At 68.0% G+C, this 57,671-nt stretch carries 50 protein-coding genes (2 of these 50 cut by a window edge); 35 read left to right on the forward strand and 15 right to left on the reverse strand.

From position 1 onward, the window contains the following. Positions 1-1,613, reverse strand: partial view of a LuxR C-terminal-related transcriptional regulator gene (locus tag L0977_RS17180; protein WP_234266083.1) — the 5' portion only. The gene continues 1,081 nt to the left of window position 1, outside the view; only the first 1,613 of its 2,694 coding nucleotides appear in the window; it begins with the start codon at positions 1,611-1,613; its stop codon lies beyond the left edge, outside the window. A 224-nt stretch (positions 1,614-1,837) separates the two neighbouring features. Between L0977_RS17180 and fadB the strand changes: the two genes are divergently transcribed. Next, complete coding sequence (gene fadB, locus L0977_RS17185) at positions 1,838-4,003, forward strand: fatty acid oxidation complex subunit alpha FadB (protein WP_234266084.1); 2,166 nt, start codon at positions 1,838-1,840, stop codon at positions 4,001-4,003. A gap of 20 nt (positions 4,004-4,023) precedes the next feature. Next, positions 4,024-4,806: an SDR family NAD(P)-dependent oxidoreductase gene (locus tag L0977_RS17190; RefSeq protein ID WP_234266085.1), complete on the forward strand. Its 783-nt coding sequence runs from the start codon at positions 4,024-4,026 to the stop codon at positions 4,804-4,806. Between the two features lie 102 nt (positions 4,807-4,908). Here the strand turns inward: L0977_RS17190 and L0977_RS17195 are convergent, their stop codons facing one another. Then, the gene (locus L0977_RS17195) at positions 4,909-6,819 is read right to left on the reverse strand and encodes an FAD-dependent monooxygenase (protein WP_234266086.1); all 1,911 of its coding nucleotides are present in this window, start codon (positions 6,817-6,819) and stop codon (positions 4,909-4,911) included. Positions 6,820-6,957: 138 nt separating this feature from the next. Here L0977_RS17195 and L0977_RS17200 point away from each other — a divergent pair, with 138 nt between their 5' ends. From L0977_RS17200 to fabI, 3 genes are read left to right on the forward strand one after another with little or no spacing between them, the layout of a single operon-like run. Further along, positions 6,958-7,401, forward strand: a complete 444-nt coding sequence (locus L0977_RS17200) for a MarR family winged helix-turn-helix transcriptional regulator (protein ID WP_234266087.1) — start codon at positions 6,958-6,960, stop codon at positions 7,399-7,401. A gap of 36 nt (positions 7,402-7,437) precedes the next feature. After that, entirely contained in the window at positions 7,438-8,208 is a 771-nt protein-coding gene (locus tag L0977_RS17205; protein WP_234266088.1) for an SAM-dependent methyltransferase, read from the forward strand. A gap of 60 nt (positions 8,209-8,268) precedes the next feature. Next, a complete protein-coding gene (gene fabI, locus L0977_RS17210; protein WP_234266089.1) occupies positions 8,269-9,039 on the forward strand; it encodes an enoyl-ACP reductase FabI in 771 nt (256 codons plus the stop codon). 21 nt (positions 9,040-9,060) lie between these two features. Here fabI and L0977_RS17215 read toward each other — a convergent pair whose 3' ends face one another. After that, the gene (locus L0977_RS17215; protein ID WP_234266090.1) at positions 9,061-10,794 is read right to left on the reverse strand and encodes a Na+/H+ antiporter; all 1,734 of its coding nucleotides are present in this window, start codon (positions 10,792-10,794) and stop codon (positions 9,061-9,063) included. Positions 10,795-10,855: 61 nt separating this feature from the next. Continuing rightward, a complete protein-coding gene (locus L0977_RS17220; RefSeq protein WP_234266091.1) occupies positions 10,856-11,743 on the reverse strand; it encodes a LysR family transcriptional regulator in 888 nt (295 codons plus the stop codon). A gap of 116 nt (positions 11,744-11,859) precedes the next feature. Between L0977_RS17220 and speB (L0977_RS17225) the strand changes: the two genes are divergently transcribed. The 9 genes from speB (L0977_RS17225) (at position 11,860) to L0977_RS17265 (ending at position 21,023) form a co-directional block, all read left to right on the forward strand. Further along, positions 11,860-12,810: an agmatinase gene (gene speB / locus L0977_RS17225; RefSeq protein ID WP_234266092.1), complete on the forward strand. Its 951-nt coding sequence runs from the start codon at positions 11,860-11,862 to the stop codon at positions 12,808-12,810. 152 nt (positions 12,811-12,962) lie between these two features. Continuing rightward, on the forward strand, positions 12,963-13,967 hold the full coding sequence (gene speB, locus L0977_RS17230) for an agmatinase (RefSeq protein WP_234266093.1): 1,005 nt from the start codon (positions 12,963-12,965) through the stop codon (positions 13,965-13,967). Then, entirely contained in the window at positions 13,964-14,827 is an 864-nt protein-coding gene (locus L0977_RS17235) for a sugar phosphate isomerase/epimerase family protein (RefSeq protein WP_234266094.1), read from the forward strand. Before speB (L0977_RS17230) ends, L0977_RS17235 begins: the two co-directional genes overlap by 4 nt. A gap of 18 nt (positions 14,828-14,845) precedes the next feature. Continuing rightward, the gene (locus L0977_RS17240; RefSeq protein WP_234266095.1) at positions 14,846-15,910 is read left to right on the forward strand and encodes an isopenicillin N synthase family dioxygenase; all 1,065 of its coding nucleotides are present in this window, start codon (positions 14,846-14,848) and stop codon (positions 15,908-15,910) included. A gap of 57 nt (positions 15,911-15,967) precedes the next feature. Continuing rightward, positions 15,968-16,777, forward strand: coding sequence for an ABC transporter substrate-binding protein (locus L0977_RS17245; RefSeq protein WP_234266096.1), 810 nt, complete (start codon positions 15,968-15,970; stop codon positions 16,775-16,777). Between the two features lie 41 nt (positions 16,778-16,818). Further along, complete coding sequence (locus L0977_RS17250) at positions 16,819-18,366, forward strand: amino acid ABC transporter permease/ATP-binding protein (protein ID WP_234266097.1); 1,548 nt, start codon at positions 16,819-16,821, stop codon at positions 18,364-18,366. Between the two features lie 40 nt (positions 18,367-18,406). Then, a complete protein-coding gene (locus L0977_RS17255) occupies positions 18,407-19,099 on the forward strand; it encodes a cysteine hydrolase family protein (protein ID WP_234266098.1) in 693 nt (230 codons plus the stop codon). Further along, a complete protein-coding gene (locus tag L0977_RS17260; RefSeq protein WP_234266099.1) occupies positions 19,096-19,857 on the forward strand; it encodes a class II aldolase/adducin family protein in 762 nt (253 codons plus the stop codon). Before L0977_RS17255 ends, L0977_RS17260 begins: the two co-directional genes overlap by 4 nt. A gap of 209 nt (positions 19,858-20,066) precedes the next feature. Beyond that, positions 20,067-21,023, forward strand: coding sequence for a 2-hydroxyacid dehydrogenase (locus L0977_RS17265; RefSeq protein WP_234266100.1), 957 nt, complete (start codon positions 20,067-20,069; stop codon positions 21,021-21,023). 33 nt (positions 21,024-21,056) lie between these two features. On the opposite strand, the gene aroQ is transcribed toward L0977_RS17265, so the two are convergent. The 4 genes from aroQ to aroE all read right to left on the reverse strand — a co-directional run bounded on the left by aroQ (position 21,057) and on the right by aroE (position 24,501). Then, complete coding sequence (aroQ, locus tag L0977_RS17270) at positions 21,057-21,521, reverse strand: type II 3-dehydroquinate dehydratase (protein ID WP_234266101.1); 465 nt, start codon at positions 21,519-21,521, stop codon at positions 21,057-21,059. Between the two features lie 68 nt (positions 21,522-21,589). Further along, complete coding sequence (locus L0977_RS17275) at positions 21,590-22,480, reverse strand: DMT family transporter (protein WP_234266102.1); 891 nt, start codon at positions 22,478-22,480, stop codon at positions 21,590-21,592. Between the two features lie 79 nt (positions 22,481-22,559). Beyond that, entirely contained in the window at positions 22,560-23,474 is a 915-nt protein-coding gene (locus tag L0977_RS17280; protein ID WP_234266103.1) for an EamA family transporter, read from the reverse strand. 205 nt (positions 23,475-23,679) lie between these two features. Beyond that, positions 23,680-24,501, reverse strand: coding sequence for a shikimate dehydrogenase (aroE, locus tag L0977_RS17285; RefSeq protein WP_234266104.1), 822 nt, complete (start codon positions 24,499-24,501; stop codon positions 23,680-23,682). 108 nt (positions 24,502-24,609) lie between these two features. Between aroE and L0977_RS17290 the strand changes: the two genes are divergently transcribed. From L0977_RS17290 to L0977_RS17380, 19 genes are all read left to right on the forward strand, one after another. Continuing rightward, positions 24,610-25,272, forward strand: coding sequence for a DsbA family oxidoreductase (locus L0977_RS17290; protein WP_234266140.1), 663 nt, complete (start codon positions 24,610-24,612; stop codon positions 25,270-25,272). Between the two features lie 155 nt (positions 25,273-25,427). Continuing rightward, positions 25,428-27,428: a sensor histidine kinase gene (locus tag L0977_RS17295; protein WP_234266105.1), complete on the forward strand. Its 2,001-nt coding sequence runs from the start codon at positions 25,428-25,430 to the stop codon at positions 27,426-27,428. 3 nt (positions 27,429-27,431) lie between these two features. After that, positions 27,432-28,139, forward strand: coding sequence for a response regulator transcription factor (locus L0977_RS17300; RefSeq protein ID WP_234266106.1), 708 nt, complete (start codon positions 27,432-27,434; stop codon positions 28,137-28,139). A 152-nt stretch (positions 28,140-28,291) separates the two neighbouring features. Next, positions 28,292-29,104, forward strand: a complete 813-nt coding sequence (locus L0977_RS17305; protein ID WP_234266107.1) for a type II secretion system protein — start codon at positions 28,292-28,294, stop codon at positions 29,102-29,104. A 30-nt stretch (positions 29,105-29,134) separates the two neighbouring features. Continuing rightward, complete coding sequence (locus L0977_RS17310; RefSeq protein WP_234266108.1) at positions 29,135-30,034, forward strand: type II secretion system protein; 900 nt, start codon at positions 29,135-29,137, stop codon at positions 30,032-30,034. A 3-nt stretch (positions 30,035-30,037) separates the two neighbouring features. Further along, positions 30,038-30,517, forward strand: a complete 480-nt coding sequence (locus L0977_RS17315; RefSeq protein ID WP_234266109.1) for a hypothetical protein — start codon at positions 30,038-30,040, stop codon at positions 30,515-30,517. Beyond that, complete coding sequence (locus L0977_RS17320; protein WP_234266110.1) at positions 30,514-31,806, forward strand: hypothetical protein; 1,293 nt, start codon at positions 30,514-30,516, stop codon at positions 31,804-31,806. Before L0977_RS17315 ends, L0977_RS17320 begins: the two co-directional genes overlap by 4 nt. Positions 31,807-31,870: 64 nt before the next feature. Further along, a complete protein-coding gene (locus L0977_RS17325) occupies positions 31,871-32,419 on the forward strand; it encodes a hypothetical protein (protein WP_234266111.1) in 549 nt (182 codons plus the stop codon). Continuing rightward, on the forward strand, positions 32,416-33,081 hold the full coding sequence (locus L0977_RS17330) for a hypothetical protein (RefSeq protein ID WP_234266112.1): 666 nt from the start codon (positions 32,416-32,418) through the stop codon (positions 33,079-33,081). The genes L0977_RS17325 and L0977_RS17330 overlap by 4 nt, the downstream gene beginning before the upstream one ends. Positions 33,082-33,089: 8 nt before the next feature. Continuing rightward, positions 33,090-33,854, forward strand: coding sequence for a prepilin-type N-terminal cleavage/methylation domain-containing protein (locus L0977_RS17335; RefSeq protein WP_234266113.1), 765 nt, complete (start codon positions 33,090-33,092; stop codon positions 33,852-33,854). Positions 33,855-33,910: 56 nt separating this feature from the next. Beyond that, on the forward strand, positions 33,911-35,599 hold the full coding sequence (mshL, locus tag L0977_RS17340; protein ID WP_234266114.1) for a pilus (MSHA type) biogenesis protein MshL: 1,689 nt from the start codon (positions 33,911-33,913) through the stop codon (positions 35,597-35,599). Positions 35,600-35,775: 176 nt separating this feature from the next. Then, positions 35,776-36,609 (forward strand): tetratricopeptide repeat protein, encoded by an 834-nt coding sequence (locus L0977_RS17345; RefSeq protein WP_234266115.1) that lies wholly within the window; start codon positions 35,776-35,778, stop codon positions 36,607-36,609. Continuing rightward, complete coding sequence (locus L0977_RS17350) at positions 36,606-38,186, forward strand: ExeA family protein (protein WP_234266116.1); 1,581 nt, start codon at positions 36,606-36,608, stop codon at positions 38,184-38,186. Before L0977_RS17345 ends, L0977_RS17350 begins: the two co-directional genes overlap by 4 nt. Continuing rightward, positions 38,170-39,840 (forward strand): GspE/PulE family protein, encoded by a 1,671-nt coding sequence (locus L0977_RS17355; protein ID WP_234266117.1) that lies wholly within the window; start codon positions 38,170-38,172, stop codon positions 39,838-39,840. The genes L0977_RS17350 and L0977_RS17355 overlap by 17 nt, the downstream gene beginning before the upstream one ends. A 2-nt stretch (positions 39,841-39,842) precedes the next feature. After that, positions 39,843-41,108 (forward strand): type II secretion system F family protein, encoded by a 1,266-nt coding sequence (locus L0977_RS17360; RefSeq protein ID WP_234266118.1) that lies wholly within the window; start codon positions 39,843-39,845, stop codon positions 41,106-41,108. Further along, positions 41,108-43,381, forward strand: a complete 2,274-nt coding sequence (locus L0977_RS17365) for a hypothetical protein (protein ID WP_234266119.1) — start codon at positions 41,108-41,110, stop codon at positions 43,379-43,381. The genes L0977_RS17360 and L0977_RS17365 overlap by 1 nt, the downstream gene beginning before the upstream one ends. Next, entirely contained in the window at positions 43,378-44,613 is a 1,236-nt protein-coding gene (locus tag L0977_RS17370) for a type II secretion system protein (protein ID WP_234266120.1), read from the forward strand. The genes L0977_RS17365 and L0977_RS17370 overlap by 4 nt, the downstream gene beginning before the upstream one ends. Continuing rightward, the gene (locus L0977_RS17375; protein ID WP_234266121.1) at positions 44,610-45,914 is read left to right on the forward strand and encodes a type II secretion system protein; all 1,305 of its coding nucleotides are present in this window, start codon (positions 44,610-44,612) and stop codon (positions 45,912-45,914) included. Before L0977_RS17370 ends, L0977_RS17375 begins: the two co-directional genes overlap by 4 nt. Before the next feature lie 26 nt (positions 45,915-45,940). Beyond that, positions 45,941-46,660 carry a prepilin-type N-terminal cleavage/methylation domain-containing protein gene (locus tag L0977_RS17380; protein ID WP_234266122.1) on the forward strand — a complete coding sequence of 240 codons (720 nt, stop codon included), beginning with the start codon at positions 45,941-45,943 and terminating at the stop codon, positions 46,658-46,660. A gap of 19 nt (positions 46,661-46,679) precedes the next feature. On the opposite strand, the gene L0977_RS17385 is transcribed toward L0977_RS17380, so the two are convergent. The 4 genes from L0977_RS17385 to L0977_RS17400 form a co-directional block, all read right to left on the reverse strand. Continuing rightward, positions 46,680-48,614 (reverse strand): B12-binding domain-containing radical SAM protein, encoded by a 1,935-nt coding sequence (locus tag L0977_RS17385; RefSeq protein WP_234266123.1) that lies wholly within the window; start codon positions 48,612-48,614, stop codon positions 46,680-46,682. A 62-nt stretch (positions 48,615-48,676) separates the two neighbouring features. After that, on the reverse strand, positions 48,677-49,171 hold the full coding sequence (locus tag L0977_RS17390) for a hypothetical protein (RefSeq protein WP_234266124.1): 495 nt from the start codon (positions 49,169-49,171) through the stop codon (positions 48,677-48,679). A gap of 3 nt (positions 49,172-49,174) precedes the next feature. Next, positions 49,175-49,579: a hypothetical protein gene (locus tag L0977_RS17395; RefSeq protein ID WP_234266125.1), complete on the reverse strand. Its 405-nt coding sequence runs from the start codon at positions 49,577-49,579 to the stop codon at positions 49,175-49,177. 81 nt (positions 49,580-49,660) lie between these two features. After that, positions 49,661-50,914 carry a Yip1 family protein gene (locus L0977_RS17400; RefSeq protein ID WP_234266126.1) on the reverse strand — a complete coding sequence of 418 codons (1,254 nt, stop codon included), beginning with the start codon at positions 50,912-50,914 and terminating at the stop codon, positions 49,661-49,663. Between the two features lie 254 nt (positions 50,915-51,168). Here L0977_RS17400 and L0977_RS17405 point away from each other — a divergent pair, with 254 nt between their 5' ends. Together L0977_RS17405 and L0977_RS17410 are read left to right on the forward strand one after the other, a co-directional pair. Further along, entirely contained in the window at positions 51,169-51,810 is a 642-nt protein-coding gene (locus L0977_RS17405) for a response regulator transcription factor (RefSeq protein WP_234266127.1), read from the forward strand. Next, positions 51,800-53,554, forward strand: coding sequence for an ATP-binding response regulator (locus tag L0977_RS17410; protein ID WP_234266128.1), 1,755 nt, complete (start codon positions 51,800-51,802; stop codon positions 53,552-53,554). The genes L0977_RS17405 and L0977_RS17410 overlap by 11 nt, the downstream gene beginning before the upstream one ends. A 1-nt stretch (position 53,555) precedes the next feature. Here the strand turns inward: L0977_RS17410 and gcvP are convergent, their stop codons facing one another. From gcvP to gcvT, 3 genes are all read right to left on the reverse strand, one after another. Beyond that, positions 53,556-56,450 carry an aminomethyl-transferring glycine dehydrogenase gene (gcvP, locus tag L0977_RS17415; RefSeq protein ID WP_234266129.1) on the reverse strand — a complete coding sequence of 965 codons (2,895 nt, stop codon included), beginning with the start codon at positions 56,448-56,450 and terminating at the stop codon, positions 53,556-53,558. Positions 56,451-56,504: 54 nt separating this feature from the next. Next, positions 56,505-56,876 carry a glycine cleavage system protein GcvH gene (gene gcvH, locus L0977_RS17420; RefSeq protein WP_234266130.1) on the reverse strand — a complete coding sequence of 124 codons (372 nt, stop codon included), beginning with the start codon at positions 56,874-56,876 and terminating at the stop codon, positions 56,505-56,507. Positions 56,877-56,939: 63 nt separating this feature from the next. Next, positions 56,940-57,671 carry the 3' portion of a glycine cleavage system aminomethyltransferase GcvT gene (gene gcvT, locus L0977_RS17425; protein WP_234266131.1) on the reverse strand. 393 nt of this gene lie beyond the right edge of the window, so 732 of the gene's 1,125 nt are visible here — the last part of the coding sequence; its start codon lies off the right edge, out of view — the gene reads right to left on this strand; it ends in the stop codon at positions 56,940-56,942.

A 57,671-nucleotide genomic window follows, 5' to 3' on the forward strand; every position in this document is an offset into this window, starting at 1 on the left:
ACCAGGCCTTCGGTGGACTCGGTGTACATCCGGTTGAAGGTGCTGCCACCGTCCTGCTCGCGCCGCGCCGCGTCGAGCAGGTGCAGCGCTTCGCGCGGATCGCCCGCGACCGAGCTGATGTAGGCCATCGCGTTGAGCAGGGTGCTGTCGGCGAAATGGTTGCCGGTCGGCAGCCGCTGGAGCGATGCGCGACCGGCGATCAGCGCTTCGTCGTTGCGGTCCTGCATCGCCATCAGCATCGGCCGCATGCCGTCGGCGTGGGCGCGCAGCAAGGGGTCTTCGCTGCGATCGACGCCGCTGCGTTCCAGCAGCTCCATGGCTTCCCAGGGGCCGCGCGTGAAGCTGGCCGCCCACACCGCGATCATCTGCAGCCGCAGGTGCCCGCGCAGTTGTGCGGCGGGCAGCGTATGGAACCAGCGCCCCAGCAGGCGCATGCGGCCCTGTTCCAGGAAGTCCTCGGCGTTGGCATCGAGCAGCTCCATGGCGTGCGGGAAGTCGCCGCCTTCGATGGCGTGGTCGATGGCCGGCACCGGCCGCTCGTGCGACTCGTACCAGCCCGAAGCCGCCAGGTGCAGCCGCGCCACCTCGTCGGGGCGCTCGCGCTCAAGCTGCGCGCGCAGGTAGCCGGCGAACAGGCTGTGGTAGCGCCAAGTGCGTTGTTCGCCCGCCACCGGCGTGAGAAAAAGGTGGTCGGCGTCGAGCTGTTCCAGCAGGGCGGCGCAGTCGGTGCGCGGATTGAGCGCAGCGCAGACCGAGGCATCGAGTTGTCGCAGCAGGCTGGTGCGCAGCAGGAACTGGCGGATCGGTGCTGGCTGGCGCGCCAGCACCTCTTCGGCCAGGTAGTCGGCCACGGCGCGGTCGGAGCCCGAGAACCGCTCGACGAAATCCGCCACGTTCTCGTGGCGGTCCAGGGCCATCGACGCGAGCCACAGCGCCGCGATCCAGCCTTCGGTCTTCTGGTGCAGGCGGAACAGCTGGTCCGGGTTGAGCGCCTGCGCGCGGCGCTGGTCGAAGAACGCGGTCGTGTCTTCCAGGCTGAAGCGCAGGCGGTCGGCCTCGATCTCCGTCAACTGGCCACGCACCCGCAGCCGAGCCAGTCCGAGCATGGGCAGGTTGCGCGAACCGATGAACAGGCGTCCCCGGCGCGGCAGGTGTTCCGCGATCTCGCGCACCAGACCCAGCACGGCGGCCTCGTGCACGGATTCGAATTCGTCCAGGAACAGTGCGAACGGGCTGTCGGCCTGCGCCAGCGCCTGCACCGCGTCGCGGCCAGCATCGGCGTCGTTCAGCCCCAGGCGGTGGACGGCTTCGTCGAGCGCGCTGAGAAAGCGCGAGGTGTCGTTGTCGGCGCGGTCCAGCGTGAGCCAGACCGTGGGCACGCCCTCGCGTTCCAGGCGCTCCCGGGCCTGCACCAGGGCGGTGGTCTTGCCGAATCCCGCCGGTGCGCGCACCAGCACCAGCTGGCCCATGCCGTTGCACAGGGCATTGCACAGTTCTGCGCGGGTGACTTGCGACGCGACCGGCGCAGGGGCCTGGAACTTCGTCTCCAGCGCCACGGTGTTGCGCGCACGGAGTGGGGGAGCGGTGCTGTTGACAGGCTCGGGAGCAGACATGGGGCGCATTCTGCGCCGGACCCGCGACGAATCCCCTGGGGTGGCTGTCACCGGTATGTCACCCAGGACGGTCGGTGGTTTTCCGGCAGCCTGCTGGCACGGGGCGTGCGGTTGAACGCCGCCGCTGCGTGGCCGTTTTCGTCGCTTCGGACGATGTGCCCACAGGGTGCGCTTTCTAGACTGGCTTTCGATTCGGCATGGTGTCGAAGAGCGGGAGTTGCCCTGTGTTTCAAGGCCAAAGTGTGTGGGTGCGTGCGCTGGACGAAGCCGGCGTGTACGAGCTGTGTTTCGATCGCCAGGGCGATGCGATCAACAAGTTCGATGACCGCACCGTCGAGGAATTGCGCCAGGCGGTGAACGCGCTGGCCGGTGTGGCGGACCTGCGCGGTGTGCTGATCAGCAGCGCCAAGGAAGTGTTCATCGTCGGCGCGGACATCACCGAGTTCGGTACCAAGTTCAGCCAGCCGGCCGAGGCGATCAGCGCCGGTGTGGCGCACAGCAACACGGTTTTCGTGGCGCTGGAAGACCTGCCGGTGCCCACGGTCGTGGCCATCAATGGCTTCGCCCTGGGCGGCGGCCTGGAGCTGGCGGTGTCGGGTTCGCTGCGCGTGATGTCGAGCGCGGCGCAGGTGGGGGTACCCGAGGTCAGGCTCGGCCTGTTCCCTGGTTTTGGCGGTACCGTGCGACTGTCGCGCCTGGCCGGTCCGGCGGCCGCCTGCGAATGGGTCACCACCGGGCGGCCACAGACCGCACCCGCCGCGCTGGCCTGTGGCGTGGTGGACGAGGTGGTGGCGCCCGAGGCGCTGCGCGAATCCGCGCTGGGCCTGCTGCGCCGTGCCATGGCGGGCGAGGTGGACTGGGCCGCGCGACAACAGCGCAAGCGCGACCCGGTGCCCCTGTCGGCAGCGGAGCGGACGGCCGTGTTTGAAGCTGCCGTGGCCGCGACCGAGCCGCTCAGTGCCCGCCACCAGCCCGCCGCGCAGCGCGCGGTCGAGATGATGGCCGAGGCGGCAGCGCTCGACCGGGCCGGCGCGCTGGCGCTGGAAGCGCGGGTGTTCGGTGAGGTGGCGTGCACGCAGGCGGCGCGTTCGCTGGTGCAGGCCTTCGTGAACGACCAGGCGCTCAAGAAGCTGTTCAAACGCCATGCCCAAGCCGCCACGCCGGTGCGGCGCGCCGCCGTGCTCGGCGCCGGCATCATGGGCGGCGGCATTGCCTACACCAGTGCCTTGCGCGGCGTGCCGGTGCGCATGAAGGACATCCAGCCGTCCGCGCTGGAACTGGGCATGGGCGAGGCCGCCAAACAGCTGGCGCGTGGGGTGAAAAACGGCAAACTCAGCCAGGAGCGCGCCAACGGCGTGCTGGCCGCGATCACGCCGCAGCTCGACAGCGCGGGTTTTGACCAGGTCGATGGCGTGATCGAAGCCATCGTCGAAAGCCTGGGGATCAAGCAGAAGGTGCTGGCCGAGCTGGAGGGCCAGCTCGCACCCGGCACCCTGATCGCGTCCAACACCTCCAGCCTGCGCATCGACGACATTGCCCAGCCACTGCAGCGCCCCGAGAATTTTGTCGGCATGCACTTCTTCAACCCGGTGCCCATGATGCCGCTGGTCGAGGTGATCCGGGGCAGCCGCACCAGCGAGGCTGCTGTTTCCACCGCCGTGGCTTATGCCGTGGCCATGGGCAAGACGCCCATCGTCGTGAAGGACTGTCCGGGGTTTCTCGTCAACCGGGTGCTCACCGCCTACATGCGCGGCTTTTTGCAGCTCGTGGCCGACGGTGCGGACTTCTTGCAGGTCGACCGTGTCATGGAAGCGTTCGGCTGGCCCATGGGGCCGGCCTATCTCGAAGACGTGGTCGGCATGGACACCGGCAGCCATGTGAGCGACGTGATCTCGGCCGGCTACCCGGAGCGCATGCCGCATCTGGAGCGCGATGCGCTGCGGCTCATGGCCAGCGAAGTGCGTTACGGCCAGAAAAACGGCATCGGTTTCTACCGCTACGAAGCGGACGCCCAGGGCAAGCCGCGCCGCTCGACCGCGCCCGACACCCCGGCCTTGCTGGCGCGCCTGCAGCCCGACGGACCGCGGGCCTTCAGCGATGCCGAGATTGTCGACCGCATGATGCTGCCCATGATCGTCGAGGCCGCGCACGCGCTGGAAGACGGCGTGGTCGGCAGCCCGGCCGAACTCGACATGGCGATGCAGCTTGGCCTGGGCTTTCCGGCCTACGCGGGCGGGCCGCTGCAATACGCCGACTGGCTGGGGTTGCCCGACGTGGTTGCGCGCTGCGATCGCCTCGCCCCCGAATTGGGCGCCGCCCTGCAACCCACGGCGCGCATGCGCGCCATGGCGGCGGCCGGCACCGTCTATTACCCCCACCGATCTGCCTGAACTTCTCTGGAGCCCATTCCATGCAACTCAACCACGACATTGCCGCCGTCATCACGGGCGGCGCCTCCGGCCTGGGAGCCGCCACCGCACGCCGCCTCGCGGCCCAGGGCGTCAAGGTCGCCTTGTTTGACCTCAACAGCGAACAGGGCGAAGCGCTGGCCCAGGAACTGGGCGGCGTTTTCTGCCGTGTCGACGTGACCGATGAGGAACAGGTCGACGCCGGTTTCGCGAAGGCCCGCGCGGTCCATGGCCAGGAGCGCATCCTCGTCAACTGCGCCGGCACCGGTAACGCCATCAAGACCGCCAGCCGCGACAAGAGCAGCGGCGAGATCCGCCATTTCCCGCTGGCCAACTTCGACCGCATCATCCAGATCAACCTGGTCGGCAGCTTCCGCTGCATCGCCAAATCGGCGGCCGGCATGCTCACATTGGAGCCGCTGGCCGACGGCGAGCGCGGCGCCATCGTCAATACCGCTTCGGTGGCCGCGCAGGACGGCCAGATGGGGCAGGCGAGCTATGCGGCCAGCAAGGCCGGCGTGGTCGGCATGACCCTGCCCATCGCCCGCGACCTCATGGGCGATGGCATCCGGGTCAACACCATCCTGCCCGGCATCTTCAACACCCCGCTGCTGCAGGCAGCGCCGGACAACGTCAAGGCGGCGCTGGCGGCGTCGGTGCCGTTCCCCAAGCGCCTGGGTGATCCGCTGGAATACGCCCACGCGGCCGAGTTCCTGATCACCAACGAATACATGAACGGGGAGTCCATCCGGCTTGACGGGGCGATCCGGATGGCGCCCCGGTGATCAGATGCCCTCCGCCCCGCGATGGGGAGGAGGTTCGCGCAGGCCCGGCATGTCCTCGCATGCCGCCGGGCACCGGCCCGGTCGGCCATGCCCGCGCATGGCTCAGCGCAGCACGCTGGCGAAGTAGGCCGACAGTTCGTCGAAGCCGTCCAGCGGCAGCACGTTGGCCACGTACTGGTCGGGGCGCACGACGATGAGGCAGCCGCGTGCGCGGTCGATGCCGCGCAGGGCGTAGATGTCGCCCGCACCCTTGTGGTCGGTGCAGAAGATCTTTTCGTGGTCCTGCAGGCCGAGCTTGCCGGTCTTCGGTTTGAGCAGCGCCGGCATCTGCCCATAGTCGAGCTGGTCGAAGGTGGGCTGGAAGACGGCGCGCACATCGATGATGGCGTCGATGTCTTCACCCGGGCGGGTGTGCCGGACCACCGGTGAGGCCGGGTGATTCGCCAGCCAGTCGGCGAGGCGGGCCATCGGCGCATCGGGCTGGCCTTGGTCGCCCTGGCCGGCGAAGGCGTAGAGGCGCCAGCGCGCGTCGGCCTCGGCCGCGTGGCCGAGCTGCATCTGCTTGGCGTCCGACAGGCGCACCACGGGCGCCGAGTGGAAGCGGCGGCCGATGGCTTCGCCGGTGGCCAGGGCCTGGTGCTTGCCTTCGGCAAACAGGGGCGACGTGTCGTACTTCACCGCCGTGCCGCCGGTGAATTCCAGGTTGGCCTTGAACTGGCGGATGATGCGCGGCTCTTCCTTGCCCTCGCGTTCGGCCTGGGTGGTGGGCGCGGACATGATGCGGGCCCACTCGTGGTCGGTGTCGACCAGGCGCTTGGCCTCGGTCAGGCGCTCCTTGCTGTAGCTGCGCAGCAGGCAGGCATCGGCCCGGCCCTGCAGCACGTGCACCAGTTTCCAGCCGAGGTTGAAGGTGTCCTGCATGGACACGTTCATGCCCTGGCCGGCCTTGGGCGAGTGGGTGTGGCAGGCGTCACCGGCGGTGAACACGCGCGGCGCGCGGTCGGAGCCTTCGGGCACGTCGTCGAACTTGTCGGTGATGCTGTGGCCGATGTCGTAGATCGACCACCAGACGATCTCCTTCACGTCCAGCGAATAGGGTTTGATGATGCGGTTGGCCGCCGCAATCATGTCGTCCTGCGTGAACTTCTTGCTCGCGGCCTTTTCGCCTTCCTTGAGCTTGTCGAGTTCCACGTACATGCGGAACACGTAGCCGCCTTCGCGCGGCAGGATCAGCACGTTGCCTTCGTTGGCCGACGAGATCAGGCACTTCTGGCGCACATCGGGGAAGTCGGTGTTGGCCAGAATGTCCATCACACCCCAGGCCTGGTGCGCGGCATCCCCGTGCAGCACGCCGCCGATGGCCTTGCGCACGGCCGAATGGGCGCCGTCGCAACCGACCACGTAGTTGGCGCGCACCGTGCGTGTGGCGCCCCAGTTGATGCCGGTCGCGTCCTTGAGCGTGACCGTGACCGGGTGGTCGTCGGTGGTTTCGTCGATGGTCAGGCCCAGGATTTCCCAGCCGTAGTCGGGCGCCAGTCGGGAGGGCGAATTCGCCATCACTTCCAGAAACAGCTCGTGCAGCCGCGCCTGGTTGATCAGGATGTGCGGCATCTCCGAGCTGTCGTCGGCCACGTCCTGCACGCGGCCCACGCGCTGGATGTGCGCGGGGTTGGTCGGGTCGGGCATCCAGAACGCGGTCTGGTTGACCCAGTAGGTCTCGCGCTTGACCTTGTCGGCGAAACCGAAGGCCTGGAACATTTCCATGGTGCGCGTGTTGATGCCGTCGGCCTTGCCCTTGATGATGTTGGTGGGCATGCGCTCGACGATCATCGTGTCGATCTCGGGGAACTGCGCCAGTTGCGCGGCCAGGCACAGGCCGGCCGGGCCGGTGCCGGCGATCAGCACGTCCACCTTCTCGGGCAGCGGCTCGTTGACACCCCGGTTGCGCCGGTTGGGGGCCGCCTGCTTGATGTCGGGGTTGCCGCCCCGAAAGCCGTCTTTGTAGAACTGCATGTGTTGTCTCCTGGGTTGAAGGGCGCCCTGGGCGGTCTGCCGGCGCGTGGCGCGAATAATATCTGTACATACTATTTTGCGTCAATACTGTATGTGTACTTATCAATAACTGTCACGACCGGCGGATACGATGCGCACATGACCGATTCTTCAGAGACGCCGATGGACTCGCTCGACATGGCGGGCCACCTGATTCGCCGCCTGCACCAGCAGTCCAGCCAGGTTTTCATGCAGCGCACCCAGGCGGCGGGCTTTGACCTGACCTCGGTCCAGTTCGCGGCACTCGACGCCATCCGCGCCCAGCCGGGCACGGACCAGGCGCGTGTCGCGGAAATGATCGCCTACGACCGCGCCACCATCGGGGGCGTGATCGAGCGGCTGGAGCAGAAGGGCTGGATCCGCCGCGTGGTCAGCGAACGCGACCGCCGGGCGCGCGAGCTGTCGCTGACGCCCGAAGGCGAGCGTGTGCTGGCGGCGCTGCTGCCGGTGGTGCGGGCGCTGCAGGACGATATCCTCCCCTCACTGAAACCGGCCGATCGCGAACGCTTTCTCCAGCTCGCCCGCCAGGCGCTGCGTTCGTAGACCCATCTTTGATAGGGCTTTCCCAGGCTTCGCACCATGGACATTCCCCGCATCTTCAACGTGATGGAGAGTGCACACCGCATTCACAACCCGTTCACGCCCGACAAGTTCGCCACGCTGGGCGCGGCGCTGCGCTTGCAACCCGAAGACCAGGTGCTGGACCTGGGCAGCGGTTCCGGCGAAATGCTCTGCACCTGGGCGCGTGACCACGGCGTTCGGGGCACCGGTGTCGACATGAGCCAGCTCTTCAGCGAACAGGCGACGCTCCGAGCCCAGGAGCTGGGTGTCGCCGACCGGGTGCGCTTCATCCACGACGATGCCGCCGGTTATGTGTCCGACCAGCAGGTCGACGTGGCCGCCTGCGTCGGCGCGACCTGGATCGCCGGCGGCGTGGCCGGCACGGTGGCGCTGCTCGCGCGCAGCCTGCGGCCCGGTGGCATCGTCCTCATCGGCGAGCCTTACTGGCGCCAGCTTCCCCCGACCGAAGAGATCGCCCGGGGCTGTCTGGCCAACGCCACGACCGACTTCCTCGTGCTGCCCGAGCTGATCGGATCGTTCAGGCGGCTGGGCTGCGACGTGGTGGAGATGGTGCTGGCCAACCAGGACGGCTGGGACCGTTACGAGGCGGCCAAGTGGCTGACCATGCGCCGCTGGCTGGAAGCCCACCCGGACGACGAGCTGGCGGCGGAGGTCCGCGCCAAGCTGGACACCGAGCCGGTGCGCCACGCGACCTATACCCGTGAATACCTCGGCTGGGGTGTGTTTGCGCTCATGCCGCGGGCCGGCTTCGGGGCGGCCCCGACCTGAGCCGGCCCACCGACCGGCGCCCACCGAACCTCACTGACCTTCACTGACCGGAGAACCGCCTTGAATCCTTTTTCCCTCGAAGGCCGCAAAGGGCTGGTGGTGGGCGTGGCCAACGCCCAGAGCATTGCCTGGGGCTGCGCCCAGGCGTTTCACGCGGCGGGCGCCGAACTGGCCCTGACCTGGTTCAACGACAAGGCCCGCCCGCACGTGGAGCCGCTGGCCCAGCGTGTGCAGGCGTCGATCACGCAGGCGCTCGACGTGGAGCAGCCTGGCCAGCTTGAAGCGCTGTTCGACACCATCGCCGAGCGCTGGGGCCGGCTGGACTTCGTGCTGCATTCGATCGCCTTTGCGCCCAAGGACGATCTGCACGGCCGGGTGGTGGACGCCTCGCGCGAGGGCTTTGCCCGCGCCATGGACATCTCCTGCCACTCTTTTGCGCGCATGGCCCGGCTGGCCGAGCCGCTGATGACCGGTGGCGGCAGCCTGATGACCATGAGTTACGTGGGGGCCGAAGAGGTGATTCCCCATTACGGCGTGATGGGGCCGGTCAAGGCGGCGCTGGAGGCCAGCACGCGCTACCTGGCGGCCGAGCTCGGGCCCCAGGGCATCCGGGTCAACGCGGTGTCGCCCGGCCCGCTGGCCACCCGCGCGGCGTCGGGCATTGCGCACTTCGACGAGTTGCTGGCCGACGCGGTGCGGTGCGCGCCCCTGCGCCGGCTGGTCGACCTGGACGACGTGGGCGCCCTGTGCGTGTTCCTGGCCAGCGAAGGTGGGCGCTCGATCACCGGCAGCACCCTCTACGTGGACGCGGGCTACCACATCGTCGGCTGAACGGCGCCCGGCGGCGCCGGTTCAGTGGCCGCTGTGGGCCGCCTCCGGCGCAACGAGCCCGGCGGCCTGGCGGGCCACGATCAGGCGTTTGCGCAGCGAAACCTCGTTCAGGTCCAGCTCGCCCACCAGGGCGCGCAGCGAGGCGTCGTTGATGTGGTGGGCCTGGCGCTCGGCGTACAGCGCGTCGCGTTCCACGCGCAGCGCCTGCAGGCGCAGCTCTAGCTCGACCACGTAGCGCCGCTGGCGCTGGCGCACCGCGTCGGGGGTATCGGCCTGTGCTTCCGGGGTGGTCACGTTGGCGGGCTCTTCCAGTAGGTCGATCCGTTTGCGGTAGTCCTGGGCCACGCGGCCCACGGCCTCCTGCATCTGGGCCGGCTGCTCGGCATCGGGCAGTTCGTCGGTCGGTAGCTGGATGTCGCGCAGGTGGGCGATTGCAGCCTGGCAGGCCACCAGCCGGGCCTGGCGCTCTTCGCGCACCACCAGCGGTTCCCCGGTGTGGGGCAGGCGCCGCAGCACCAGCGGCAAACCCACGCTGCCAATCACCAGGGTCAGCAAGATGGTGGCCGTGGCCAGGAACACGAGCTGGTGGCGTTCGGGAAACACGTCGCCACCGGGCATCAGCAGCGGCACCGACAGGGCACCGGCCAGGGTGACGGCGCCGCGGATGCCGGCCAGCGTGGTCACCAGCGTGAGCCAGAGCGTGGGCTGTTCGGTCAGCGTGCCATGCTGGTGGGCTTTGCGCAGGCTGCCCCGCACGCCCAGCAGCAGCCAGATCCAGCGCAGCGCCAGCAGCGCCAGCGTGATGATCAGCGCCTGGCTGGCGGGCTGCCACCAGTCGTTGCCCGCCGCTTCCAGCGTCTTGCCCAGGATGGCGGGCAACTGCAGGCCCAGCAGCAGGAAGATGGCGCCATTGAAGGCCGACTCCACCATCGTCCAGGTGCCTTCGGTCTGCATGCGCTCGACCACGAATTCGCCGCGCCGCAGGTCGGCAAAGTTGGTGGTGACGCCGGCCGCCACGGCCGCCAGGATGCCCGACACGCCGATGTGTTCACCCAGCAGGTAGGCGGCAAAGGGCAGCAGCACCATCAGCAGCACCATCTGGGTGGCGGCCACGTCGCCGACGCGGCGCGTGACGGTCTCGCGCAGCGAGGCAAAGCCCCAGCCCAGCAGCGCGCCGGCGCCCAGCCCGCCGAGTGCGATCCAGAGGAATTCCTTGGCCGCTTCGGTCCAGGAAAACAGGCCGGTGAGCGTGGCGGCCACGGCAAACTTGAGCGCCACCAGGCCCGAGGCATCGTTCAGCAGCGACTCGCCTTCGAGCACGTGCATGGTTTGCGCCGGCATGCCCAGGTTGCGGGTGATCGCCGAGACCGCCACCGCGTCGGTGGGCGAGACCACGGCGGCCAGCGCGAAGGCCACCGTCAGCGGGATGGCCGGGATCAGCCAGTGGATCAGGAACCCGAGCCCGATCACGGTGAACAGCACCAGGCCCAGCGCCAGCCGCAGGATAGGGCGGTGCAGCGCGAAGAATTCCCGCTTGGGAATGCGCCAGCCGTCGGCGAACAGCAGGGGCGGGATGAACAGCGCCAGGAAGAGTTCGGGGTCGAAGGCGATGTGCAGGCCTTTCTGGGGCCAGGACAGCGCCGCGCCCAGGGCGATCTGGATCAGGGGCAGGGGAATGGCGCGCAGGTAGCGCGCGGCGATGCCGGTCAGCGCACCGAGCAGCAGCACCAGCAGGACGATTTCAACGGTATGCATGAAGTGGGTTCGATCCCCGATCACCAACGGGGTTCTGGGCGCGGGGTGGTGCCGGCCGCATTCAGCCGCGCACTTTGCGCAGCAGCAAGTCTCGCATGACCTGGATCGGCGCTTCGCGCCCGCGTCCGCGCCGCGACACCAGCGAGAACGGCGACTGGTAGCCGAAGTAGGCGGGCAGCAGCACGCGCAGGCGGCCCTGGTCGACCCAGGCCTGGGCGTAGTGCTCGGGCAGGTAGCCCACGTAGCCGCCGGAGAGGATCAGGAACAGCTGCGCTTCCATGCTGTCCACCGTGGCCACGCTGCGCTTGAAGCCATGGCGGCCCAGCTCGGACTGGCTCCAGTAGCTGCGGCGCACCACGTTCAGCTCGGACACCAGCGACTCGGGGATGTCGCGCTGGCCGTAGAGCGGGTGGCGGTCGCTGCAATACAGCCACTGCTGCTCGCGGTACAGCGGCTGGAAGACCAGACCGGGTGGGCGGGTGGGGAAGAAGCCCACGGCCAGGTCCAGCTCGTTGTTGAGCAGGCCTTCCTGAAGATCGTAAGGATTCTTGATGAACAGGCTCAGGTGCACCGCCGGGTAGCGCTGGCAGAACACGCCGATGGCGTCGGACAGCGGCAGCATGCGGTCGGTGACGGTGGAGTCGAGCACGCCGAGCTTGAGGTTGCCCGACAGATCGCCCTTGAGCGAGGCGGCATAGGCGCCGAAGCCGTCCACTTCACCGATCAGGCGCATGGCCTCGGTCAGGATCAACTCGCCTTTTTCGGTCAGGGAAAAGCCCCCGCGCCCGCGTTCGCAAAGCTTGAAGCCGAGCTGACTTTCGAGCTGGCTCATGTAGGTGCTGATGGCCGAGAGGGTGAGGTTGAGTTCCTGCTGCGCCTTGGCGAAGCCCTGGTGGCGGGCCACGCAGGCAAAGATGCGCAGCAGTTTCAGGTCGGGCTGCGTACTCATGGGGCGAAAGACATTGGTTGGGATTTTTCTGAACTGATTTTTTGCATCTGAGCATTTGTCGTGCCAGGGGTCGGGCGAAGAATGGGCCCATCCACCGATTCCCCCCGTTTTCTGCGATGTCCCAGCCCCTGAACCAGCCGCAAGGCGGCAACGAGATGCCCCGATTCGCCGGGCGCGGCACCATGCTGCGCCTGCCCGATGCCCACACGCCCGACGGGCTGGACGCGGCCTTCATCGGCATCCCGCTGGACATCGGCACCTCCCAGCGCGCGGGGACCCGTTACGGCCCGCGCAGCATCCGCAACGAGTCGGTGATGATCCGGCCCTACAACATGGCCACGGGCGCTGCCCCGTTCGACGCGCTGCAGGTGGCCGATCTGGGCGACGTGCCCATCAACACCTACAACCTGCTCGAATCGGTGCGCATCATCGAGGCGCATTACGACACGCTGCTGCCGCACCAGGTGGTGCCACTGACGCTGGGCGGCGACCACACCATCACGCTGCCGATCCTGCGCTCGCTGACCAAGAAACACGGCCCCGTGGGCCTGATCCACGTCGACGCGCACACCGACACCAACGACCACATGTTCGGCGAGAAGATCGCCCACGGCACCACCTTCCGCCGCGCGGTGGAGGAGGGGCTGCTCGACTGCCACCGCGTGGTGCAGATTGGCCAGCGTGCCCAGGGTTATGCCAGCGGTGACTTCCAGTGGGGCGTGGACCAGGGCTTCCGCCTGTTCCAGGCCGAGCAGTGCTGGCACCGGTCGCTGGCGCCGCTGATGGCCGAGGTGCGCCAAATCATGGGCGACGGCCCGGTGTACCTGAGTTTCGACATCGATGGCATCGATCCTGCTTGGGCTCCCGGCACCGGCACGCCCGAGGTGGGCGGCCTGACCAGCATCCAGGGTCTGGAGATCGTGCGCGGCTGCAAGGGGCTGAATCTGATCGGCTGCGATCTGGTGGAGGTTTCGCCGCCTTACGACCAGAGCGGCAACACCGCGCAACTGGCGGCCAACCTGCTGTACGAAATGCTGTGCGTGCTGCCGGGTGTGAGGTACCGATGACGACACCCCCCTGCGCGGCGGCGCCGCTCCCCCCCGCTCTGGCGCGCCGCTGGGCGGCGCTGGGAAGGGGGACGGCGCCTGCGGCCCGGCGAAGCCGGTTCCGCGGCACCACCTGATCAAGACATTTCGCTCGGTACACCTGGTCATTCGATATGCCCCTCGATCCTTCCTTCTTCCAGCCCCAGGACGCGGCGCAACTGCCGCGCTACGCGGGCCTGCCGACCTTCATGCGCCTGCCCATGCTCGACATGGCGCAGATCGCCGAGGTGGACATCGCTCTGCTGGGCATTCCCTGGGACGCCGGCACGACCAACCGCGCCGGCGCCCGCCACGGCCCACGCGAGGTGCGCAACCAGTCGGCGCTGATGCGCAAGGTGCACCACGTCAGCCGCATCGCGCCCTACGACCTGGCGCGCGTGGCCGATCTGGGCGACGTGGCCTTGCCGCCCTCGGGCATCGAAATCGGCCTGGCGGCCATCGAGGCCTTCTACCGCCGCGTCAGCGAAGCCGGTGTGCGGCCGCTGTCGGTCGGCGGTGACCACCTGATCACGCTGCCGGTGTTCCGGGGCATCGCCCGCGGGACCGCGCTGGGCATGGTGCACTTCGACGCCCATTCCGACACCAACGACAGCTACTTCGGCGGCCAGAAATACACCCACGGCACGCCGTTCCGCCGCGCGGTGGAAGAGGGCCTGCTGGACCCGAAGCGCACGGTGCAGATCGGCATCCGCGGATCGGTCTACGACCCTGCCGACCTCGACTTCGCCCTGGCTGCGGGCATCCGCGTGATCCCGATGGAAGAGGTGGCGGCCCGCTCGACCGAAGACCTGCTGGCCGAGGCGCGCGCCATCGTTGGCGACGCGCCCAGCTACATCAGCTTCGATGTCGACTGCCTGGACCCGTGTTACGCCCCCGGCACCGGCACGCCCGAGATCGGCGGCATGACCACGCTGCAGGCCCAGCACCTGCTGCGCGGCTTGCAGGGGCTGAACCTGGTCGGTGCCGACGTGGTGGAGGTCAGCCCGCCATTCGATGTGGGCGGCGTCACCGCGCTGGTGGGCGCCACCATGGCGTTCGAGCTGCTGTGCCTGCTGGCGGACGCGCACGCCAACCGCGGCCGGCTGCCGGCCGCCGCGGTGGAGGGGGGCGCCGCATGAAGCTCGAACTGTTCCGCTCTCTCTGGGGATGGCAGGGCGACTGGGGCCAGTGCGCCGCCCAGTTGCGCCAGATCGGCTGCGTGGGCGTGGAAGCGCGCCTGCCCAGCGACACCTTTGCCCAGCGCGCGCTGCGCCAGAACCTGCGCCAGGAAGCGCTGGAATACATCGCCGTGGTGTTCACCGGCGGCGACGTGGTGCCTCGCCAGGACTGGACGCTGCAGCAACACTGGGACCGGCTGGCTGCCAGCATCGACGGCGCCCGGGACGTGGGCGCGCGTTTTCTGAACGTGTTGCCGGGCAACGACCGCTGGCCGCTGGCGAAGCAGGTGGAATTCTTCGGCCGCGCACAGGAACTGGCCGACGCGGCCGGTGCGGTGTGCAGCTTCGAGATCCACCGCGCCACCTCGCTGTACAGCCCCTGGGTGGCGCTGGAGGTGATCGCCCAGTTGCCGCAGTTGCGATTCACCGCCGACATCAGCCACTGGGTGGTGGTGTGCGAGCGCCTGCTCGACGACCCGGCCGACGACCTCACGCCCTTCATCGAACGGGTGCACCACGTGCAGGCCCGCGTGGGCTACGACCAGGGGCCGCAGGTGCCGCACCCGGCCGCGCCCGAATACGCCCGCGAACTGGCTTTCCACCAGGGCGTGTGGGAGCGCGTGTGGGCCGCGCAGCGCGCGCGGGGCTGCGAAGTGACCACGCTCACGCCCGAGTTCGGCCCCGATGGCTACACGCACAGGCTGCCGTTCACGCAGGCCCCGATTGCCGACGTGTGGGCGCTCAACCAGTGGATGACCCGCACCGAGGCCGAACACTTTGCACGCTGGCAGGCCACCCATGCCGCCACTTCCGTTTCCTGATCTTCGCCACGCCCCACCATGCCCCACGCGACCGCCAACTTCGAATCCCTGCCCATCATCGACATCCGCGGGCTGTTCAGCGCCGATCTGGCCGACCGCCAGGCCGTGGCCGAACAGCTCGGCCATGCCGCGCGCCACGTCGGCTTCTTCTATGTGAAGGGCCACGGCATTCCTGCGGAAAAAATCGCCGGCCTGCGCCGCGCGGCCGAACAGCTCTTTGCCCAGGCATTCGACTGGAAGATGGGCTACCACATCGGCAAGGGCCGCGGCCACAAGGGCTTCGTGCCCGAAGGCGAAGAGATCTACGGCACCGGCAAGCCCGACCACAAGGAAGCGTTCGACATCGGTTTCGAGGCCGCCGACGACCACCCCTTCGTGCAGGCCGGCCAGCCGCTGATCGGCGGCAACAAATGGCCCGATCTGCCGGGCTTCCGCGAAGCCGTGGCGGCCTATTACGAAAGCATCTTTGCACTCGGCCGCAAGCTCATGGGCGGTTTTGCCCTGGCCCTCGGCCAGCCCGAGGATGCCTTTGAACCATACGTGAGCTGCCCGCCGTCCAAGCTGCGCCTGATCCACTACCCGGTGGACCCGAGCGCCGAAGACACCCCAGGCATCGGCGCCCACACCGACTACGAGTGCTTCACGCTGCTGCTGGCCGATCAGGCCGGGCTCGAAGTGCTCAACGACCAGGGCCGCTGGGTCGACGCCCCGCCGCTGACCATCGACGGCGAAGAGCTGTACGTGATCAACGTGGGCGACATGCTCGAAGTGATGACCGCCGGCGCCTTCGTCGCCACCACGCACCGGGTACGCAAGGTCAAGACCGAGCGCTATTCGTTCCCGCTGTTCTTCGCCTGCGACTACGCCACCCGGATCGAGCCGCTGCCCGCGTTCGACCCCGACGGCAGCAAGGCCGCGCAGTACGCCGACATCGCCATCGGCGAGCACATGTGGAGCATGGCGCTGCAGACCTACCGCTACCTGCGCGCCAAGGTCGCCAGCGGTGAGCTGCAACTGCCCGCCCACGCCCGCAGCACCACCAGCTTCGGCCAGTTCAAGACGCTGGCGGCCCCGGCCGCCTGAGTCGCACCCCGGTTTCCCTCTCCCGTTCCTTTTCCATCCCCTCCAGGAGTTTCCGCCATGTCCCCACTGATCGCTTCCGTTTTTCGTACCGGCGCGCGCGCCGGCCTGGCCGCCTTGCTGGGCGCCGGCGTGCTGGCTGGCGCCCAGGCGCAGACGCTGGTGCCCGGCTCGCTCAAGGTGGCGCTGGAAGCCACGTACCCGCCCTTCGAGTCCTACGACGGTGACAAGATCGTCGGCTTCGACCCCGACCTGACCGCGCTGCTGACGCGCGAGATGAAGCTCAAGCACACGCTGGTGGACACCAAGTTCATCAACCTCGTGCCCGGCCTGGCCGCCAACCAGCACGACGCCGTGGTGTCCGGCCTGTACGTGACCAACGAACGTCTGGCCCAGGCCGACGCCGTGCCCTACGCCAACACCGGCGCGCTCATACTGGTGGCCAAGGACAGCAAGGTCCAGCCCAAGACCGAAAAGGACCTGTGCGGCCTCAAGGTCGGCCTGCAGGCCGGCACGGCCTGGGTCAAACAACTGCAGACGCTGTCCAGCGACTACTGCAAGAGCGCCGGCAAGGCAGCGGTCAACGTGATGGAGTTCCCCACCGCGCCCGAGGTGTCGCAGGCCGTGATGGCGCGCAACGTCGACGCGCAGATGGAAATCGCCGGTGCCGCCAAGATGATCGTCGAGCGCACCAAGGGCCGCATGGCCATCAGCTCGCCCGACCTGGTCTACCCGCAGACCCTGGGTCTGTACGTGAAGAAGGGCAACACCGCGCTGCTCAAGGCCTTCCAGGACGCGATGGTCGCGATCAAGAAGACCGGTGAATACGACGCGCTGATCAAGAAGTACGACCTGTCCCCGGTCAAGTAAGCCTTTCCGCAAGCCCCCCACGCAGGCGCAGGAACCCCACGATGGAACTGGACTGGTCCTATTTCTTCTCGCTCTTTTCCATGGGGGCGTTCTACCGCGCCTGCGTCACGGTCATCGCGCTGGGCTCGCTGTCGTGGCTGCTGGGCCTGGTGCTGGGCTTCGGCCTGGCCCAGGCCGAAGCCTCGCGCCTGTTCTGGCTGCGCTGGCCGGCCAAGGCCTACATCTGGTTCTTCCGCAGTGTGCCGCTGCTGGTGCTGCTGGTGTTCGTCTACAACCTGCCGCAGATCGTGCCGGCCACCGGCGTGGTGCTGGGCGTTCCCTTTCTGGCCGGCCTGGTCGGCATGGTGATGACCGAAGCCGCCTACATGGCCGAAATCCACCGCGGCGGCCTGCTGTCGGTGGCCAGGGGGCAGCGCGAGGCCGGCCATGCGCTGGGGCTGGGCTGGTTCGCGACGCAGACGCGCATCGTGCTGCCGCAGGCCTTCCGCATCGCGCTGCCGTCGCTCATCAACGAATTCGTCACCATCATCAAGCTCACCTCGCTGGTGTCGGTGATCTCGCTGCCCGAGCTGCTGCTCACCGGGCAGCGCCTGTACACGCAGAACTTCCTGATCCTGGAAACCCTGCTGGCCGTGGCGGTGTATTACGTGGTCATCGTCACCGTGTTCGGCGCCGGGCTGAACGCGCTGGAACGCCGGCTGGACCTGCAACGCCGCAAGCCCGGCACGCTCGACGACGGGGCACAGGCTGCGCTGCGCGCCGGTCTCTGGGTGGCGCCGGCGGCGACGCCGGCCGGCAAGGGCACGGGCGCGCCGCCCGCGCTGCAACTGCAGAACATCCACAAGGCCTACGGCACGCACCAGGTGCTCAAGGGTGTGGACCTGACGGTGCAGGCTGGCGACGTGATCAGCATCATTGGCCCCTCCGGTTCGGGCAAGACCTCGCTGATCCGCACCGTCAACGCGCTCGAAAGCCTGGACCAGGGCGAGATCGTGCTGTTTGGCGAGAGCTACCTCCAAGGCGCCGCACCGCAGGACGCGGCGCGGGTGCGCCAGGGCATTCGCCGCATCGGCATGGTGTTCCAGGGCTTCAACCTGTTCCCGCACCTGACGGTGCTGCAGAACATCCTGCTCGCGCCGGGCCTGCACGGCCAGGGCGGCACGGTCGAGCAGCGGGGCACGGCGCTGCGCCTGCTCGACAAGGTGGGCCTGCTGGCCCACGCCCACAAATACCCGCACCAGCTCTCGGGCGGGCAGCAGCAGCGCGTGGCCATCGCGCGGGCGCTGGCGCTGCGGCCCGACGTGATGCTGTTCGACGAACCGACCTCGGCGCTCGACCCCGAACTCGTGGGCGAGGTGCTCAAGGTGATCCAGGATCTGGCCGCCGAGGGCATGACGATGCTGATCGTCACGCACGAGATGGAATTCGCGCTGCAGATCTCCGACCGCATCGTGTTCATGGAAAACGGCCTGCTGCAGGTCGACGTGCCGCCGGCGCACCTGCGCCAGCCCACCGCCGAGGCGGGCGATGCGGTGGCGCGCGTGCGCCGCTTCATGGGTCTGGAGCCGGCAACGGCCGCCGGAGCCTGAGCGCCCCCTTTACCGCCAGCCCCTTCTGTCGAGCACCGCTGTGATTCCTGCCCAACCCTTTGCCTTTCCCTACGACGGGCGCTTTGACCCGGCGGCCACCGCGCTGGTCGTGATCGACATGCAGCGCGACTTTCTGTCGCCCGACGGCTACTTTGCCCGCCAGGGCTACGATCCCGCACCGCTGCGCGCCATCATTGCGGTGGTGGCGCGGCTCATCGACGCCTGCCGCGCGGCGGGCGTGTGCATCATCCACACGCGCCAGGGCTACCGGGCCGACCGGGCCGACATGACGCCTTACGAAAAGTGGCGGCGCGCGCAGCGTGGTCTCGAAGGGGTGCTGCTGCGCGACAGCCCGGGCTTTCCCATCATCCCCGAGCTCGATGTGCGCGACGAGGACATCGTCGTCGACAAGACCTGCAACAGCGCCTTCACCTACACCGACTTCGAACACATCCTGCGCGCCCAGGGCATCACGCACCTGATGTTCAGTGGCTGCACCACCGACGTGTGCGTGCACACCACGCTGCGCGACGCCTGCGACCGCAACTTCCAGTGCCTGACCATCGCCGACGCCTGCGCCAGCGGCGATCCCTACGCGCACGAAGCCGCCTTGCACATGGTGACGGTGGAGTTTGGCGTGTGGGGCTGCCTGGCCGATTCGGCCGCGGTGCTGCAGGCGCTCGGCAGCCTGCCCGCCGGGGTGGCCCATCCCCTTTCCCGGGAGATTTCATGACAGCGATGACCAAGGCCGACGAGGCCGCCCTGCGGCGCGATCTGGCCGCAGCCTACCGCCTGGCCGCGCGTTTCGGCTGGGACGACACGCTCTACACGCACTTTTCGGTGCGCCTGCCGGCGGGCAAGGGCGCCCGGCGCGGCAAGGAGCGTTTCCTGCTCAACCCATTCGGGCTGATGTTCAACGAGATCCGCGCCAGCGACCTGATCGTGGTGGACCTGGACGGTGAGGTGGTCGAGGGCTCGGCGCCCATGAACCCGGCCGGCTTCACCATCCACAGCGCCGTGCACAGTGCCCGCGCCGACGCGCACTGCGTCATCCACACGCACACGGTGCCCGGCATGGCGGTGGCCGCATGCGAGCAGGGCCTGCTGCAGCTCAACCAGATTTCGGCCGAGTTCTACCAGTCGGTGGGTTTCCATGCCTACGAAGGCGTGGCCTTCAACCTGGAAGAGCGCTCGCGCATCCAGACCGCGCTGGGCGAGAACATGGCGCTGATCCTGCGCCACCATGGCCTGCTCAGCGTGGGCGCCACCGTCGCCGATGCGTTCTGCATCATGTACTACCTGAACAAGGCCTGCGAGATCCAGCTCGCCGCTGCGCAACTGGCGTCGATCGCCGGCCCGGTGACCCGCATTCCACCGGCCGTCAGCAGCTACGTGCGCAAGCAGTTCCGCGGGGTCGAGCACGAGCGGCAGATCGTCTGGGCGGCCTGGCTGCGGGAGCTGGAGCGCACGCAGCCCGAATATCAGTGGTGACACCCCCCTGCGCCGCTGGCGCGGCTTCCCCCCGCTCTGGCGCGCCGCTGGGCGGCGCTGGGCAGGGGGACGGCACCTGTGGCCCGGCGGAGCCGGTTCCACGGTGCCCTGTAGCCTGACTTCCCCTCGTAGGCGTGAGGGTTTGGGGGCTTGTGTTCCGTGCATCCTTGCGAGTCTCTGAATCTGCCGAAATGCCTTTGTCTTCAGCCATGCCTCCTACCTTGCTGGTTTGCAGCGAAACCGATGATCTGAGCGATCTGGTGGCGCCTTTCGAGGCTGCCGCGGCAGCGTTGTGTCCGGGCTTGCGGGTGGCGCTGTGGTCGCCGCAGACGAGCGAGGCGGAGCTGGCGTCGGTGGTGGCGGTGGCGGGCTGGTTCGTGCCCGCGGGCCTGCCGGCGCGATTGCCGGCGCTGCGCCTGCTGGCCTCGATCGGGGCGGGGGTGGAGCACCTGCTGCGCGATCCCGCGCTGCCGCCGGCCGTGCCGGTGACCCGCATCGTTGACGCGGAGCAGGCGCGTGGCATGGCCGAGTTCGTGCTGTGGGCCGCGCTGTATTACCACCGCGGGCTGGACCGTGTGCAGGCACAACAGGCGCGGCGCCAGTGGCACATGCCACCGCAACGGCCCGCCCAACGCACCCATGTGGGGGTCATGGGCCTGGGGGCCATGGGCGCCGAAGTGGCCCTGGCGCTGGCCGCGCACGGTTTCCGGGTCAGTGGCTGGTCGCGCCGTCCACGCACGCTGCCGGGTGTCTGCACCTGGGCGGGCCACCGCGAACTGCCCGAATTCCTGCGGCCGCTGGACGTGGTGGTGTCGCTGCTGCCGCTCACGCCCGAGACGCGTGGCCTGTGCAATGCCCGCTGGTTCGAGCGGCTCAAACCGGGGGCGGCCTTCGTCAACTGTGGGCGGGGTGAACAGGTGGTGGTGCCCGACCTGCTCGATGCCGTGCACCGCGGGCACCTGCGTGGCGCCGTGCTGGACGTGTTCGAACACGAGCCGCTGCCACCCGAAAGCCCGCTGTGGGACGCACCGGGTGTGCTGGTCACGCCGCACATGGCTTCGTCGGCGTCACCCGAAGTGATCGCCCGGCAGATCGTGGCGGACACGGCCCGCGTGATGGCCGGGCGGGCGCCGGCAAACGCGGTGGACCGCCTCAGCGGCTACTGAGGCGCCGGCCGGTGGGGTGGCCAGCCCCGCGGGTCAGGCCTTGGGCGCGCACTTGCGCACCAAGCCGTCGATGGCGACGAGGTAGCCGTCGACGCCGAAGCCGATGACGATGCCGGCGGCGGCCGGGGAGACCCAAGAGTGGTGGCGGAAGGCCTCGCGCGCGTGCACATTGGAGATGTGGCACTCGATCACGGGCATGGGGTCGACGCCCTTGATGGCGTCGTGCAGGGCGATGGAGGTGTGGGTGAGCGCGCCGGGGTTGATCACCACGCCGAGCACCTCACCGGCCTTGAAAAGCTGGCCGTATTCGTGGATCTTGTCCAGCAGCGCGCCCTCCCAGTTGCTCTGGAAGCACTCGACGGCGTAGCCGAGCTTCTCGCCATGGGCCTTGCAGAAGGCTTCGACGTCGGCCAGCGTGGTGTGGCCGTACTGGGCGGGCTCGCGCATACCCAGCAGGTTGAGGTTGGGGCCGTTGAGGATCAGGATTTTGCGGGTCATGGCAGGGCGGGTCGGAGGCGTCGGGCGCATAGGATAAACGCTGCCACGCGGCGTGGAGGCGGCCCGTTTCAGGGCGCGGGCCCGGCCACGGGGCGCGAGCGCAGGGGGTTGAAGCCCGTCACCAGTGCGGTGGCGGCCAGCACCAGCGCACCGCCGGCAAAGATGCCTGAAGACAACGCTTCGCCCAGGAACAGGTGGCCCCAGGTGACGCCGAACACCGGAATGAGGAACACCGGGCTCATGGCCGCCACCGGCGGCACCTGCCGGATGATGCGCAGGTGCACCCAGTAGGCCAGGCCCGAGGTCAGCACGCCCAGCACCGTCACGGCAGCGAACCCGCCTGCGGTGAAGCGTGCCTGCGGCCAGCTCAGCAGGGCGCCGGGGAGGATCACCACCATCGCCATCAGGTGGATGCCGGCCGCCAGCGACAGCGGCTCCAGCCGCTGGGTCAGGCGCTTCATCAGCGGCGTGGCAAAGCCGTAGCAGGCGGCGGCGCCCACGCAGGCCAGGGCGGCGGACAGGGTGTTGGCATTGATCGGTACCGGGCCGAGTTGCACGATCAGGCCCACGCCCAGCGCTCCACACAGGCAGCCCAGCAGCTTGCGCCGGGTGAGCGTGTCTTCCTTGAACCAGGCGGCCGACAGCGTGCCGAACAACACCGCCGTGGTGTTGAGCAGGGCGCTGTAGCCGGCCGGCAGGCGCAGCGCCGCCCAGGAAAACAGCACGAACGGCAGCACCACCGTGAGCAGGCTGAGCAGACCCAGCAGGCGCCATTCCTGCCAGGGCCACTGGTGGCGCAAAACGCGCATGATGACCGCCAGGGTGAGCGTGGCCAGGGTGACCCGTGCGCCCGCCAGCATCCAGGGGCCGAGTTCGGGTGCGGCCACCCGCAGCAGCGGAAACGAGGCGCCCCACAGCGCTGAAAGGCCCACGATCTGGGCGAAATGACGGGTTTTCACGGACGGATTCTGCCGGGTCGGCGGAAGGTAGGCGATGGGGTGCCTGTCGCTTCGGTGTCGCGCAGGCGGCAGCGGGGCATCAGGTGGACCCCGGGGTGATGGTCGGTGGCTGGGGCGGCACGCGGTCCGGCGCGGGGCTGGCGGGGCGGCTGGTGAGGGAGCAGCCCACGGCCGCCGCCATGGTGCAGCCGATGGCCAGCCACTGGGTGGCGCTGAGCTGTTCGTGCAGCACCAGCAGGCCCAGCAGTGCGGCCACGGCGGGTTCCATGCTGATCATGATGCCGAAGGCGGAAGAGGGCAGGCGCTTGAGGGCCATCATCTCCAGCGAGATCGGGATGGCGCTGGAGACCGCCGCCACACCCAGCCCGAACAGCAGCACCTGCGGGTCGAGCAGGGCGGTGCCGGCGTGCCAGACCCCGATGGGCACGACCGTCAGCGCGGCGACCGACAGACCCAGCGCCACCGAATGGCCGGCATGCAGGTGATCGACCCGCTTGCCGAAGACGATGTAGGCCGCCCAGCAGACGGCGGCTGCCAGCGCGTAGCCGACACCGACCGGGTCGAGCCGCTCGCCGTGGCCCGCAAACGGGAGCAGCAGCAACAATCCGGCCACGGCCAGGGCCAACCAGAGCAGGTCGGTGCGCCGGCGCAGGCCGAACAGGGCCACGGCCAGCGGCCCCGAGAACTCGATCGCCACGGCGACGCCGAAAGGAATGGTGCGCAGCGACTGGTAGAACAACAGGTTCATGCCGCCCAGTGCGATGCCGTAACGCAGCAGCGACCAGCGGTCGGCGCGCGACAGCTTCCAGCGCCAGGGGCGCCAGATGAGCAGCATCAGCAGGGCCGAAAACCCCAGGCGCAGCGCGCTGGTGCCCAGCGAGCCGACGACCGGAAACAGCTGTTTGGCCTGCGAGGTGCCGATGCCCAGCGCCGTGACGGAGCCGAGCACGGCGAGCAGGGGCAGGGCCTGGGCCCAGCGGGTCGGTGCCGTCATCAGGTGTCCCGGTGGAGGGGATGGTGGAGAGGCCAGGACGGGATTCCCGCCTGCGCGGGAATGATGCCCACTTGACATGATCGACCCACGAAGCGGCGGAGGGTGGGGGCCTCCGACCCCGCCACCGGGCCGCCCCAAGGCGAGGTCAGCCCCCTCGGGGGGCAGCGACCCGCGCAGCGGTGGAGCGTGGGGGCCCCGTTCTTTTTCACACCAGCGGCACCGTCAGGTGCTCGATCACCGGTCGGGTGTCGGGGCGCACGCCGCGCCACCAGGCGAAGGCTTCGGCCGCCTGTTCCACCAGCATGCCCACACCGTCGACGCACTGCGCCACGCCCGCGGCGCGGGCCTGTTTCAGGAAGGGCGTGAGACCCTTGCCATAAACCAGCTCGTAGGCCAGGGCGTCGGGCGTGAACACGCTCGGGGGCAGTGGCAACTCGGCCTGCGACAGGCCGGTGGAGGTGGCGTTGAGCACGACGTCGAAGCGTTCACCGGCCAGGTCGGCATAGCCGCCGGTCTGCAGCGGGGTGTGGGCCGCGAAGTCGGTCTTGAGGGCGTGCGCCTTGTCGGCGCTGCGGTTGGCGATGGCGATGAGTGCGGGCTTCTGCTGCGCAATCGGCAGGATGGCGCCGCGCGTGGCGCCGCCGGCGCCGCAGATCAGCACCCGTTTGCCCGTCAGCGACACGCCCAGGTTGCGCTGGATGTCGTTGACCAGGCCGAGTCCGTCGAAGTTCTGCGCCCAGATGCGGTCGCCCTCGAACTTGAGCGCGTTGACCGCGCCGGCCAGCCGGGCCGACTCCATGGGGTCGGTGGCGATCTCGAACGCCTGCAGCTTGAAGGGCAGGGTGACGTTCATGCCACGGCCGCCGGCCGCGATGAAGCTGCGCACCGCCTCGGCAAAGCCATCGAGCGGGCCCTCCAGGGCGGTGTAGGTGAGGTCCTGTCCGGTGGTCTGCGCGAACAGACCATGGATCAGGGGCGACTTGCTGTGGGCGATGGGGTTGCCGATGACGGCGTAACGGTCGGTCATGGGGGAAGGCAGTGGACGGGCAGCGCAAAGCGTGTGATTGTCCTCCAACGGCGCGGCGCCAAGGCCCCGGCCCGGGTGCGGGCATGGTGGCAGGACTACCATGCCCGCATGACCACACCCCAGACCCTCAAAATCGACTTCGTGTCCGATGTCTCCTGCCCCTGGTGCGCCATTGGCCTGGCTGGCCTGGAGCGGGCGCTGGAGCAAGTGCAGCCCGACATCACGGCCGAATTGCACTTCCAGCCTTTCGAACTGAACCCGCAGATGGCGCCCGAGGGTGAGGACGTGGGCGAACACCTGACGCGCAAGTACGGCAGCACCGCCGCGCAGCAGGCACAGATCCGCGAAACCATCCGCGAACGCGGTGCGGCGGCCGGGTTTGCGTTCAACCGCGAAGGCCGTGGCCGCATCTGGAACACCTTCAATGCCCACCGACTGCTGTGCTGGGCCGAGGCCGAGGGTGAGCCCGGCCAGCAGCACGCGCTGAAGAAGGCGCTGATGGAAGCCCACCATGGCCGCGCCGAGAGCCCGGCCGATCCTGCGGTCCTGGTGGCTTGCGTGCGGCAGGCCGGGTTGGATGACGCACAGGCGCAGGCGGTGCTGGCCAGCGACGAGTTCGCCGCCGAGGTGCGCGAGCGCGAGCAGTTCTTCACCCGCGCCGGCATCACTTCCGTGCCGGCCGTCATCGTCAACGAACGCCACCTGATCGCCGGTGGCCAGCCGGCCGAGGTCTTCGAGCAGGCACTGCGCCAGATCGCCGCCCAAGGCTGATTGGCCGCAGCGCGCCGGTCCGCTGCGTGCGGTTGTTCACGCGCGCAGCGGGATTCGTTGTCTAATCGCAGCGCTATTGCTTTTGTATGCGATCTGACGACTCCCCAGCCGCTCCCAGCCATGCCTTGCCCGATCCCCGGGGGAGGCTACCTTCGTTGCCGGAAGGGCTGACCATTGTCCTGTTGGGGGCGCTGGTGTCGGTGGTGCTGGTCTTTCTGTACTTCCAGCTCTCGCGCTGGCTGGATGGCCCGGGCAGCCTCGCGCCCGTGGCGCTCTATACCGATACCAGTGCGCGCATGGGGGTGGAGGAAATCGCGGCGCTGGACCCCCAGCAGTTTGAGCCCATGCCCTCGCAGATGGCTTTGGGGTATTCGTCGTCGGCGCGCTGGTTCCGGCTGGTGGCACCGCCAGACACGCTGTTTCGTCACCTGGTGGTGTCGGTGCAGCCCAGCTACCTGGACAACGTCCGTTTCTACCTGCCCGACAGTTCCCAGCCTTCGGGGTGGCGCGTGGAGCAGCAGGGCGACCGGTTCGCTTTCGCTGACCGAAGCCGCAAGGACCTTGCGTTTGCTGCCGACGCCTGGCTGGAGGACGGTGAAGTGGTGCTGGTGCGCGTGCAGACGCGCAATGCGCACAGCCTGCGTGTGCGCATGCTCGAAGCCGACGACGCCACGCGGGAAAACGCGCTGACGCTGGCCAGTGTGGGGGTGTACTGCGGCGCCGTGCTGGTGCTGGGGCTGGCTTCGGCGCTGTCGGCGGTGGTCTACCGGGACCGCTACTGGGCCGTCAATGCGCTGTTCCAACTGGCGACGCTGGTGACCATGTTTGTCTACTTCGGCCTGGCCAGCCAGTTCTTCCTGGATCGCCAGCCGGCTGTCGCCGACATGTTGTCGCTGGTGTGCGGCTTCGTCCAGTTTTTCCTCGGCACGCTGTTCTACCGGCTGTTCTATGAACAGTACGGCATGCCCCGGTGGCTGCTGGTGCTGCAATCGGTCGCGCTCGGGGTGCTGGCCCTGCAACTGGTGATGGTGCTCTCGGGCCAGATCGAGGCGGCCCTGCGGCTGTATGCGCTGACGGTGGGTTTCGTGGTGTTCCTGGGCGTGGCGGCGCTGGCGGTGCTGCAGTGCCAGGACAGCTTCATGCGCAACCTGCTGCGTCTGAACCTGTTGAGCACCACCATGTTCTTTGTGCTGCTGGGGTTGTCGCACCTGGGCTGGCTTTCGGCGAACTTCATGCAGCTCTATCCGGGCGTGTTCATCAACCTGCTGACCGCTGTGGTGTTGCACCTGGCCCTGCTGCGGCACAACACCCTGTTGGCGCGCGAACAGGGCGAGGCCCGGCGTGCCCTGCTCGTGAGTCAGGAGCAGGTGGCGATGGAGCGACGCCAGCGGGAGGAAGAAGGGCATTTCTTCGGCATGCTCATGCACGAGATGCGCTCGCCGCTGGCGGTGATTGCGGTGGCCGTGGGCAGCCTGCAACGCAAGCTGCGTGCGCTGGTTCCCGAAGAAACCGAGCACGATGGCCTGAGCCGCAACGTGCGCCGCATCGAGGAGTCGGTGGGACAGATGCGGGGGGTTCTGCAGCAGGTGCAAGCGGTCAGCGAAATGGAACATTCCCTGCGGCATGAGCCGGCGCGATCACCGCAGGTGGCGCACGGTGTCACGCGGATGGGGACGCTGTTCGGTCTGGTGCATGCGCGTGAGGCCGAGCAGGAGCGGGTGCAACTGCGGGGGATGGTCGCCGATCCTGAAGCGTCCACCTGGGCCGAGGAGCGTGTCATCGGGGGGCGCCTGGTGCTGGAGATGATGATCTGCAACCTGGTGGACAACGCCCTGAAGTATTCGCTGGCCGACACCCCGGTGGTGCTCGATGCGCAGCTCAGGGAAACCGGCGTGACCGAGGGCGAGGGGGCAGGACGCTGTCTGGCGGTGACGGTGACCAATCGCGTGGGAGACGTGGGCATGCCCGATCCGGAGCGGCTTTTCAGCAAGTATTACCGGGCGCCGGGCGCGCACCAGTTCTCGGGGTCGGGACTGGGGCTCTACTGGGTGCGGGGTATGACCCGGATGTTGGGTGGCGATGTGCAATACGGGGTGGAAGGGGCCGACCAAGTCCGTTTCTCGCTGATACTGCCGCTGGTGGACGACAAGGTGTGAACGATGTGGGATGTGGTGGTGTGCGAGGACTTCGTCAACCTGCGCGATGCGTTGGTGGAGTACCTGGCCGAAACGGGGTACTGGCGGGTCCGCTCAGTGAGCAGCGGTCAGGCCCTGCGCCAGCAATTGGTGGAGCGGGTGCCGCACGTGCTGCTGCTCGACGTGGGCCTGCCGCATGAGTCGGGTATCGACATCGCCCGCTGGGTGAAGGCCACACACCCTGGCATCGGCATCGTCATGCTCTCGGGCCGCTTTTCGCCGTCCGACCGACTCTTGGGCTGGCGCGCCGGGGCCGACGCCTACCTGCTCAAGCCGGCCGAGATGGAAGAGGTGGAACTGGCGCTCAAATCGGTCGCCACCCGCATGGCTGCGGCCCAGCCTGCCGGGACGCAGCCGGCTCAGATCGCGCGCCTGGATGTGGCCAAAGGCCTGCTCACCGGTGCAGACGGCCACAGCAGCCGGCTGACCACGCGGGAGACCATGCTTCTGCATGTGCTGGCCATGTCCAACGGCACGGTGGTGGAAAACGACACCCTGCGGCGACTGCTCTGGGCAGATGAAGACGAGGAAGTGGATTACCACAACGCGCTGTTTTCCCTGGTGCGGCGGCTTCGGCGCAAGCTCGAAACCTGTGGTTTTCCCCAGGAAACCATCACAGGTATCCGCGGCCGGGGCTACCGGCTGAGCGCGACGCTGCAACTCGACGCCTGAGACGCCACTCAGGCCTCGGCAGATGTGGCGTAGAACATAAGGGTTAACCCTCATGTTTGTAAATGTCACTGGCCTGTGACAGGTTGTGACAGATTTGGCCTTTTTGTGGCTCCTATGCTTCTTTTCGTTACATCTTGGTAATGGAGTCGCTCATGAAGCATGCATTTCGTCGCGCCCACGTTGGTTTCGGCCGACAACGGCAATCCGGTTTCACTTTGGTGGAGTTGTCCGTGGTGCTGGCCGTTATCGGCCTGATCATCGGTGCAATGGCCATCGGCAAAGACGTTCAGCGTAATGCCGAGTACACCAAGATCAAAAACAAGTTCGTCGACCAGTGGGAACAGGCCTACAACCAGCACTACCAGCGCACCGGCGTGGTGGTGGGTGATAGCCAGATCGCTCCCCGTCTGATGGTCAATGGGTCCACCTACGGTTCCGTGCCGACGTCCACGCCGCTGTCCGGTGGTGACATGACGGGCGCCGATGCGCCTGGCCGCGTTTGCGACAAGGCCGAAGGTGCCGGCATGGCCGGTGGTCGTGATGGGGCGGCCACCACCCTGCGTGACCAGATGTCGCGCGCTGGCGTGCGTATGCCGCCTGGCCGTGCCGAAGGTTACGAAGACCGTTATGTCTATCTGGACACCAACGGCAACCCGCAAGAAGTGCAGGTGTGCTTCCAGTGGAATGCGCCCTCTGCATCGGATGGCTCCGGCAACGTGATGATCATTTCCGGTCTGACGCCCGACCTGGCCCGCATGCTGGACCAGATGATCGACGGCAAGCCTGATGCCCGCGAAGGCCGCTTCCGCCAGCAGGCTGTGGATGGCACGGTCGCCAATGCGCCGGGTCTGGAATGGATCCAGAACAACAAGCTGGGTATCCAGGAAGGTGCGACCGATGCGGGCCGCAACTTCGACGAAGACCAGGTCTATACCGTGGTGGCCATCTACAAGATGACGCAGTAACTCTCGGCGCACACAACGGAACCCATACCCATGAATACCATCAAGCGTTATCGCAGCGCAGCACCCCAGTCGGGTTTCATGCTCATCGAGCTGGCCCTGGTCCTGGCGGTGGTGGGGCTGATCATCGGCGCCGTGGCCATCGGCAAGGATGTGCAGCGCAATGCCGAATACAACAAGGTCTCGAACAAGTTTCTGGACCAGTGGAAGATGGCCTACGACCAGTACTACCAGCGCACGGGCACGGTGGTGGGTGACTGCCAGCAGGCACCGACCTACATGGTCAACGGCGCAGAAACCCGCATCGGTGGCGTCGATTCGTGCCAGCGCGGCGGTGCCCAGGATGTGGCCGGTATTCCCGAGAACTTCGAGAACAAAGGCCTGAAGATCTGCGAAGGTCAGGGTTACCGCGAAGGCCAGACCGGCCAGGGCGACACCCTGCTGGCCACCCAGTCGCTGCGCGACCTGATGTCCCGTCATGGTGTGCGTCTGCCCCCGGGGCGTGGCGAAGGCCACGAAGACCGTTATGTCTACCAGGACACCAATGGCAACCCGACCGAGGTGCAGGTTTGCTTCCAGTTCAACCTGGCAGGTTCGACCAGCGGTGCCGGCAACGTGATGGTGGTGCGTGGCCTGACGCCCGACCTCGCCCGTTACCTGGACCAGCTGATCGATGGCAAGCCCGATTCGCGTGAGGGCCGCTTCCGCATCCAGGGGCGTGCTGCGCACACCAATGCCGATCAGGCCAACGCACCGGGTACCGCCTGGGAAGCCAACAACACCGTGGCCAGCAACATCGGTGGCACCTGGCACAGCAGCAACGACACCACGGCCATCGGCGCCGACAACCCGAGCGGTGCTACCGCCAGCGGTCGTCAGTTCGACGAAGACCGTGTGACGCTGCTGACCGCTCACTGGTCCATGGATCAGTAATCCATGAGCGCATCCCGCCGTGGGCGTCTGACCCTTCTCGGCCTGTCCACCGCCGCTCTGGCGGTGGCCTGTTGGGTGGCCATGCAGGCCATTGCCGAGTTGGGTCGTGCCCGGGCGCAAACCGCCTCGGTCCGCACGGAGCTGTCACAGCTCCGTAACCTTTTGCCGATGGTGGAACAGCGCGAACGCTACGTGCGTGAATCCGATGACGTGAAGACCATGATCGAGCGGATTGGCGTCGATCCCGCTCAGTGGGCCAATCGCCGGATCCAGCGCTCGGCCTCGGTGCTGAGCCGCCAGGACGCCGAGCAACTGCTGGTGCAGCAACTGGGTGGTGGTGGCCGCCAATGGTTTGCTGCCGATCTTTTTGACGTGTCGGTGACAGCACCCTCGGCCGGCCTGTTTACGGCGCCGGCGCCCAACGAAAAGGGCTTCAACGTGGAGTTGTCGGGCGTGGTCTATTTCCCTCTGAGTGCCCGATGAAGCCCGATCAGTTTCTCCTCGTGACAGCGCAAGGCTGGTGGCAGTTTGCCAATGGCCGCGTCACCGAGCTGCAGTCTTGGCCGCAACTGCAGGGCACAGCCCTGGTGGTGGTGGATTTCGCCGATTCGGCGATCGGCGTCCAGTACTGCAAGGGCAAGGCCGCCTACGCGGCGGCCCAGATTGAAAAAACCGTGCGTTCCGAAGGCGTGATCGACGGACCGGTGCATGTCTTCGTGCACCGGCAGATCGGCCATGCGGACAGCAGCCAGACGCTCTACACGGCCGTGCCGTTGATGCTCTGGCAGGAATTCCAAGCTTGGGCCGCACGGCAGCCCGATCACTGCCTGGTCGTGCCCTTGGCCAGCATGCTCGCCGAGCGTGGCGCCGGCGACCGCCCCCTCATCCTCCGTGCGGGACAGCAACTGCATGCCTATGGGGAGCACGAAGGCAAGATGTATTACGCCTCGGCCGCCGCCATGGGCAGCGAGGCTTCCGATTTTGTCGTGCCCGTGCGCACACTGGCTACGCAGTTGCGCCTGGCCGGCGGGCGTGGTGCGCAGGGCGCGTGCGACTGGGCTTCGGTGCGCAGCGATGCGCTGGCCGACGAGCAGGAACTGGTGCAGCAGCTCGGCGAAGCCGGGGTGATGCAGGCCCAGTTGTTGCCGCACGAAGCTTTCCGCCTGGACACCGACCGCAAGCCGGTCACGGTGTTGCCCGAATGGCTGGGCAAGGTGTCGGTCCAGTCGCTGGCCGCGCCGCCGCTGCTGCGGGCGGCCTGGTTGAGCGAGCGTTACGTCATGCCGCTGGCGGCCATGGTGGCGGTCGTGGCCGTCGGGCTCGGCATCTTTGCCTGGGTGGCTTTCGGCATGGTGCGGGATGAGCAGCAGTCCATGCAGGGTCTGCAATCCGAACTGGAGACGCTGCGCGCGCGCGTGGCCAAGGTATCGGGGACGGGTGTGGCCGGCATGGAGGCGCCCGAGGTGGTGTTTGCCCGCCAGATGGGCTTTGCCGTCATCCACGACCCCCTCCGCATGTTGGGCACCGTGCGCCGTGCCGCAGGTGAGACGGTCCGGATACAGCGCCTCCAACTGACCAAGGCGAATGCGTCGAACCCGGCGCGTTTCCGGGTCGACGGGGTGGTGGCCGATGGCTCGCCCGAAGAATTGAGCCGCTTTCTGGCTGCGCTGCGTGCCGAAGGCTGGCAAGCGGAATCCACGGCGCCGTTCGACAGCTCTGTCGGGGCCTTTGCCTACTACCTCAGGGCCGTCGTGCCAGGAAGAAACAGTTGACTGTCTGGTGCGTGCTTCCCGAAGTGCCCGATGACCGACAACCGCTTACCGAAACAGACCGTCGATGAAATACGTTGCCCTGATCCTCAGCTCTATTGCCACGGCCTTGCTGGTCCTGGCTGTGGCGGGCATGGCCGGTCGCCTGGGCGAGCAGCGGCGAGGCCTGCCGCCGCCGCAGGTTTCGGTGAGTGCGCCGACGGCGCAGCAGTTCAATGACCAGGCCGATCTGAAGAATGCCTTGCAGGCGCTGGTGGAGGCCTCGTCTTCGGGTTCGTCCTTCCTCATGCGTCAGGATGGCGGGTCCGCCGCGTCGCTGTTTGCGCTGGCGCCTGCGCAGCCGGACATGCCGCGTGAGCGGGTGCGGGCCCTGCCGCCGGCGCCGCCCGAGCCGCCTGTGGTCAGTGTGATTTTGGATGCCGGTTCCGAAGGCAAGGCGGTGGTCAACGGCCATCTGGTGCGGGTGGGCGATCCGGTGGGCGATGGCCTGACGGTGCGCTCCATCCAGGTCGACTCGGTGACGTTTGCCAACGGCAAGGACCGCAGTTTGCAGGTCACCGTGCCGCTGGATCGCCTGCGCGTGCTGGGGGCTTATCCCTCGGGAGGCCGGCCATGAAGAAGGCGCTCTGGCTCGGTGTGGGTTCGGGAGTGCTGGTGCTTGCGGCACTCGGTGCGTACTGGTTGAAAGCATCGACGCCGGCCACGGATCTTGCTGCTACGCCCCTGGCCGCGGGTTCGGACACGGCCGTATCGCCCCTGGCCCGTGATGGCAACGGCGCTGGCACGGGAGGGTTGGGGCCATCCGATCCGGCCGCGAGTTTGCCGCCGGGCTGGGGTACTGCCCAAAATGCCGATGCGGGCAAGGCCCCGTGGTCCTCATCCGCCGGGGCCGCCCCGGCCACCGCGGCATCGACGCTGACGCGCGAGGAGCGCCGCCAGGTGCGGGCCCAGATCCGCGCCAAGCTGGCCGAGTTGCAGGCCAAGGGCCAGAACGTGACCCTGGCGGAAACCCAGGTGGCGGTGGCCGACATCGAACGTCTGGCTCGCGGCACGCTGGATCCTCGCTACTTTGGTTTGCTGCGCGACACGCTGACGCAGGCGGCCCGTGTCCAGGATCTGAGCCGGGAGCTGACCCAGGTGGCGCAGAGCACCAAGCCCAACGATGTCGTGCGCAAGCAGGCCATCCTGGCCGAGATGCGCGAGCTGAGCTTTCGCCTGACCAGCTCTTCCAAGGCCCTTCAGGCCTATGCCCGTGAAGGGCAGGGGAGCAAGGGATGAAGCCGCTCATGCGCGCCGCCGCCCCGTGCGGGCCTTCCCTGCAGCAGCGAGGTTTCTCCCTGTTGGAGGTGGCGGTCGTGCTCGTGGTGGTCAGCCTGCTGTCCTGGGCAACTTTCGGCGCGTACGAAACCGTCAACAACCAGCGCGCTCGCGAGCTGGCCCAGGGAACGGCGCTGCAGATGCAGTCGACGTTGCGCGCCTTTGCCATGCGCCATGGGCGTCTGCCTTGCCCGGACACGACCGGTCAGGGTTACGAAACCGTGTCCGCCGGTGCCTGTACCGGCAACGGCCAGATCGGCTGGTTTCCGTACGTGAGCGTGGGCACTTCGATTCCTGAAGACGGCATGAAGGCGCGCTATGCGGTCTTTCGCAACGCCAACGGCGCGCTCGCGGCCGATGCCGATCTGGCGGTGACCAAGGAACGGACCGGCGACACTCCCGGCACCGCGACCTACCAGGACGTGACGGACCTGATCGTCGCGCTCAACAACACGGCCGGAGCGACGGTGTCGGCCCATCCCTACCTGACCGGTGACAGTGGCGCCGCCGGCGCTGTCGACTGTGCCGGCAACCAGGTGCAGTCGGTGGCCTACTGGATCGTGCTGCCCCTGAAAGACCGCAGCGGCGACGGCGAGCGCCTGGACGCCCCGCACACGACCGGCAGCCTCTGCGCTGCGAGCCCTTCGGCGCCCATGCGTCACGACTTCGACGACGTCGTGCTCGCGGAGTCACCCTCCCAACTGGCCGGCTGGCTTCGCAAGAGCCTGCCCTGAACCGGACCATCCTTTTCGACCACTCTGCTTCATCCACTGCCATGCAACACTCTCTCATGAAAACTCGCAAGACCGTACTGGCAACGACCGCTGCAGTCCTCTCCGCCACTTTGCTGTCGGCCTGCGTGACGCCTCCGCCCCAGAGTGCCAAGAACCTGAGCAATCCGGATGTCGAATCGATGAAGCGGATGCAGGAGGTCGCGACGGCGGAGTCGCAGAAGCTGCTGGCCCAGCAGGAAGCGCTGCTCAAGGAAATGCGCCGCACCGCAGCCGCCAAGGCCATCGAGCCCACCCCTCCGCGTTACGACCCGCTGGAAGGCCGGACGATCAGCGTGGCGATTTCCAAGGGCAACATCAGCCAGATCCTGACGGCCTTCGCCGATGCCGCCAAGGTCAACCTGATCGTCGAGCCGGCCGTGGTGCAGCAAGGTGCGCTGACCGACATGTTCCTCAAGGACGTGTCGCTGCGCGAAGCCTTCAACGAAGTGCTGCGCAGCTACGACGTGGCTGGCGAGATCAACAACCAGACCATGCGCATCCGCCTGCATGAAGAGCGCTTCTTCTCGCTGGGCTTCCTGAACGTCAACTCCCAGCTCAACCTGAGCTCGGGCGGCAACGTGTTCGGCTCCAACATCAACAGCGGCAACACGGCCATCGCCGGCAGCCTGTCGATGAACGCCTCGGCGACCTCGCGCGCCGATCCCTACACCGAAATCGAAAGCAACCTGCGCGCCCTGCTGGGTGAGAGCCGGCTGATGGCCGACGCCGGCCCCGTGTCGCGCACGCAGCAGGACCCGTCGCAGGCCGTGCAACCGGCCCAGCAGTACGGTTTCACGCTCAACCGCACTTCCGGTACGCTGTTCGTGAAGGCCCGTCCGTCGCAGATGCGCGCCGTGGAACGCCTGATCAAGCAGACCCAGGACATGCTCACGCGGCAGGTCTACATCGAGGCACAACTGGTCGACGTCCAGCTCAACGACGGTTACCAGTGGGGCGTCGACTTCACCGCGCTGCGCAGTCGTCTGGCGCTGAACTTCGGTATCGATCCGCTGACGCTGCAGGGCAATACCAACGCTCTGCAAGGCTCGAACGGTAACTACCTGTCGAGCGCGCTGACCATCCCGTCGCGGATCATTGGTTCCTCCACCGGCTCGGCCGGCGGTGGCCTGGCCTACCAGGACAAGAACGGCTCGACCGTGATCAACGCCCTGCGTTCCTTCGGCAACCTGCGCATCCTGTCGAACCCGAACATCCAGGTTCGCAACGGCACGCCTGCGATGCTGTCGGTCGGTACCAGCCAGCGCTACGTGTCGCGTTCGAGCTCGGCCCAGAACAACATCGGCGGTGGCGCCACCACCACGTCGTCCGAAGTGCAGACCGATGCCGTGTTCTCCGGCGTCATGGTGGGTGTGATGCCCATGCTGCGTGAAGACGGCCGCATCGAGTTGCTCATCAACCCGGTGCAGAGCGAAGTCGATCCCAAGAGCCTGGATCTGGTCAACGTCAACGAATACAACCGCGTCAGCCTGCCGCAGGTCGCCTACAAGGGTCTGACCACCACGCTGAACGTCAACGATGGTGACGTGGTGGTTGTCGGGGGCCTGATCGACCAGAAGAGTTCCGGCTCGAACAGCGGCGTGCCCTACTTGGCCGACGTGCCGTTCTTCGGCAAACTGCTGACGCACGAAGGCGACAGCAAGTCGGCCCGCGAGCTGATCGTCGTGCTGCGTGTCCGCATTCTATGAGTCTGATCTATCAGGCGCTCAAGCAAACTGAACGGCAGGCATCAGCTCCCATCGTGGCAGGCGTGAAGCCTGCGGTGACCCCTGTGGTCGCCTCTGCGAAGCCTGCGCCGTGGTTTCAAAAGCCCTTGTGGCTGGGTGGCCTGGTAGCCGCCGCCGGTGTGGCGGCAGGAACATTCTTGGCGCTGGGTGGCCGCATGGCCACGCCACCGTCCGCGCCTGCGTCTGCAGTGGCCGTGCCCAAGGTGTCGGCCGCCATGCCGGCCGCTGCGCGCGTGGACGCCGAAGCGCCGCTGGCGACGGCGGCGCCGATACCGGCGCTGCCTCGGGCCGAGCCAAGGCCTTTGCCGGCGACCGAGCCGCCTTTGCCCACCGCCGGGCCCAAGCTGGTCATGGCCTATGGCATGTCCAGCGCGCCAGCGCCGAAACCGGTTGCCCAGTCTCCCGCCGCTGCGGCTGCCGTGGCTGCGGCAGCGGTCCCGGCGGCGCCCGCAACGCCGGCTCCCGCGCCGGCGCCGGCGCCGGCTGAGGCTTCTTCCCCGGCGCCCGCTGCGGCCGCCGTGGTGGCGCCTGCGCCAGCCCGGGCAGAACCGGTGGTGTCGGTGGCGTCGCCGCGGGCGGCCGCCTCCGGCGCAGCAGGTCCCGAAGACCTGGGCGAGCTGTTCGATGCGCTCAACCGCGCACTGGCTGCCAAGGACGAGCCTCAGGCCCAACGGCTGCTGGCGGCGGTCCAGGCGCGACTGCCCGAAAGCTCGACGGCGCGCTGGCGGGCCGAGGCCTGGTTCGCCTACCAGACGGCCGACATGGATCGGGCGCGCCGTGCCTATCGCCGGCTTCTGGAGAAGGTGCCGGGCGACGAAAACGCCACGCTCACCCTGGTCGCGATCGAGCGCCAGCAGCAACGGCCCGAGCAGGCTCGCGAAGTGCTGTCGCGCTCGCTGCGGCAGAACCCCAACTCGTCGGCACTGCGCTCGGCGCTGGACCAGCTCAACCAGAGCGAGGGGGCCCGATGAACGCGCGCAACGGCCATCTTGCGGCGCTCGGACTGGTGCGCAACCCGTTTCCCTACACCCCCGACGCCGGGTGCTATTTCTCCACGCCCCACCTGGAAGAGCAGGTGGTGGAGCTGGCGCACTGCATCCTGGCGCGCAAGGGCATTTCGCTGCTGACGGCGGAAGTCGGCATGGGCAAGAGCACCCTGGTGCGCCGCCTGATGGCCGACCTGGGCACCAAGAACGTGGTGTCGGCCCTGGTTTTCAACACCTTTCTGCAGGGGCCCGAATTGCTGGCGGCGGTGCTGCAGGATTTTGGCCTGCAGAGCACGGGCTCCATGTCCTCGGACATTGGCGTGCTCAACAGCTTCCTGCTGGACAACCACCGCGAAGGCAAGACCTGCCTGCTGATCATCGACGACGCGCAGAACCTGGCGGCGAGCTCTCTGGAGCTGGTCCGCCTGCTGTGCAATCTCGAAACCGACCAGGAGAAGCTGCTGCAGATCCTGCTGGCCGGTCAGCCCGAACTGGAAGATACCCTGGCCCAGCACAGTCTGCGCCAGTTGCGCAGCCGGCTGGTCAAACACGCGCGCCTGTACGGACTCAACAGCACGGAAATCGCCGACTACGTGCGCTTCCGCTTTGAGTCGGCCGGCAGCGATGGCAGCTACCTGCTGCAGGCCGATGCCTGCCAGTTGCTGTGGCAGGAAACACAGGGTGTGCCGCGCCAGATCCACCTGATCATGGACCGTTGCCTGTACGGGCTCGCGGCCCACAACGCCAAGGTGATCGACGCCGCCCTGATGCGGCAGGCCATTGCCGACAGCCGCGTCGAGCTGACCGGAGTCGCCGGCGTGGCCGGCGGTCAGGTCCCTGTGCCCGCTGCGGCCTCGGACGCGACAACAGTTGCCAGCACCGGGGGCATTCCGGGCTGGACCTATGCGGTGGTCATTGTCGGCCTGCTGGGCATCGGCATCGTGCTCTGGCAGCAACCGCCGCGCCAGGCGCAGGCGGCCCTGACAGCGCCGATCGCACCGACACCCGCCACCGAAGACACACCGGCCGCAACGCCCGGCACCGCCGTCAGCGCGGAGCCGACCACCGCCGAAACCACCGCACCGGCCCCGGCCGACACGGTTGCGTTGGCTCCGGCGACGGGCGATGCCTTGCCCGTGGCGGCCCCGCTGCCGGCGCCCGCGCCGGTGATCGAGTCGGCGGTCTGCCAGCCGGCGCGGCCCTGGTCGGCCGAGCGCAAGATCGTCAGCCAGCCGCTGAGCGAAACGACGGTGCGCCTGCTCGGCTCGCGCCTGGCCCGTCTGGACGACCTGTGCCTGGAAACCCGCGAAGGCCAGACTTGGCTGAGCTGGAGCGCGCCGCCCGCCGGGTACGTGTCCACCGACCGGATCACAGCCGCGCGCCTGCAGATCGCGCTGACCCGTTTTGGCAGCCTGACACCGCAAGAGGTCGACGGTATCTGGGGGGAACGCAGCCGGCGCGCGCTGCAGCGCTTCCAGGAAGGTGTCGGCCTGCCGCCGACCGGCGAAATCGACGCCCTGAGCGGCTTGCTGCTGGAGAGGTTTTATGCGCAGGAGTCCTGACGCCATGGAAAGCGTGCCGGCTTCCGATCGCCGCAGCCTGAGCCGCATGCTGGTCAGCAGCGGGCTGGTCACGCAGGTCGTGATCGATTACGCGCGCCAGAAGCAGGCCGTCGAAGGCCAGCGCCTGGGCCGCATGCTGGTGGAGCTGGGCTTCATCAGTGCGAAGGATCTGGCCCGGCAACTGGCGCTGCAGCGGGGCATCGAGTTCCACGACCTGCCGGCCATCGATCCCGAGGTGGCCGCTGCGTTCAACCGCAGCCTGTGCCTGACGCACAACTTCCTGCCGATCCGCCGCGAGGGCGACAAGCTGCGCGTGTGGCTGGGTGATGCGTCGCCCGAGACCGTGGCGGCCATCGTGCAGCGCCGCGTCGGCCAGGACGTGCTGTTCTGGCAGGGCGACTTCTTCGCCGTGGTGGATGCCATCCACCAGCACTATTACTTCCAGGAAAACCCGGTCGAAAAGCTGATCGACACGGAAATCCGGCGCCTGTCCGACGACAACGACCATGCCTACAGCCCGACCCGCCTGCTGGAGCTGGTGCTGCATTCGGCGGTGCGCGAGCGCGCGACCGACGTGCACATCGCCCCCACGGCCCAGAGCCGCACGGTGCTGATGCGGGTCGACGGCGTGCTGCGGCCGATGTTCGCCATGCCGCCCTCGCTGGACCGGCTGACGGCTTTCATCAAGATCAAGGCCGAGATGGACGCCAGCGAGCAGCGGCTGCCGCAGGACGGCAGCTTTTCCATCCATCTGATGGAAGCGGCCTACACGATCCGGGTGTCGACCATGATCTCGGAGTTCGGCGAGCGCATCGCGCTGCGCCTGCTGCCCGAGCGCAGCGACCTCGATCGCCTGCAGGATCTGGGTTTCCTCGATGAGGACGTGGCCGAGATGGAGCGCGCCTTCGCGCGCCCGCACGGCCTGGTGCTCATCACCGGGCCCACCGGTTCGGGCAAGAGCACCACGCTGCATGCCGCGCTGCGCGTGCAGCCGCTGGTGGAGCGCAACGTGCTGACGGTGGAAGACCCGGTCGAATACCGGGTGCCGGTGGCCTGCCAGACGGAAGTCAACCGCCGTGCCGGCTACGACTTTGCCAGTGCCATGCGGCACTTCCTGCGCCACGACCCGGACATCATCCTGGTGGGCGAAATCCGCGACCCTGAAACCGCGCGCGCGGCGCTGGACGCCTCGTCCACCGGGCACCTGGTGCTGTCCACGCTGCACGTGGGCAGCATCTTCGGGGTGGTGCCCCGCCTGCGCCTGCTGGGGGTTGACGCCGACTCGGTGGCCGAAAACCTGGTGGCCGTGATCAACCAGCGCCTGGTGCGCAGCATCTGTCCTCACTGCAAGACCGAACGCCCCGCCACCAGCGCTGAACAGGCTTGGCTGGGCCGGCCGGTGGCCAGCCTGTTCCACGGGGTGGGCTGCGAACACTGCCGCGGCACCGGCTACCGGGGGCGCGTGCCGGTGTACGAAGTGCTGACCGTGCGCCGCGAACTGGCCGACGCCATCGTGGCCGATGCGCCGCGGGCGCGCCTGCGCGAACTGGCCGAAGCCGGGGGCCTCAAGCCCATGGCCCAGCTCGCACGGCACCGCGTGCTGGCCGGTGAGACGACCCTGGACGAAGTGCAGCGATCGGTGGGGCTGGACTGACCATGGGCACCGTCCGCACCTATTTCTACCGCGTGCTCCTGCCCCATGGCGAGGTGCGCAGCGGCTTCCTGCGCCTGCTGGTTGAACGCGACCACTCGGTGCGCGTGCGGCTGGAGCAGGAGACCGAAGGCACCGTGCTCTCGCTGATGCGGCTGCCGACCTGGCTCACCGCCATCAACGACTTCCGGCTGCGCACCTTCCGCAGCCAGGTGCGTTCGCAGGACCTGGCCGGCTTCCTGCGCGATCTGGGCATCATGCTCGACGCTGGCGTGCCCATGATGGACGCGCTCAAGACCCTGATCGAGGACGATACCGGCTACCGCGGCGTCGCGGGCATCGCCCGCAGGGTGCATGCGGACATCGGTTCCGGCATGCGCGTGCCGCAGTCGTTCTCCCGCCATCCCGACGTCTTTCCCGAGACCGTGCGCAACCTGGCCGAGATCGGCGACGAATCCGGCACGTTGCCCCGCATGCTGCTGGAGTCGGCCTCCCACGTCGAGCGGCTGATCGATATCCACCGCGACATCCGCACCGCGATGATTTACCCCACGCTGGTGTTCGCCTCCATCCTGGGCGTGGGCTTCTTCTGGCTGTACTACGTGGTGCCCAATCTGGCCCAGCTGTTCAAGCAGTTGCAGGCCAAGCTGCCGCCGCTCACGCAGTGGCTCATCAACGTGTCCGACGTGCTGGTGCACTACATGGTGCTGGTGGCGGTGGGCTTTGTGGTGCTGGTGGTGCTGCTGCTCTGGCTGTTCCGCTCCGTGCCGCGCTTCCGGCGCGCATGCTACGAACTCATGCACCGCCTGCCGGTGGTGCGCACGCTGCTGACCTCGTCGGGCATGGCTTTCATCAGCGAACACCTGTCGCTGCTCGTGCGCGCCGGGCTGGACTTCATGATGAGCCTGGACGTGCTGGCCCGCGCCACCTCCAACCAGTACTACCGCGATCGCCTCATGCGTGTGCGCGAAGGGGTCGCGCGCGGTGAAGGCATCGGGGCTTCGATGCGGCGCGTGGGCGGCTTTCCCGCCATGGCGGTGCGCATGATTTCGGTGGGCGAGGAGTCGGGGTCGCTGGACAAACAGCTCGACCGACTGGCCGCCGAATACCGCAAGCGCCTGGACGTCGTGGTCCAGTCCCTGAGCGAAATCATCAAGCCGGCGCTGATTCTGATCGCCGGTGGCCTGTTCATTTTTCTGATCGTGGCGCTGCTGCTGCCGATCTACGACCTGGTGCGTCAGTCGGTCGGTCAAACATTGGGAGTCGGGTGATGGTGCACCCCGGACAACACGCGAGAGTTCGCCGCCTGCAGCAGGGCCTGACCCTGCTCAAGGTGCTGCTGCTGGTGGCCGTGCTCGGCGGTCTGTCGCTGGTCGGCTACCTCGAATGGCGCGAACGCACGCTCGTCGAGACTTCGCGGCAGGAACACCGCGCGCTGTCGCAGGCGGACCAGGCCATCATCACGTTTGCCACCGTCATGCGCCGGCTGCCGTGTCCGGATGCAGACGGCGACGGGCTGGAAGACTGTGGCACCAGTGCCCAGAAAGGCTGGCTGCCTTCGCAGTCGCTGCGGCAGGCGGGTGCCGATCCGGGCGTCGACATCGGCCGGCTGCGTTACCTGGTGCAGCGCGGCGGTGGTGATCAGGATCTGACCGTGCTCAGCGACACCTGGCGCCCGCTGGAATACGACGACGGCGCGGCCACCTTCTTCAACATGCGGGACGCGAACCCGTACCCCGACGACATCCTGAACCTGGCCGACCTGTGCCAGCGTCTGGCCGTCGGTGTCGACACCGCCTACGCCAGCGGTCGAGCGGCCGTGCGTTCGTCGCCCATGCGCACCGTTGCCTATGCGCTGGTGCACCCGGGCATGCACGGCAACACGACCACCGGTTCGCTGTTCGACGGCGCCAACCAGACGGATGCCAACGAAGTGGAAGACCCGGCCAAGGCGCCGTTGCTCTCCACCTACGACGACGTGGTTTTCGAGCGCTCGTTTGCCAGCCTGCGATCGGCCTTCCAGTGCCAGCCGCTGATCGATTCGATCAACATGGTGGCGCTGGGCCTGGACGTGTCGGAGCAGGTGGCCGACATGCGCGATGACAACATCGAGGCGGCGCAACAGGCCATCATTTTTGCCTCCATCGGCGCCGGTGTGACGGCGGTGGAAACCGCCGCGCTGATCATTGAAGGCGCCTCGGAAGCCGGCAATGCGGCGGTGGCTTGGGCGCTGTGTGCGGCCACGCTCGGCCTGGCGGTGAATGCCTGTGCGGCGGCGCCCCAGCACACTGCGGCGATTGCGCTGACCGGCGGGGTGATGGCGGCCAACATCGCGTCCATCGCCTTGAACATCGTCGCCGCCGTCAAGGCGGGCGAAGCGCTGGCCCTGGCCGACAACGAGATCGACGTGAGCGACCTGAGCTGCGGCCCGACCCCGAATCCCGACGACATCATCGCGGCGGCGCAGCAGGAGGTGACCGACGCCACCAACGCGCTGGCCGAGCTTGATGCGGACATCCTGACCAAGCAGGGCCAATTGGGTGCCGCCAACACGGCACGAACCAATTCGATCAACAGCCTGTATGCCACCGTGCGCGCCAGCCAGGCGTCTTCATCCATCGATTACAAGGTCACCAACCTGATCAATGCGGGGGATGCCTGGTACACGGCGGACGCCAACTTCAATACCGCCGAATCGCAGCTCACCTTGCTCAATGACCAGTACAACAACTGGAACGCTTCGGTCACCAAATACAACAACATTCTCAACAACCTGACCGGACCGGCGAACACGGGGGCGCTGAACACGCAGATCAACAGCTTGCAGACGCAGATCAACAACCTGCAGACCCAGATCGATGCCGAAACCAACCCGGACACCAAGCAGGCCCTGCAGTTGCAGCAACTGTCCTTGATGGCCGACCGGGAGTTGCTCATCCGTTACCGCGACTCGGGCGACACCACCGAAATCGTGACCGAACGCGACCGCGCCGTGACCGAGCGCGACAACGTGGCCGGCCAGATCAGCGCCGCCCAGACCAACTACAACAACGCCAATACCGCCCTGGGCAACGCGAACTCCACCTACCAGTCGGCCTATTCGAGCCTGCTCAACCACGGCGTTTACTCCGTGACGACCGGGCTGACGACGACCTACCAGTGCACCAACTACGCGGGCACCTGTCCGGCCACGATCAACATCAGCGGCACGGACTACCCCGTCACCAACCGGACGAGCGTCGTGCGCAACGCGATCGCCGATCTGATGGGGGGCACAGGCAACACCTGGGGGGTATCGTGGCCGGCAGACGACAGCAAGCTGGTCATGCCCAGCGTCCGGCAGAAAGAACTCACGGCCTTGCAGGGGCGGCGCCCTGCGGCGGTGGACCGGGTGAATACGGCGAATGCCAACCTGGCGCAGGCCCAGGATGCTGCCCAGGACATGCCCGAGTGCACGATCACGGGCACCGGCGTGGGCCCCATGCCACCGGACATTCCCGAGGCATTGCTGATCAACGTTGACCGAAAGGGTGGCACGCGATGAGGCCGCGTTTCCTGCACAAACAGCGTGGCTTTTCCCTGGTGGAACTGGGGGTGGCGCTGGTCATCATCGGCCTGGTCGGCATCATGGTCTGGCGCTGGGTGGCGGCCATCACCGCTCCCATGACGCGCCCCGAGATCCAGCGCCAGCTCAACGAAGCGCAGGCCGCGATCGAAGGCTTCGTGCTGTCGCGCCACCGGCTGCCCTGCGCGGCACCCGATACCGGCGGCACTGAGGCTTGCGGCAGCGCCACAGCCGTGTTTCTGCCCTGGCGCACGCTGGGCCTGAGCAGCGACTTTGGCCGGCTGCACTACGGCGTGAACACCGGAGGTGGTGTCAATCTGGCCCAGGTGCCGAACCTCACGGCGACCCCCTGGGCGGCGGCATCGCCCGATCTCAATCGCACATTCTCGGGTGTACCCACATTGCCGCCCGACCTGTCGACCGTGCCGGCCGCCGTCACCAACGCACGCAACCAGTTGCAGACGGTGCTGACGCAGGCCACCGGGCGCCGCACCGTGGTCAACGGCCTGGACTGGTGCAACGTGCTGCGTCGCCACGCCAGCAATCCGGGCGTGGCCGGGGCGCTGACCGCCGGCAATGCGTCCACCGCCTTGCCCGTCGCCTTTGTGGTGGTGCACCCTGGGGAGAACAACCGCTTCGACGGCAACAACGCTGTCGGCGCCAACCCCAGCTTCCACTTCGACCTGCCTGGCCGTGCGCAGGACGTCAACTACGACGACATCAGCCTGGCCGTCGGTCCGGCCGACCTCTCCATGCGTCTGGGATGTGTGGCGCGCCTGGGCGAGATGCAGGCCGCGGCCCAGGGGGCTTTTGCGGCCTACGACAACACGCGGGTGATGCAGGAGTACTGGTCGCTGCGGGCCTACGACATCATCTCGGCCGAGTCGGCCTTGCAGGCGGCGGAAGCGGGCGTCGTGATGTCGGCCATGGGCCTGGCGCTGGCCACGGCCAGCACGGCGATCAGCATCGCTTCGGCGGCCAACACCGAAGGCCTGACCGCTTTCACCATTGCCATGGCGGCCGTCAACATGGCGCTGGCCATCACCGACGTGGCGATGTCGGCTCAGGAGCTGTCGGACGCCCAGGACGCACTGGCCGACGCCGAAGACAAGCTGGATGCCGCCAACGACTACGCCGTGCACATTTTCGACACACTGCGGCTCACGCTGGCACAGGCGATCACGCTGGATGAAAAGGGGCTGAACCCATGAAGCGACTCCAACGGGGTTTCTCCCTGGTCGAACTCTCCGTGGCGCTGCTGGCGCTGGGCATCGTGTTGCTGGGCGCGGTGGTGTTCTGGCAATTGTCCGAGCGGCAGCGCGTGTCCACCCGCCAGATGGACACCCAGGTCCAGGTGCGCGAAGCGGTGATCGGGTTCGTGCACGCCAATTTCCGCATGCCGTGTCCGGCGCTCGACACCCTGGGCACGGAAAACTGTGGCGCCGGGCAGGTGGGTTATGTGCCCTGGCGCACCCTGGGTTTGCCGCGCCCCGAGGCCGGGCAATTGCGCTACGGGGTGTACCGCCAGGCCTCCACCACCGCGCACGAGGACCGCGATCTCGCCGTGCTCAAGGACCGCATGAACCCGTTGCGGGTGGCCACGCCGTCCCCGCGGCCGCAGAACAACACCGCGCCCAATGGGCAACTGCCCCCCTTGCCGGTGGCCAGCGCGGCCAACCTGCTGGGCGCCACGCAGTCGGGGTCGTTCAGCGATCCGCTGTCCGGCTCTTGCGATGCCAGCAATGGGCCGCCTTGTCCGGCCACCCCGGTGGGGTCTGCGACCAACCTTATCGATGTCTGCCTGGCGCTGAACACGGCCAGCGACAACATCGTGGCACCGGCCGGCAACCTGGGCGTGAACGCACGGGGCAGCCGGCAGGCGGTGGCTTTTGTCATCGCGGCGCCCGGCATGCTCAACGCCAGCGGCACCGGCAACCGGTTCGACGGCGCCAACGGCACCGCAACCAACGCCAGCCCGACCTTCGAGTCGCCGAGCACGTTGATCACCAACAACTACGACGACCAGGTCATCTCGGTCAGCCATTCCGAGCTGTTCTCGCAGCTGCACTGTGGCGCGGCCCTGTCGGCGGCGATGCACGCGCACTTCAATGCGGCCACCAGCGCCTTCGTGCTCGAGCGTGCGCTCTACGACTACCGCGACCAGCTGTACGTCGCATGGAAGCTCGCCGATGCCGACGTGTTTGCCGCGGCGGCCGGGGTGGCGAGTGCCGCATCGGCCATTCTCGATGCGGCCAAGGAAATGGTGTCCGCCACCGCCGACACCACCATGTCGGCGGGTGCCCGTTCGTTCCAGATTGGTCTGGCGGCCGCCGGCATTGCCACCGCTGCCCTGGCGGCAGCTGCCGCCGGATATGCCCAGTACGACGCCATCGCCTCGCGTGACGAGGCCTGGGACGTCTGGGAAGACTTCGCCACGCGGACCACGGCTGCCACCGATCTGTCCATCTCCATCAATCGCAATGCCCTGATCGGCGATGCCATCGGCTACTGACACCTTTCGGCCTTGAGGTAACTACCATGACCCACCAGAACCTGACGAACCTCCGCGCCTTCGGCCTGCGTCGCCAGCAGGGCTTTTCGCTGCTTGAACTGACCATCGCCTTGCTGGCCATCGGTCTGCTGCTGGGCGCTGCTGCGGTGGGGCGCGACCTGCAGCGCACCGCGGCCAACCAGCGCCTGTCCACCGACTTCGTGCAAGGCTGGCAACTGGCCTATGAGGCCTACATCAACGGCGTGGGCTATCCGCCGGGCGACAACGCCATCACGCCCACGGGCCAGGTCAACGCCAACACCACCGAGCTGTGTGGCAATACGCTGATCAACGCCTTCCTGGCGGCCGGCATCCGCTTGCCCGAAGGCCGCGCCGAAGGCATGCAGGATCGCTACGCCTACCTCGACAGCAACGGCAACCCGCAGGAAGTGCAGGTGTGCTTCCAGAATGTGGCCTGGGCCGAACCCGGTGCCACCGTGGGTACCTATGTTTCGCGCCAGCGCAACGTGATGGTGCTCAAGAGCGTGACCTATTCGCTGGCCGGCATGCTCGACCAGCAGATCGATGGCCGCGGCGATGCCCGCTTCGGCCGTCTGCGCGATGTCAGCTACGCCAATTCGACCGCCGTGACCACGGGCCAGATCTGGCCCATCGATGACCGCATGGCCTACGGCACGACGACGCCGACCTCGCGCGACGAAGACCAGGTGGCCGTGACCACCGCGTGGTTCCAGATGATGCAGTGAGCCGGGGAGGCGGTCGGGCTCAGCCCGCCGCCAGCGCGCGGGCAATCCGGCCGCGCTTGACCGTGGGACGCGGCACCGGGCAGGGCAGGTGCTCGAACCAGCGGCGCACGTCGTCTTCCACGCACAGGCCGTGCATGTAGTTGTAGATCGCCTTGCGCAGGCCCTGGCCCAGCACGTCGTGGTCCACACCCGGCGGCATGGGCGTGGGGTCGACGAAACCGATGTCGTTCTTGGCGAAGGTGACTTCGGGCAGCGGAATCAGTTGAATGCCGTAGTCGGCCGGGTTCTGGCCGATGGGTGAATGCACGGTGCAGCTGAAGCGGTGGAAGAAGCCGCTCTGGATGCAGCCGTTCTCGAACAGCTGGCGCACGTATTCCAGCGCGTCCACCGTGTCCTGCAGCGTCTGGGTGGGAAAGCCGTACATCAGGTAGGCGTGCACCAGGATGCCGGCATCGGTGAAGCCCCGGGTGACGCGCGCCACCTGCTCGACGCTCACGCCTTTTTTCATCAGCTGGAGCAGGCGATCACTGGCCACTTCCAGCCCGCCGCTCATGGCGATGCAGCCGCTTTGCGCCAGCAGCTCCGCCAGCTCGGGGGTGAAGGTCTTTTCGAAGCGGATGTTGCCCCACCAGCTGATCTGCAGGTCGCGCCGGATCAGCTCTTCGGCCAGGGCTTTGAGGGCTTTGGGCGGCGCCGCCTCATCGACGAAATGGAAACCGGTCTGGCCGGTTTCCTCGATGATCTTCTGGATGCGGTCGGCCAGCGTGGCGGCGGTGGCGGTTTCGTAGCGGCCGATGTAGTCCAGGCCCACGTCGCAGAAGCTGCATTTTTTCCAGTAGCAGCCGTGGGCCACGGTCAGCTTGTTCCAGCGCCCGTCGCTCCAGAGCCGGTGCATGGGGTTGAGCATGTCCAGCAGGCTCAGGTAGCGGTCGATCGGCAGGCCGTCCCAGGTGGGCGTGCCGACGTCCTCGAACGGGATGTCGGGCTCGGCCAGGTTCACATACTTCACGGCGCCGTTCTCGCGCAGGAAGGTGCGCTGCAGGCGCTGGCGGCCGCGTTCGCCGCGCAGGTGCTCGATCAGCGACAGCACCGGGCGTTCGCCCGCGTCCAGCGTCACGTAGTCGACGAAGTCGAACACGCGCGGGTCTTTCAGCTCGCGCAGTTCGGTGTTCACGAAACCGCCACCCAGGCCGATGCGGATGTGCGGGTTCTGGGCCTTGATGCTCTGGGCGATGCGCAGCGCCGCGTACATGGCGCCGGGAAAGGGCACCGAGAGCAGTACCAGCGTGGGCTGGTGCCGATGGATCGCGGCCAGGGCCAAGCCCTGCAGCAACTGGTCGACCAGGGTGGGCGGCGCGGCCAGCGCGGCGGCCAGCGGGTCGAAGCTGGGCTGGCTGCTGGCCAGGGACTCGGCGTAACGCACGAACTCGAAGCGTTCGTCGGCCGCGTCGCGGATCACGTCGGCCAGGTCGTTCAGGTACAGAGTGCCCAGGTGGCGCGCCTTGTCCTGCACGCCCAGGGCGCCGAAGGCCCAGCCCAGCGGGTCGCCGCTGTCGTCGCCATCGTCCATGTTTTGGTAGTTCTCCAGCGCCGAAAAACGCGGGCCCTCAGGCAGCAGGCCGCGTGCGGCGATGCGGTAGGCCAGGGTCGAGTCCCGCCCCTGCAGGTAGGCGATGACCGGGCCGATGGTGGCACGGTAGGCGTCGAACTGGTCGAGGAAGCTGTGCACGCTGGCCGGGCGCTGCGCCTCGGGCAAGGCCAGTGCCCGGCCCCGCAGCGCTTCCAGCCCGGCGGGCGTGAACAGCTTGAGCACCAGCGCCAGCGCCAGGTCTTCCTGCACCGCGTCGATGCCGCGTGAGCGCAGGAAACCGGTGAGATAGGCGGTGGACGGGTAGGGCGTGTTGAGCTGCGTCATCGGCGGGATGAGGCTCAGCACGCGAAAGCGCGTGGTCATGGGGACAGCAAGGTGGGGCGGTCCCCGAGCTTAGCCCATGTGCCTGCCCCCCCGCAGCGGGGTCAGCGCCCGCCGGGTTGCAGCTCCAGGGTGTCGCGTTGCGATCCGAAACCGGCCCACAGGCGCCCGGGCGCGCCAGCCAGTGGGCGGTCGAGCTGGATCCAGTGGGGGTCCGACGCGTCGGCCGACAGCGGCAGGGCCATCACCAGCCGGGTTCCGATCACCAGGGCGGTCTGGCGCCCGCTCTGGCCGACCCATTCACAGGGGGCGGCCATGGGGTCTTCGCAGATGGCGCGGTCGGTGACCCAGTCGACTTCGGCGATGGCGCTGCCGGCGTCCTGGATGACCTGCATGCGCAGCACCAGGGCGCCGGCGCGGGTGCGGATGCGCGGGTCGTTGCGCACGATGCGCCAGTGGCCCTGCCACGGCCCCACGGGGCGCTCTTGGGCACGTTCCTGCGCCGACTGCATGGTCGACGCCGGCTCCGCGGTCGCGGGTGCGCCGCAGAGGGCGCTTCCGATCAGCCAGCCGGCCAGGGCGGATGCGGGGATGCGCACGGCTCAGGGCTGCAGGCCGGCCAGGCCCTGCTGGGCAAAGCCGGGTTGGCAACCCCGGGTCACGCACTGGGTCTTCGTGACCTGCAGGCGCACGCGTTCGCAGGCCGCGTGGGCCGTGCCCACGGGCTGCTCGGTGTTTCCACCTGGGGCGAGCCCACCGACCGTGGCCGAATTCAGGCCACCCGCGAGCGGTTTGCCGCTGGCGGCATCCAGTGCCTGGTATTCCACCACCAGCGCCAGGAGCTTGCGGTCCATCTTGTTCTGGGCTTTGACGCTCAGTTCGCAGGTGGCCATGGTGCCCGTGCCGGCTGTGCCGACGAAGGTGACGGGGACGTTGGCGGACTGGGCGGCTGCGCTCAGAGCGGCCAGTGCCGCGACCGTGCCGATGAGGGTTTGCAGGGATGTCATGTGTTCCTTGCTGGACAGCGGGGCATCTTCATGCGTTGTTGGATCGCGGCGGCGCGCTGGCAGGCCACTGACGATCCCGTGTCAGGACGGCCGCTTGAGGCGGGCGAGCTGGTCCAGCCCCAGGGTCGAAAGGGCTTCGTGCAGTTGCTGGACCGGCAGGCTGCCGTTGGCCTGCAGCATCACCCCGTTGGGCAGCAGCAGGGCCACATCGGAGGCGCTGCCGTCCTTCTGGTAGCGCTCCTTGATGGCGATGTCGCCGCGCCGGTAGACCCGTTCGACTTCCCCGTCGGTTTCGCTTTCCATGGTGGTGCGCGACCAGGCGGTCATGGCCATCGCGAGCGCGGGCACGGCCCCGACGTCCTGCACCTCGATTTCCAGTTCCTGGTTGTCGGCGGTGTATTGCGCGCTGACGCTGCTGATCTGGATGCCCATGGCGCTGTCCGAGCGCGCTTCGATGCGCGATCGCGTCATGCCGGCCAGCTTGTCGGGCACGAAGCCGCGCAGCGTTTCGGGCGGGAAGGGCGCACCACCCTGGCCACCGAGGGCCGCACCCATCATGTCACCCAGCGCCTTGCCGGCGGCCTGGCTGTCGCCGCTGGCCTGGGCTTTTTCCATCTCGCGGCTGGCGGCTTCGATGCGGCTGGTGTCGATCTTGATGTCGGTGCCTGGAACGGTGATGCTCACGCCTGGCGAGGCGCTGCCGATGACGGGACCGCGGGGGCCCGTCCCGCCAATGCCCCCCGGCGTGACCAGCGAAGTCAGCAGGCCGATCAGGATGCCGGCCACGATGCCGCAGACCACCAGTGCCACCGTGTAGCCGATGGCCTTGTCCTGCGGCGCCTGCATCAGCACCGGAATGCCGGTGTAGATCAGGTAGATGGAATACAGCGCGGCCAGCAGGCCGAGCATGGACAGCGACGGCACGGCCGAGAAGATGCCGCCCACCATGCCGGCCGTGGCGCCATAGGCGACCAGCTTGAAGGCCGACGGCAGGTTCTGCTGGCCCTGGAACTTCGGGGCCAGGGCGTTGGCGATGAGGGCCAGTACATAGACCATCGCCAGCGACAGCGCATAGCCCACCACCATGCTCACCAGACCCTGGACGATGGGAACGCGCACCGAGAAGCCGAACGCACCGATGCCGACCAGGCTCTGGCCGATGAAGCCCGCCACGGCGGGAATGGCGGCCAGGTAGATCAGGTAGCCCTTGTAGATGCGGGCGATGTCGCCGTCCTCGGCCGCGATGTCGGACCAGGTCTCGCGCGGACGCAGCAGGATGGCCTGCACCCGTTGGAGCAGCGAGGGGGCGAGAGCGGGGGATGATGCCGTGTTCATGATGCAACTCTGTGAAATGGGCCGGGCAGACTGCCGGCGCCAGGGGGCGGGGCAGGGTTCGCGAAGGCGGTTCGAGCGCCTTCGCCAGGGCCGCGCCAGTGTCGTCGCCGCTGACAGGGGCGTCCATAGGCCGAACGGCCCAAGGTGCGCGCACGCAAGGGTGCCCAGGGCAGGCGGGGGACCGATCGGCCTATCGCCTTCGGGAATGGGCTGCGCTATTCTTCGTCGCCATGGCTGAAAAGGACAGAGACGACGTGGACAGGCTCGACGATTTCGGCCTGCTGCTGGTGGACGACCACCCCCTGCTGCGCGATGGGCTGACCATGGCGCTGCGCACCAGCGCGCCCGGCCTGCGGGTGCAGGCCGTGGCCTCGGCCGAAGAGGCCGACGCCTTGCTGGTCCGCGAAGCCGAAGCCTTCGACCTGGTGCTGCTCGACTACCGCATGCCCGGCGAAGACGGGCTGAGCGCGGCCCAGGCCCTGCGGCGGCGCCACGCTCACATCGCGGTCGGCCTGATGTCGGGCGCCGAAGACAACAGCCTGCCGGTGCGCGCCCGCGAGGCGGGGCTGGTGGCCTACCTGCCCAAATCGCTCGAAATCGACGCCCTGATCACCGCGCTGGAGCGCCTGGCCCGGGGGGAAACCGTTTTCGACCTGGCCGAAGCGGTGCACCACAACGGCCTGGGCGCCTGCGGTCCCTTCGGCCTCACGGCCCGCCAGATGGCCGTGTTGCGGTTGCTGGCCACCGGGGCCAGCAACAAGGTGATTGCCCAGCAGATGGGCATCTCGCCGGCCACGGTGAAGAACCATCTTGACGCCATCTTCGCCAAGATGGGGGCCGCCAACCGCCTGCAGGCGGTGATGATGGTCCGCTCGGCCGCCGACGATGCCTTCTGAAAACCCCGCAGACCAGCGGCTGGTCTTCGAGGACAGCATCCGCAGCCTGTCGCGCGCGCTGCGTGGCTCCATCGTCACCAACCTCGTGGCCGCCACCCTGCTGGTGGTGGTGATGGCCCAGCACCGGCCCTGGCCGGGGCTGCTCGCCTGGCTGGCCGGGCTGCTGCTGGTGCACACCTGGCGCCTGATCGCGGGCAGTGTGAGGCGCTGGCGACACGGCGCTGTCGCCGCGCCGATGGATGCCCAGCGCAAGGCCTTTCGCACCCTGGTCGACGCGACGCTGCTGGCTGTGTACTGGGGCGCATCGTCGGTGCTGTTTTTCGACCCGTCGCACGTGTCCGTGCTGTTTGCCTGGGCGCTTGTGCTCGGGGGCACCGCTGCCGGCAGCATCGGCGCGCACGCCCACCACCCGCGGGTGTCCTGGCTCTTTCTGCCGCTGCTGATCGGCCCGTTCGCGCTGCGGGCGCTCTGGGAGCCGGTGACCGACGTGCGCTTTCTGGGCCTGGGCATGCTGTTGCTGCTGGCCTACCTGCTCTATTACGGCCGCCAGCACGCGCGCACCCTGCGCCACCTGATCGAACTGCGGCACGAGAACAGCGCCCTGGTGCAGGAGTTGCGCGAGCAGGCGGCCGCCTTGCACGAGGCCAACGCGGCCAAGACCCGGTTCTTTGCCGCGGCCAGCCACGACCTGCGCCAGCCCCTGCAGGCCATCGGCCTGTACCTGTCGGTCATTGCGTCCGGCAAACCCCACCCTCAGGCCGTGGCCAGCATGGGCCAGTGCCTGGAAGCCCTGGACCGCTTGCTGGAAAGCGTGATGGACATCTCGCGCCTGGACGCCGGCAAGATCACGCCGGTGCCGGAGCCCGTGAACCTGGCCGGGCTGCTCGAACGCATGGTGCGGATGTACGAGGAGGCGGCCCGCCGCAAGGGCCTGCGTCTGCGCCTGCACACGACGCCCGCCTGGGGTCTGGGGGACCCGGTGCTGCTGGAGCGCATGATTTCCAACCTGCTGAGCAACGCCATTCGCTACACCGAACGCGGTGGGGTGTTGCTGGTCCTGCGGCCCCGGGGCAATGCCTGGCAGATCGCCGTGATCGACACCGGCGTGGGGATTCCCGCCGAGTCGTGGGAGATCATCTTTGAAGAGTTCGTGCAGTTGCACAACCCCGAGCGCGACCCCACGCTCGGCAACGGTCTGGGCCTGCCCACCGTGCGCCGCATCGCGGCGCTGCTGGGCACGCCGGTGACGCTGCGCTCCCGCCCCGGTCACGGGTCGGTTTTTGCCCTGCAGGTGCCGCGCAGCGAACCGCCGGCGGCACCCATGGTCTCGCCGGCGCCGCTCACGGGCACCGAGTTGCGCGGGCGGGTGCTGGTGGTGGAAGACAACGCGGCTGTGCGCGATGCGCTGGTCCAACTGCTGGGCAACTGGGGGCTGTCGGTGCAGGCGACCACCTCGGCGGCGCCGGCGCTGGAATGGCTGCGGCGCGATCCTTTTGACGCGGTGCTGTGCGACTGGCGGCTCCCGGGCGAGCCGGATGGCGTCGAGGTGCTGCGCCAGGCCCGGGCTCTGCAACCAGCGCTGAAGCTGGCGGTGCTGATCACGGGGGAGGACGAGCAGCGTGTCCAGATGGCCCGCGAGGAATTCCTCGTGATGCGCAAGCCGGTGCGCCCGCTGCGGCTGCGGGCGCTGCTGTCGGCCCACCTGGTGGGGGCATCCGGCCTGGCGCCAGGTACCGGGTCCTGAGTCAGGCCAGTTCGGCGATGGGCACGCAGCTGCAGAACAGGTTGCGGTCGCCGTAGACGTTGTCGACGCGCCCCACCGAGGGCCAGTATTTGGTGTTGACTGCGCGGCCCTGGGCCGCCGCCAGCTCGCGCGGGTAGGGGTGGGCCCATCCGCTCGCGAGCACGCTGGCTGCCGTGTGCGGTGCGTTTTTCAGCGGGTTGTCGTCCTGCGGCCATTCGCCCTTTTCGATGCGGCGGATCTCGTCGCGGATGGCGATCATGGCGTCGATGAAGCGGTCCAGCTCTTCCAGCGTCTCGCTCTCGGTCGGCTCGACCATCAGCGTGTTGGCCACCGGGAAGCTCAGCGTGGGCGCGTGGAAGCCGTAGTCCATCAGGCGTTTGGCCACGTCTTCGGCCATCACGCCGCTGGTTTCCTTCAGTTGCCTCAGGTCCAGGATGCATTCGTGTGCCACGTGCCCATTGGCACTGGCGTAGAGCGTGGGGTAGTGGTCCTTGAGGCGTTTGCTGATGTAGTTGGCGCTCAGGATGGCCGCTTCGGTGGCGTGTTGCAGGCCGTTGGCCCCCATCATGCGGATGTACATCCAGCTGATCGGCAGTACCGCCGCGTTGCCAAGGGGCGCCGCGCTGACAGCCCCGACGCCGCTCTGCACGCCGCCGGTGGCGTGACCGGGCAGGAAGGGCACCAGGTCTTTCACCACGCAGACCGGGCCGACGCCCGGGCCGCCACCGCCGTGGGGGATGCAGAAGGTCTTGTGCAGGTTCAGGTGGCTGACGTCCCCGCCGAATTCGCCCGGCGCGGCCACGCCGACCAAGGCGTTCATGTTGGCGCCGTCCACATAGACGCGGCCACCGTGCTGGTGCACCAGGGCGCAGAGTTCCTTGACCGTGGTCTCGAACACGCCGTGCGTCGAGGGGTAGGTGATCATCACCGCCGCCAGGTTCGCGCTGTGCTGTTCGCACTTGGCCTTCAGGTCGGCCATGTCGACGTTGCCGTTCTCGTCGCACTTGGTCACCACCACCTGCAGGCCCGCCATCTGGGCCGACGCGGGGTTGGTGCCGTGGGCCGACGAGGGGATCAGGCAGATGGTGCGGTGGCTTTCGCCGCGCGAGGCGTGGAAGGCCTGGATCGCCAGCAGGCCGGCGTATTCGCCCTGCGAGCCGGCGTTGGGCTGCAGGCTGATGCCGGCATAGCCCGTGGCCTGACACAGCCAGGCACGCAGCTGTTCGTCCAGTTCTTTGTAGCCCTGCAGCTGGTCGGCCGGGGCGAAGGGGTGCACGCCCGCAAACTCTGGCCAGGTGATGGGGATCATCTCGCTGGTGGCGTTGAGCTTCATGGTGCAGGAGCCCAGCGGGATCATGCTGCGGTCCAGCGCCAGGTCCTTGTCGGACAGCGCGCGGATGTAGCGCAGCATGCCGGTCTCGCTGTGGTGGCTGTTGAACACCGGGTGCGTGAGGAACGCGCTGGTGCGGCGCAGGTCGCCCGGGATCAGCGGCTCCACGCCTTTCTCGAACGCGTCGAAGGTCGGCAAGGCCTGGCCTTCGGCGGCGAACACCGACCACAGCAGGGCGATGTCCTCGCGCGTGGTGGTTTCGTCGAGCGACATGCTCACGTACTGTGTCCACGAGAGCTTGAGGTTCGCGCCCTGTGCCAGCGCCCTGGCCACGAAGTCTTGGGCTTGCGCGGCGTCGGTGGCCTTGACGGTGAGGGTGTCGAAGGCCGTGTCGCTGGTCAGTGCGTGACCCAGCTTTTGTAGTCCGGCGGCCAGCACCGCGGTGTAGGCGGCCACGCGCTGGGCGATGCGCTTGAGGCCCTGCGGGCCGTGGTACACGGCGTACATGCTGGCCACGACGGCCGGCAGCACCTGCGCCGTGCAGATGTTGGAGGTGGCCTTTTCGCGGCGGATGTGCTGTTCGCGCGTCTGCAGTGCCAGGCGGTAGGCCGGGTTGCCGTGGGTGTCCACGCTCACGCCCACCAGGCGGCCGGGCATGGAACGCTTGTATTCGTCGCGGCAGGCCATGTAGGCGGCGTGCGGACCGCCCGCGCCCATGGGCATGCCGAAGCGCTGCGTGGTGCCGACCACGATGTCGGCGTCGAACTCGCCCGGGGGCACCAGCAGGGTCAGGGCCAGCAGGTCGGCGGCGACGATGAAGGCGGCCTGCTTGGCGTGCACGGTCTGCACCTCGGCGCGCAGGTCGTCGATGCGGCCGCTGGTGGACGGGTACTGCGCCAGCACGGCGAAGTAGTCGTCGCCCTTCAGGGCTTCAGCCCACTCGGGCGCCGAGTTCGCCAGCTTCACGGTCAGGCCCAGCGGCTTGGCGCGGGTCTGGATCACCTCGATGGTCTGCGGGTGCGCGTCGCCGGCCACCACGATCACGTTGCCCTTGGCCTTCACCGAGCGCTTGGCCAGGGTCATGGCCTCGGCGGCGGCGGTGGCCTCGTCGAGCATGGACGCATTGGCGATCGCCATGCCGGTGAGGTCGGTCACCATGGTCTGGAAGTTGACCAGCGCCTCCATGCGGCCCTGCGAAATCTCGGCCTGGTAGGGCGTGTAGGCGGTGTACCAGGCGGGGTTTTCGAGGATGTTGCGCAGGATGACGCCCGGCGTGTGCGTGCCGTAATAGCCCTGGCCAATGAAGCTTTTGAAGACCTTGTTCTTGGCCGCGATGGCCTTGAGCTCGGCCAGCGCCGCGGCTTCGGTGGTCGCGGGTGGCAGGTCCATGCCGGCGCTGCGCGCGATGCTGCGTGGCACGATGGAGTCGATCAGGGCGCGGCGCGAGGCCTCGCCGATGACCGACAGCATGTGGGCTTCATCGGCTTCGCTGATGCCGATGTGGCGGGCGATGAACTCGCTGGCGTTTTCGAGTTCACCCAGGGGTTTGACGGACGGCATCAGCATGGAGGCACCTGGCAGACGGAATCGGTGGCGGGGCGGGCGCAACGCGCCGGAAAATCAGCCTTGTTGCGCGAAGGCGTCGTAGGCGGTGGCGTCCAGCAGCGCGTCGACCTGGGCCGCATCGCTGAGCTTGACCTTGAAGAACCAGCCGGCGCCCAGCGGGTCGCTGTTGGCCAGCGACGGATCGTCGCGCAGGGCCTCGTTCACCTCGGTGATCTCGCCGCTGACGGGCATGTACACATCGGCTGCGGCCTTGACGGACTCGACCACGCCCGCCACGTCCTTCTGGGCAAAGGTCTTGCCCACTTCGGGCAGGTCGACGAACACCACGTCGCCCAGCGCGTCTTGCGCATGGGGGGTGATGCCGACGGTGGCGATGCCCCCCTCAACGGTGATCCATTCGTGGTCTTCGGTGTACTTGGTGGTCATGGAAAAGGCTCCGGTGAAAAAGGTTGAGGTGGACAGCAGCTTATCGGGTTGGCGGGAAGCCGTTCAGCCGCGGTGATAGCGGTTGGCCACAAACGGCATGGGGGCGACTTCCATCGGCACGGCCTTGCCGCGCACGATGGCATGCAGACGCGTGCCTATCTCGGCGTGTTCGGGGGAAACGTAGCCCATGGCGACCGGCTTGTCGGCACTGGGGCCGAGCAGGCCGCTGGTGACTTCGCCGATCCTGGTGCCGTCCAGGCTTTGCAGCTCCACATGCTCGCGCACCGGTACGCGCTCCAGCGCAATCAGGCCGACGCGCTTGCGGGTCAAGGCGCGGCTGCCATCCAACTGGGCGAGCACGACGTCGGCGCCCGGGAAGCCGCCGGCGCGCTCGCCGCCGGTGCGGCGGATCTTCTGCATCGCCCAGTTCAGCGCCGCTTCCACGGGGGTGGTGGTGGTGTCGATGTCGTTGCCATACAGGCAGAGGCCGGCTTCCAGGCGCAGCGAATTGCGGGCCCCCAGTCCGACCGGCTTGACCTCCGGCTGCGCCAGCAGGGCGCGGGCAAAAGCGTCGGCGCTGGCGGCGGGCAGCGAGATCTCGAACCCGTCTTCGCCGGTGTAACCGCTGCGGGTGACGTACAGGTCGGCGCCGTTCCAGGTGGCGGCCATGCCGGTCATGAACACCAGCTTCTCCACGCCGGGCAGCAGGCGCTGCAGGGCCGTCACCGCTGCCGGCCCCTGCAGGGCGAGCAGGGCGCGGTCGAACTGGGCGTCGATGTGGCACAGGCTGCCGAT

This window comes from Hydrogenophaga sp. NFH-34 (genome assembly GCF_021401345.1).
GTDB classification, from domain to species: Bacteria; Pseudomonadota; Gammaproteobacteria; order Burkholderiales; family Burkholderiaceae_C; genus Hydrogenophaga; species Hydrogenophaga electricum.

Bases quoted from the DNA above. Each gene is read 5' to 3' on its own strand.
- L0977_RS17190 (WP_234266085.1), top strand. From the start codon at position 4,024: ATGCAACTCAACCACGACATTGCCGCCGTCATCACGGGCGGCGCCTCC.
- L0977_RS17195 (WP_234266086.1), bottom strand. From the start codon at position 6,819: ATGCAGTTCTACAAAGACGGCTTTCGGGGCGGCAACCCCGACATCAAG.
- L0977_RS17200 (WP_234266087.1), top strand. From the start codon at position 6,958: ATGACCGATTCTTCAGAGACGCCGATGGACTCGCTCGACATGGCGGGC.
- L0977_RS17205 (WP_234266088.1), top strand. From the start codon at position 7,438: ATGGACATTCCCCGCATCTTCAACGTGATGGAGAGTGCACACCGCATT.
- L0977_RS17215 (WP_234266090.1), bottom strand. From the start codon at position 10,794: ATGCATACCGTTGAAATCGTCCTGCTGGTGCTGCTGCTCGGTGCGCTG.
- L0977_RS17220 (WP_234266091.1), bottom strand. From the start codon at position 11,743: ATGAGTACGCAGCCCGACCTGAAACTGCTGCGCATCTTTGCCTGCGTG.
- speB (WP_234266092.1), top strand. From the start codon at position 11,860: ATGTCCCAGCCCCTGAACCAGCCGCAAGGCGGCAACGAGATGCCCCGA.
- speB (WP_234266093.1), top strand. From the start codon at position 12,963: ATGCCCCTCGATCCTTCCTTCTTCCAGCCCCAGGACGCGGCGCAACTG.
- L0977_RS17235 (WP_234266094.1), top strand. From the start codon at position 13,964: ATGAAGCTCGAACTGTTCCGCTCTCTCTGGGGATGGCAGGGCGACTGG.
- L0977_RS17240 (WP_234266095.1), top strand. From the start codon at position 14,846: ATGCCCCACGCGACCGCCAACTTCGAATCCCTGCCCATCATCGACATC.
- L0977_RS17245 (WP_234266096.1), top strand. From the start codon at position 15,968: ATGTCCCCACTGATCGCTTCCGTTTTTCGTACCGGCGCGCGCGCCGGC.
- L0977_RS17250 (WP_234266097.1), top strand. From the start codon at position 16,819: ATGGAACTGGACTGGTCCTATTTCTTCTCGCTCTTTTCCATGGGGGCG.
- L0977_RS17260 (WP_234266099.1), top strand. From the start codon at position 19,096: ATGACAGCGATGACCAAGGCCGACGAGGCCGCCCTGCGGCGCGATCTG.
- L0977_RS17265 (WP_234266100.1), top strand. From the start codon at position 20,067: ATGCCTCCTACCTTGCTGGTTTGCAGCGAAACCGATGATCTGAGCGAT.
- aroQ (WP_234266101.1), bottom strand. From the start codon at position 21,521: ATGACCCGCAAAATCCTGATCCTCAACGGCCCCAACCTCAACCTGCTG.
- L0977_RS17280 (WP_234266103.1), bottom strand. From the start codon at position 23,474: ATGACGGCACCGACCCGCTGGGCCCAGGCCCTGCCCCTGCTCGCCGTG.
- aroE (WP_234266104.1), bottom strand. From the start codon at position 24,501: ATGACCGACCGTTACGCCGTCATCGGCAACCCCATCGCCCACAGCAAG.
- L0977_RS17290 (WP_234266140.1), top strand. From the start codon at position 24,610: ATGACCACACCCCAGACCCTCAAAATCGACTTCGTGTCCGATGTCTCC.
- L0977_RS17300 (WP_234266106.1), top strand. From the start codon at position 27,432: ATGTGGGATGTGGTGGTGTGCGAGGACTTCGTCAACCTGCGCGATGCG.
- L0977_RS17305 (WP_234266107.1), top strand. From the start codon at position 28,292: ATGAAGCATGCATTTCGTCGCGCCCACGTTGGTTTCGGCCGACAACGG.
- L0977_RS17310 (WP_234266108.1), top strand. From the start codon at position 29,135: ATGAATACCATCAAGCGTTATCGCAGCGCAGCACCCCAGTCGGGTTTC.
- L0977_RS17315 (WP_234266109.1), top strand. From the start codon at position 30,038: ATGAGCGCATCCCGCCGTGGGCGTCTGACCCTTCTCGGCCTGTCCACC.
- L0977_RS17320 (WP_234266110.1), top strand. From the start codon at position 30,514: ATGAAGCCCGATCAGTTTCTCCTCGTGACAGCGCAAGGCTGGTGGCAG.
- L0977_RS17325 (WP_234266111.1), top strand. From the start codon at position 31,871: ATGAAATACGTTGCCCTGATCCTCAGCTCTATTGCCACGGCCTTGCTG.
- L0977_RS17330 (WP_234266112.1), top strand. From the start codon at position 32,416: ATGAAGAAGGCGCTCTGGCTCGGTGTGGGTTCGGGAGTGCTGGTGCTT.
- L0977_RS17335 (WP_234266113.1), top strand. From the start codon at position 33,090: ATGCGCGCCGCCGCCCCGTGCGGGCCTTCCCTGCAGCAGCGAGGTTTC.
- mshL (WP_234266114.1), top strand. From the start codon at position 33,911: ATGAAAACTCGCAAGACCGTACTGGCAACGACCGCTGCAGTCCTCTCC.
- L0977_RS17350 (WP_234266116.1), top strand. From the start codon at position 36,606: ATGAACGCGCGCAACGGCCATCTTGCGGCGCTCGGACTGGTGCGCAAC.
- L0977_RS17355 (WP_234266117.1), top strand. From the start codon at position 38,170: ATGCGCAGGAGTCCTGACGCCATGGAAAGCGTGCCGGCTTCCGATCGC.
- L0977_RS17360 (WP_234266118.1), top strand. From the start codon at position 39,843: ATGGGCACCGTCCGCACCTATTTCTACCGCGTGCTCCTGCCCCATGGC.
- L0977_RS17365 (WP_234266119.1), top strand. From the start codon at position 41,108: ATGGTGCACCCCGGACAACACGCGAGAGTTCGCCGCCTGCAGCAGGGC.
- L0977_RS17370 (WP_234266120.1), top strand. From the start codon at position 43,378: ATGAGGCCGCGTTTCCTGCACAAACAGCGTGGCTTTTCCCTGGTGGAA.
- L0977_RS17375 (WP_234266121.1), top strand. From the start codon at position 44,610: ATGAAGCGACTCCAACGGGGTTTCTCCCTGGTCGAACTCTCCGTGGCG.
- L0977_RS17380 (WP_234266122.1), top strand. From the start codon at position 45,941: ATGACCCACCAGAACCTGACGAACCTCCGCGCCTTCGGCCTGCGTCGC.
- L0977_RS17385 (WP_234266123.1), bottom strand. From the start codon at position 48,614: ATGACCACGCGCTTTCGCGTGCTGAGCCTCATCCCGCCGATGACGCAG.
- L0977_RS17395 (WP_234266125.1), bottom strand. From the start codon at position 49,579: ATGACATCCCTGCAAACCCTCATCGGCACGGTCGCGGCACTGGCCGCT.
- L0977_RS17400 (WP_234266126.1), bottom strand. From the start codon at position 50,914: ATGAACACGGCATCATCCCCCGCTCTCGCCCCCTCGCTGCTCCAACGG.
- L0977_RS17410 (WP_234266128.1), top strand. From the start codon at position 51,800: ATGCCTTCTGAAAACCCCGCAGACCAGCGGCTGGTCTTCGAGGACAGC.
- gcvP (WP_234266129.1), bottom strand. From the start codon at position 56,450: ATGCTGATGCCGTCCGTCAAACCCCTGGGTGAACTCGAAAACGCCAGC.
- gcvH (WP_234266130.1), bottom strand. From the start codon at position 56,876: ATGACCACCAAGTACACCGAAGACCACGAATGGATCACCGTTGAGGGG.